This window comes from Thioalkalivibrio sp. ALMg13-2 (assembly GCF_000381185.1).
Lineage (GTDB): Bacteria > Pseudomonadota > Gammaproteobacteria > Ectothiorhodospirales > Ectothiorhodospiraceae > Thioalkalivibrio > Thioalkalivibrio versutus.
On sequence record NZ_KB906103.1, the window covers coordinates 115,344 to 173,014 of the forward strand.

The window sequence follows — 57,671 nt, forward strand, 5'->3', positions numbered from 1 at the left end:
CCTCGCCGTAGTCTTTCATCTGGGTACAGGGATGCCAGAGGGCGCGCAGGTCGCGTTGCTTGAGCGTGTTGTTGTCCATGAGATCCATTGTGCCAAAAAACCCGCCCGGCTGAAGCGGACTCAGTGAGCCGATTCGGCCTTCATCGCCATCAGCTCGTCCTCGAAGAAGAAGCGATCTTCGCCGAAGGCGGGTTTGAGCTGATCGAGCCAGGTCGCGTGTTCGTCGTAGCGCGCGAAGAACGGCCGCTGGACCCAGTCGGGGTTGCGTGCCTGGATCAAACCCGGGGCGGTTCACTTCTCGCGTTGGACCTTGTGTTGCCCTATCTTGGTCGGCACCTCGATCGGTGGAATGCTGACGATCTGATCGAGGAAACCATGTGGGACGCAGAAATTATGATCCGGAGTACAAGCTTCGGGTGGCCCGGCTGGTGGTGGACGAGGGCCAACGGGACATCAAAGGAGCGTCGTGCCCCGCTGTCACGCTCGACAAACATGCACAGCGGCCCCCAGAAAACGTTGCAATGCAATGCCGGTCGGCATTAGACCTCGCTGATCGCAGGGACTGTGATTTACGGGTACGAACCTTCCGCGGACTACTTGGTTTCCGGGCATTCACATGCCCAACCAAAACAAACCCACGCTTCCGGGGCTGGCGCTCAAACGCTAGTTCCGCGTCCGCTACCCCGCTGCCTGGGCACTCCAGAACGAGCTGACCCAGGCCTTAAAGGAAGCAGTAGATGCAACTTGACGATGCCTGCCTGGGCGGCGAACGCATCGCTGGCGAGATGGCACGCGGGGCAGCCGAGATGCCCGGTGATTCAACATGTGCATGCCATCGATAGTGGCGCTTCTTAAGTGGTGGTGGCGACCGATGATAAATGGTTTGCATTGGCCGATGATCAGGGCCCATGGAGATAAACCTTTGATCCCGCCGAGGAATGCTCGTCAGGTCGCGTAAAAATTCGCCTGACTACGTCAGGCATCGATGGCAACGTTGACAGTGTCCGTGCATGACACTTCTGATGCGCTTGCTCTCCATGCATTAAAAGGGATTCTGGATTGCAATGGCTACTACGCCCTGTTCTTTATTCGGAAACCGAATGGGACCTGTCTGTTTGCAACGACCTGAGACGGCTCCACCTTTCCGGAAGGTCGTCTTGTATCTACGTCATATTGGAATCCATGCCATATCCGGAAAGACTTATTCATCGCTAGGCGCAGTGCGCGCCAAGCCTAATGAAATAGTTAGCGTTCTCTCGAACAACCACTGATTCTTTGGTATGCTGCGTCCATTCATTCTTCCCGAAAGCCATCCCTGAACCGCCTTCCGCGTTCGACACGTCAGATGATCGGGAGGCAGTACGGGGGGTGTTAGGCAAACACTGATTTATTCCGCCTTGGATCCTGCCCTCCTGGCGGGTTAGGGATAAGGGCGCTAGGTTTTCCGCCCAAGGTTAGGGCGGATGTCCCAGTGCAGATTCTCCGATCTCGAGTATTCCGTCATGAGTAAGCACACGCGGCGCGACCGACTTTTTGGGAGAACGATGCAATCACGCCTTGGGCGGTGCTGGTGGAGTCGATGAGCCACACTACTTAAAGGGGATGATGCGGGGCCGTCCGCCGAATGGCCTGGAACGGATACTTAGGCTGTACGTGGCGCAGTAGTGCTTCAATTTGTCGGATGGAAGGGATCGAGTATGCGGTCTACGACAGACAAGCGATCCGGAGCTTCGTTGGGATCGAGCTGAGCCGAAACATCGCGCGCAAGCGCGGCACGGTGCGCGCGATGCCAGGAGGGCCAGAGCGCAACCAAGTGCAGGCCAATGAACGGCGGAACGCCCAGTGTTTCCTTAGAACCAGACCCATAGAGGTAAAGTATGGATATTCGTCCAGTCACGCCCGAGGATGTGCCGGTCATTCATAAGATTGCCAGCCATTGGTTGCTGAGCAATTTAAAAGATCCGGAAAACACGGGTTTTTTAATATCCAATTACACGGAAGAAGAGTACCTAAAATGGATTGGTCATGCAGACTATTTTTGGGTGGCCGAGAAGAATGGTGAAATTCAAGGCTTTTTGCTGGCCTATAATCAGGACAAGATTCAGCCGTCGGAAGTGGTTAATTCTTGTTTAAGATACACCATTATGGATAAGTTCACGCTGATCAAGCAGATCTGTTCAGCACCAAACACAAAAGGCGTTTCGAGCGCCCTCTACTGCAAACTATTTTCTAATATGAGTGCTGACTTTGCCTTGGCGGCGGTGGTCAATGAACCCCTGAATACCCGCTCGATTGGGTTTCATCGTCACATGGGTTTTAAACATCTGTGGGATATGGCTCCACCCGCGGATTTCGATGGCGTGGTAAGAGCCCGTTCCATTTGGTTTTACAGCCGAAGAAAGAATCCGGATAGTGGCTGCGCTGATGAGCCGCAGACGCGCATTCCGACAGCAGATAAAGACGAGTTGCTAACGCAGCTGATTGAAAAAGAACAGTCGGCCGCCCAGCTTTATATGCATGAAGACAATTTGAATTGGACTAAGCTTGGAATGCTGGTGACCTTCATGACCGCGTTTTTTACTGCTTTTGCAATCCTCATCGAGCGCAGTGAAGACATGGCCTCAGCGGTTATTATACCGATTCTTATTATTGCAGGTTTGGCCATAAATTTGATGTTTTTACAAAAGATAAAAAGCGGTGTGATATACATGACTCACCATAAAAAGAATCTGCAGCGTTTTGACGAGGCGGTATCCAACTTGTGCCCGAGCATGCCGCATTTTCTTAACCATGAAACCAAACAAACCTCCTTCACAGTGAAATGGCTTTATTGGTTACCCCTGATCAGTAACGGTATTTGGATATTTTGCTCCATTTGGTTGGTTCTGGTGTTTTTTGTCCTCTAGGGAAACACTTATAAATAGGCCGGCATCCGGCTCCGTGGACCGCCGAAACGTTTTTGGAAGGGCACTGGGCTCATTACGTCCGGCTTGGGGCTTCCGCGCTGTGAGGCGGGCCGACCGCCGACAGGACCCTACGGTCAAAAACCCGACAATGGCGAGGTTGTCAATGGATCAACACCGTGCTCGGCGACCTCAAAGGCAGCCTGAGCAAGAGTCATCATCCGTTTACGTTTGCTAAGTACGCGGTCCGTTACCGCTCTGCTTTCGCTTATCGCTTCAACCAGCGCCTTGATCTGGCGACATTGCCGGCTCTTGGATTACCCTTCGACCCCTGATCAGGAGGATCGCATGCACCCGGAGTTTCCACAGGAAGGGATCATCCACCTCAATCATGCCGCCGTGGGCCCCTGGCCCCGGCGCACCGAGGACGCGGTCTGCCGCTTCGCCCGGGAGAACGTGGCCCATGGCTCGCGTGACTACCTGCAGTGGCTGCAGCAAATCGACGCGACGCGGGAACTCGCACGGGCGTTGATCGGGGCGCCGTCTGCAGAGGACATTGCCTTCGTGAAGAACACGTCCGAGGCGCTGTCAATGGTGGCCTTCGGCCTGGACTGGCAGCCGGGCGACAATGTGGTGTTCCCGGCGCACGAGTTCCCGTCCAATCGTGTCGTCTGGCTGGCCGCCGCAGAGCGTTTCGGCATCGAGGCGCGCGAGGTCGCCATTGGCGAGGAACCGGAGCGCGACCTGCTGGCCGCATGTGATGCGCGGACCCGCCTGGTGGCCACCAGTGCTGTGCGCTACGACTCCGGGCTGCGGGTCGACATCCAGGCGCTGGGTGCGGAACTGCGCTCGCGGCGCATCCTGTTCTGTGTTGATGCGATCCAGCACCTGGGCGCCCTGCCCTTCGATGCCCCGGGTTGCCATGCCGACTTCGTGATGGCCGATGCCCACAAGTGGATGCTGGCGCCCGAGGGAATCGGGGTGTTCTACGTAAACCCGGAGATCCGCGAACGGCTGACGCTGCAGGAATATGGCTGGAACATGCTGGCGCATGCCGGCGATTTCTCGAACCCGGGGATCGAGCCCGCCACGAGTGCACGGCGTTTCGAACCGGGCAGTCCGAACATGCTCGGAATTCACGCCCTGCACGCCAGTCTCTCCCTTCTGCTGGAGATCGGGCTGGACAGCATCGACCACGAGATCCGCGAGCACTGGCTACATTTGGAAGAAGGCCTGCGTGCGCACGGCTGCCAAATCCTGACACCGCGCGGCTGGCGTGCCGGCATCCTGACGTTCCGACCGCCGGTGGATGACCCGGAAGCGCTATACGCGAGGCTTCAGGGGCGCGGCATCCTGTGTGCCATGCGAGGCGGCGGGATCCGCTTTGCGCCCCACTTCTACCTGACGCGAGCGCAGATCGACCAGGCGCTGGAATATCTGGGAGAGGCCATCCACGAAGCCGGCGCGGCTACGGTACGCTGAGAGGTACGGCGGAGAACGGCCGGTGGTAACGCGTGTGGGAGCGCGCCCCAAGGGCGTGAGGCCTCGTCTGCAAGGAGATCTCTTCTAGAAGGTATGGGTCTTGCGGTCGGAGTTCAGCATGCCGCCCAGATGTTCCTCGATGCGGCGGTGGGTCACACCCTTGTCCGACTTGTTGAACTGCACGCCGATGCCCCGCAGCCGGTTGCCCTGGGCGCGCGGCGGCGTAATCCAGACCACCGTGCAGGGGGTCGGAAGGCGATCCGAATCCTCCAGCAGGGACAGCAGCAGGAAGACCTGGTCTCCGAGCTTGTAGGCCTTGTCGGTCGGGATGAACAGACCGCCATTGGTCACGAACGGCATGTATGCCGCATACAGCGCGGGTTTTTCCTTGATTGCCAAGGTGAGCATGCCCTGCCCGGCCATAGACCCTCCGTGTGACCTGAAATCGTACTGGGTCTGGCAGTATCGCCCATCGCACCGATACCGCGCCACCCCGACTGTACTCGTGGCGAGTGACGCCTTACTGCTCGAGGAAGCTCAATGCGATGTCTTCCATGCGCAGCTGCGGGTTAAGCTGGCGCGAGGCCTGGCGTTGCCAGCCGAGCGCTTGACTCGACAGTTCAGCCAGCCGCCGCGGCCCCATGCGCCGGGCGAAGTCCTCGATTAGATCGCGCGGGAACTGCCGGCCAAACGCATCCGGCTCGCCGTTGACGAGCAGGCGCTGGGCCGCAACCAGCAGAGCCTGGATTCGCGGGATCAGGGATTCCGGCAGGCTGCGTTGCATGGCACTGGCCATCGGTGTCACCCCGGGGCGACGCAGTAGCAGGGTCAGGGCCTCGCGGTCCTGTTCCCAGCGCGCCATACGGTCGGGGTCGGTCAGGATCTCGCGGGCGGCCAGCGGACGCCCGAGACTGGCGGCATAGGCCTCGTCCACTGCCGCAGGGTCATCGGCGGCCCCGCGCAACCAGTCCGTTGCTTCGGCAGGCCCCGGCGTGGCGATTTCGACCATCTGGCAGCGGCTGCGGATGGTCGCTGGCAGGCGCGCCGGCTGCGCCGCCTCGAGAATCAGCATGGCCCTGGGCGGGGGTTCCTCCAGGGTCTTCAGCAGCGCATTCGCCGCATTCGTGTTCAGGGCATCGGCCGGGCGGATGATCACGCTGCGCAGGCCGCCCGAACCGGACAGCGAGAGAAACTCGATCGCCTCGCGGGCCGCCGCGATCAGGATTTCCTTGCCCGCCTCCTCCGGCTCCAGCGTCATCACCTCGGGGTGTACACCACCAAGGAAGCTGCGACAGCCGTTGCATTCGCCGCACGGCGGCTCGGTGCCCGTCGCGCGCTGGCACAGCAGGGCCTGGACCAGCGCCCGCGTCAGCAGTGCCTTGCCAACGCCCGGAGCGCCATGGACCAGTAGACCGCTGGGCAGGCGCCCTTCGCGCCCGCGCCGCGCCAGCGCCTCCCACGGCTTTTGCAGCCAGGGCGGCAGCATATCGTCGGTGACTGGCGCAGCCATGGCCCCCTTAACCCTCCAGCGCGTGCAACGGCAGGCGCTCGCGCACGCCCGCGAGGATGCGCTCGGCTACCGTGTCCGGGTCCGCGGATGCATCCACGACCAGATAGCGCCCCGGCGCTCGCTCGGCGCGTTCCCGATAAGCCTGGCGTGCGCGCTCGAAGAAGTCCAGCGCCTCGCGTTCGATGCGGTCTCGCCGGCCGCGCTGGACGGCGCGATCAAGCCCGGTCTCTGGGTCGATGTCCAGCAGGATTACCAGATCCGGGCGGAGATCGCCCTGCAGCCAGTCCTCCAGCTGCGCGACCCGCTGGGAGCCGAGTCCCCGCCCGGCCCCCTGGTAGGCAAACGAGGCATCGGTAAAGCGGTCGCTAAGCACCCAATCGCCGGCCTGCAGAGCCGGCCGAATCACCTCGTGCAGGTGCTGGGCCCGCGCGGCGAACATCAACAGCAGCTCGGACTCGGCACACATGCCCGGCAGATCGGGGTCCAGCAGCAGGCCGCGCAGACGTTCGCCGAGGGCGGTCCCGCCCGGCTCCCGGGTGTTGCGCACCGGGTGTCCGGCAGCGCGCAGCGCGGTGTCCAGACGCTCGATCTGGGTGGTCTTGCCCGAGCCCTCGATGCCTTCGAGGACCAGGAAATGGCCGGGATGGGGCGAGCGTTCCATGTGCAGGGCGTCTCCAGTTACCGGTTGCGTATGCCGTAGCGGCTGCCATCCCCGCCCAGCTGGTAGCGGATCACGGCCTCGCGATGTTCACGATAGGTCTCGGAGAAATGATGACTGCCGTCGCCGCGCGAGACGAAGAACAGGTCATTGGTTTCGGCCGGACGTGCCGCCGCCTGCAAGGCCGCGCGCCCCGGCAGGGCGATGGGCGTTGGCGGGAGCCCGGCACGTGTGTAGGTGTTGTAGGGATGATCGCGGTCCAGTTCGGCGCGCGTCAGGCGTTGTACGCCGGGCTCCTGCGCGTACAGCAGGGTGGGATCGGTCTGCAGGCGCATGCCGCGCCTGAGCCGATTCACGAACACCCCGGCCACCCTGTCACGCTCGTCCCCGCGTCCGGTCTCGCGTTCGATGATGGAGGCTAGGATCAGCAGCTCATAGGGGGATTTCACCGGGTGGTCCTCGATTCGGTCCTCCCACGCGCGGTCCAGGTGCAGGCGCATCGCCTGGTGGGCGCGTTGCAGCACCGCCAGGGCCTCGGTTCCGGAGCCGAAGAAATAGGTGTCCGGCAGGAACCATCCCTCCGGGTGTCCCAGGTCCTCGAGCCCCAGTGCCTCCAGCAGGTTGTCGACCCCGACCGATTCCGCGGGCCCGATGAGTTCCGGGTGCACGCGCAGCGCGGCCAGCGCCTGGCGGATGGTCCAGCCCTCCGGGAACGTGAGGCGATGCTGTACCACCTCGCCGCGAGCCATCGCATGGATCAGTTCGCGCGGGGTCATGCCCGGCGTCACGGCGTATTCTCCTGCCTGGAGACGCGGTGCAATGCCCTGACGCCGCCCATAGGCCTCGAGCACCCAGGCAGAATCCACCCAGCCGCGTTCGGCAAAGGTCCTGCTCACCGAACGCAACCCCTGCCCCGGTTCCAACTGAAAGCGTTCCGAGGCGTCCAGCGCCATCGGCGTATCCAGCTGCGCCTGGTAGTGTTCGCTCAGCCACCAGGCGGCGCCCAGGGCCAGAACGACCAGGAGGGCCAGGACAGCGAGGCTAATCCGCTTCATGCAATGCAATTCCCATTGGATACAGCGGATCATCCTGCCACGCAGGCCCCCGCTTGTCCCCTTCGGACAGCACGGCCGGGGTCATCCCGATACGCGCGTTGCTGACATAGAGCGCATCGGCTCTCTCGATACGCGCGGGGTCCGGGTACGCCTCGATCACCTCGAACCCGAACCGTTCGGCATGCTCGAGGACCCAGGCGCGTCGCGTACCGGCGATCCCGGACTGATCCACCGGCGGGGTGAGCAAGGTACGCCCTTCGCGCAGCCAGAGATTCCCTTGCGTGGCGCTGACCACGCGCCCCAGCGCATCGTGGAGGATTGCCTCGTCCCAGCCCGGTTGCCAGCTGCGCCGGGCCATCACGTGTTCCAGGCGACTAGTGTGTTTGAGACCCGCGAGCGCCGGGTTTACGCCGATCGGCACTGCGGCCCAACCCAGGCTCAGGGATTCGCGTTCAGTGGGGGCGGCGTCGTCCAGCGCCGGACCGGCACTGACGATCCGAGTCAGTGCCGGTGCCGCGGGCGGCGCGTAGCCCCTTGGCCCCTCACCCCGGGTCACTGTCAGGCGCACCATGCAGGCTGGCAGGGTCGCCACTCGCGCAATCTCGTCCAGCACCTCGGTCTCGCCGATTTCCGGAAACCCGAGGTGCCCCAGCCCGCGCGTCAGGCGGGCCCAGTGGTAGGCCCATAGCTGTGGTCGGCCCTGTCGCACCCGTAGCGTCTCGAACAGGCCGTCGCCCAGGAGTAGCCCGCGATCCAATGGCGATACCCGCCCCTCGGGCGCGCCGTTCACCAGGATCATGGGCTCTTCTCCCCCGCCCCCTGCAGCGCCTCCAGCAGGCCGTGTGCCTTGTGCCGGGTCTCCTCCAGCTCGCGCTCGGGATCGGAGTCCGCGACGATCCCGGCCCCCGCCCGAAAACGCAGTTCGTTCCCCCGAACGACGAGGGTCCGGATCAGGATATTGGTATCCATACGGCCGTGGCGGCTGACGTACCCGCAGCCGCCGGTGTAGGCCCCACGCGGGGCCTGTTGTTCCAGTTCCTGGATGATCTGCATGCTGCGGATCTTCGGGCAGCCGGTGATGGTGCCGCCCGGAAAGACCGCGCGCAGGATGTCGGCCGTGGTGGTGCCCGGGCGCAGGCGCCCGACAATGCTGGAGACGATGTGATGCACCCGGCGATAGCTCTCGATGGTCATCAGCTCCGCCACGCGCACGCTACCGATCTCGGCCACGCGCCCGACATCATTGCGTTCCAGATCCACAAGCATGACATGCTCGGCGCGTTCCTTGATGTTGAACGTCAACTCGCTGAAAAGACGCCGGTCTTCTTCCGCATCCGGATCGCGGCGACGGGTTCCCGCAATCGGCCGGGTCTCGACCATGGCATCTTCCACCGACACCAGCCGCTCTGGGGAGGAACTGATCACGTGAGCCCCTGGAAGTTGCAGCCACGCGGCAAACGGCGCGGCATTGGCCTCGCGCAGGCGGGTGTACAGCCCCGCCGGATCCAGCGGCTGCGCGGCGGTGGCACGCCATTCGCGGGATAGATTGACCTGAAAAGTGTCGCCGGCCCGGATGTACTCGAGGCCCTTCATCACTGCGTCGCGATAGCGCTGGGCGTCCTCCTCCTGAAGGGCCAGGGCGGGCAGCGGCTCGGATGCGGGACTCGGCTGGCCCCGGACTGTCGCGCAGTCCGACTCCACGCGCTCCAAACGCGCGCAATCGCCTGCCTCGTCGACGAACCAGGTCGTCCCCTCGTGGTGATCGTGGATCAGTGCCGCCGGGAAATAGGTCACCAGGGCATCCGGCAGCCAGGGGTCCGAGCGGCAATCACCCAGGGCCGGCTCCATGCGCCAGGCCAGTTCGTACCCGGCGTACAGGAACCATCCCCCGAGGAACGGGAGGTGGGCATATGCGGCGTCTTCGGGGTCGAGTGGTGGTGTGCTCGAGAGATCCTGATCCAGCACGCCCAGCACGTCCTCTCCGGCCGCACTGGACAACGTGCGGCCGGGGAAGGCGAACAGGATGGAAAAACGAGCCGGAGCCTGCCCGATCAGTGCCGACTCCAGCAGGTGGGGATAGCGCTCTGGGAATCGCCGCGCCAGGGCCGCAAAGTCGACCCCGGCGGCCAGTTCATGGACCGCCATGGCGGCGCCGCGGCGTCAGATGCTGCGGAACACCAGGGTGCCGTTGGTGCCCCCGAAACCGAAGGAGTTCGACAGGCCGACCTTGGTCTTCATTTCGCGGGCCTCGTTGGCCACGTAGTTCAGGTCGCACCCTTCGCTCGGGTTTTCCAGGTTGATGGTCGGCGGTGACACCTGATCGCGCAGCGCCAGGGCGGTAAACACGCCCTCGATCCCGCCGGCGGCACCCAGCAGGTGGCCGGTCATCGACTTGGTGGAGTTGACCATGAGCTTGTAGGCGTGATCGCCGAATGCCTTCTTCAGGCCCTGGGTTTCCGCCAGGTCACCTGCGGGGGTCGAGGTCCCGTGAGCGTTGATGTACCCAACCTCTTCCGGATTCACACCGGCATCTTTCAGGGCACGATGCATGCACTTGGCGGCACCGGAACCATCCTGGATCGGCTGCGTCATGTGGTGCGCATCCGCATTCCAGGCGAAGCCGGCCACTTCGCAGTAGATGTGGGCCCCGCGGGCCTTCGCGTGCTCGTATTCTTCGAGCATCATTACACCGGCGCCATCGCTCAGCACAAAGCCATCGCGGTCCTTGTCCCAGGGACGCGAGGCGCGTTCCGGGTCGTCATTGCGAGTGGACAGCGCGCGGGCGGCGGCAAAGCCGCCAATGCCCAGTGGCGTGGTGGCCATCTCGGCCCCGCCGGCGACCATGGCATCGGCGTCCCCATAGGCGATCATGCGAGCGGCGTCGCCGATGTTGTGGGTACCGGTGGCGCAGGCCGAGACGATGGAGATGTTCGGACCCTGCAGGTTGCGCATGATGGACAGGTTCCCGGCCACCATGTTGATGATCGCACTGGGCACGAAGAACGGGGAGATCTTGCGCGCCCCGCCCTTCAGGTACGCGCCGTAGGAGCGTTCGATATAAGGCAGCCCGCCGATCCCGGAGCCAATGGCCACCCCGATCCGCTCGGCGTTCTCCTCGGTGACTTCCAAACCGGAGTCATCCAGGGCCTGAAGCCCCGCCGCGATCCCGTAAAGGACGAAGGTGTCCATCTTCTTCTGGTCTTTCGGCGGGACGTAGTCATTGGCTTCGAAGTCCCGGACCGCGCCGGAGATCTTCACCGGCATGTCCGATGCATCGAAGACATCGATGGGGGAAATGCCGCTCTTGCCGGCCTTGATGTTGCTCCAGGCCTTGTCGATAGTGGATCCGACCGGGGAGACGATCCCCAGTCCGGTAATCACGACACGTCGCTTAGCCAATGTGTTCTCCTCGAAAGACTGAAATTACGCGCTCAGCGCAACGACGAAGGGCCGCCCTGCGCGCAGGAAGGCCCGTTCGCGTCGTCCTGATCGGCGCCCGGAGGCGTCGAATCAGTCCTTCATGTGCTCGTTGATGTAATCGATCGCCTGCTGCACGGTGGTGATCTTTTCCGCCTGCTCGTCCGGGATTTCGGTTTCGAATTCCTCTTCGAGCGCCATGACGAGTTCCACCGTGTCCAGCGAATCCGCACCCAGGTCGTCGACGAAGCCGGCCGCGTTGGTCACGTCCTCTTCCTTGACACCCAGCTGCTCGACAACGATTTTCTTGACGCGTTCTTCAATGCTACTCATGGTTCAGAAATCCCCTTCAGTGTGAGGCGGCTTCGTTGAAAGGTCCGCCATTCTAGAGAAAAGCCCCGCCGCGATCTAGCGATCCGCGCAGCGGGTCGTGCGGGCGGCCTGCGGCCGACCCGTCGTGATCAATGCATGAACATCCCGCCGTTCACATGCAGGGTCTCGCCGGTGATGTATCCGGCCTCCTCGGAGGCCAGGAAACCGACGGCCGCGGCGATCTCTTCCGGCGCCCCCAGGCGCCCCAGCGGAATCTGTCCGAGCAGGGCCTGTTTGGTGTCTTCGCCCAGTTCCCGGGTCATGTCAGTATCGATGAAACCCGGTGCGACTGTGTTCACGGTGATACTGCGGCTCCCGACCTCGCGCGCCAGGGAACGGGCAAATCCAGCAAGGCCGGCTTTCGCGGCGGCGTAGTTGGTCTGCCCGGCGTTGCCGGTGGAGCCCACGACCGAACCCACCAGGATGATGCGGCCGCGGCGCAGCTTCATCATGCCTTTCAGCAGGCGCTGTGTCAGGCGCACGGCAGCGGACAGGTTCGTGTCGAGGACTACGTCCCATTCCGCGTCCTTCATGCGCATGAACAGGTTGTCGCGAGTAATACCGGCATTGTTGACCAGCACCTCGATCGGCCCTTCCTGTTCCTGGATCGCCTGCAGGCCGGCTGCGACGGAGTCCGCGTCGGTCACGTCCATCGCAATGCCGCGCCCGCCCCATTGCTTCAGGGTTTCGGTGATCCGTTCGGCGCCGGACCCACTGGTCGCGGTACCCACCACCTGCAGGCCCTGCTCCGCCAGACGGCGGGCAATGGCCGCGCCAATTCCGCGGCTTGCACCGGTTACAAGGGCTACACGTTTGCTGTCGGACATGGTTAAGCCTTTACTTCAAGTGAGAGAAAGTCGCAGTCGGTCGATCAGCCCGCGGCCAGACGTTCGAGCGTGACCTTCAGGGTATCGCGGTCGGCAACATCGAGCAGTTCCAGTTCGCGGTCGATGCGTTTGGCAAGACCGGTCAGGACGCGTCCCGGCCCGCATTCAACCTGAACCGCCACCCCCTGTTCGCGCAAGCCGCGAATGGTCTCGACCCAGCGCACCGGGCGATACAACTGCGCGGCCAGATTTTCCTTGATGGCCGCGGCGGCATCGGTCGGCGCGGCAGTCACATTCTGCCAGACCGGGATGGCGGGGGACTGAAAGCTGGTGCCGTCCAGGGCCGCCTGCAGGCGTTCCGCGGCCGGGCGCATTAGTGCGCAATGCGACGGGACCGAGACCGGCAGCTTCAGAGCGCGCTTCGCACCAGCATCCTTGGCGGCGCTTACGGCCCGATCCACCGCAGTGGCATTGCCCGCAATCACGACCTGCCCCGGCGCGTTCAGATTGACGGCCTCCAGGATCTCGCCACCGGCATGCTCGAGGCAAAGCGCGTGTACCGCGGCATCGTCGAGCCCAAGGATGGCCGCCATCGCGCCTTCTCCTTCCGGCACCGCAGCCTGCATGGCCCGGGCGCGCTCGGCGACCAGGCGTACTGCATCCGGGAAGCGCAGGACGCCGGCGGCGACCAGGGCGCTGTATTCGCCCAGGCTATGGCCCGCGACGGCCTGCGGGCGGGCGTCCGTTTGTTCGGTCAGGAGGCGCCAAGTGGCGACCCCGGTAGCCAGCATCACCGGTTGTGTCCACTCGGTCTGGTTGAGTTGTTCCACCGGACCATGCTGGCAAAGGCTCCAGAGATCCGCGTCGAGGCAATCCGACGCTTCCTGAAAGGTGTCGCGGACAATGGCGTGGTCATCGCCCAGATCGGCCAGCATGCCAGTGGACTGGGACCCTTGCCCCGGAAATACGGCGGCCCAAGAAGTTGTCATTCGTTACAGATCTCGCGCGTGAAAGCGCGCGTAGTGTAGGCGGTCACGTACACCCCGGCAAACGCCGCCCATCCGCAGGGACCGCCTCTGGTCCGTCGCCGGGGCGTGGCTATGTCCCCCGAAAGCCGCCACGTGACTTGTGTTCCGCCGGTGCATCCGGATAATGTCGCACCTTGATTCAATACGAGAGGGACCGTATGGCGAAGGAAGACGAAATCGAGCTGGAGGGCACTGTAGTCGAAACGCTCCCCAACACCACCTTCCGGGTGGAGCTCGAAAACGGGCACACGATCACGGCGCACATCTCCGGAAAAATGCGCAAGCATTACATCCGGATCCTGCGCGGTGACAAGGTGATCGTGCAGATGACGCCCTATGACCTGACCAAGGGTCGTATCGTCTACCGCAACAAGTAAGTTCCCTCTCCAACGAAGAAGCCCCGGCCGGACCGGGGCTTCTTCGTTTGCGGGCCTTCCCGGGCCCGGTAACGCCGGATCGGCGAGCCGCGTCAGGACGGCACCGCCGTTTCCTGGATATCCAGCTCCAGACCAGCCTCGCCCAATCGGACCACCACTTCGCCACCGTGGGCCAGTCGTCCGAACAGCAGCTCGTCGGCCAGCGGCTTTTTGATGTACTCCTGCAACGTACGCGCCATCGGGCGCGCGCCCATCTTGACATCGTAGCCGTGCTCGGCCAGCCAGGCACGCGCCTCCGGCTCGACCGTCATATGCACCTTCTTCTCGTCGAGCTGGGCTTGCAGCTGGATCAGGAACTTGTCGACCACGCTGAGGATGGTGGCCTCGTCCAGCGGCCCGAACTGAATGGTGGCATCCAGGCGGTTGCGGAACTCCGGCGTGAACGTGCGCTTGATCGCTTCCATCGCATCGCTGGAATGATCCTGCTTGGTAAAGCCCACCGATGGACGGCTGGCCTGCTCGGCCCCCGCGTTGGTGGTCATCACCAGGATCACGTTGCGGAAGTCGACCTCGCGCCCATTGGCATCGGTCAGCGTGCCGTGATCCATCACCTGCAGCAGCACATTGAACACGTCCGGGTGGGCCTTCTCGATCTCGTCCAGCAGCAGCACCGAATGCGGATGCTTCAGGATGGCATCGGTCAGCAACCCTCCCTGTTCGTAGCCCACATAGCCCGGCGGCGCCCCGATCAGGCGCGATACGGTATGCCGCTCCATATACTCGGACATGTCGAAGCGGGCCAGATGGATGCCCATCTGCTGCGCCAGTTGGCGCGTGACCTCCGTCTTGCCGACACCGGTCGGCCCGGCAAACAGGAACGAGCCGATCGGCTTGTCCATGTCGCCCAGCCCGGAGCGGGCCATCTTGATCGCGGTGGATAACGTCCCGATGGCCTCGTCCTGGCCAAAGACGGTCATCTTCAGGTTGCGATCGAGGTGGCGCAGGGTCTCCTTGTCGGAACTGGAGACGGATTTCGGCGGGATGCGCGCGATCTTGGCCACGATCGTCTCGATGTCCTGTACGCCGATGGTCTTTTTGCGCTGGCTGACCGGCTGCAACTGCCGGCTGGCCCCGGCCTCGTCGATCAGGTCGATAGCCTTGTCCGGCAGGAAACGGTCGGTGATGTAGCGATCGGCTAGTTCCGCCGCCGCGCGCAGGGCCGGCTTGGTGAAGCGCACGTTGTGGTGCGTCTCGAAGCGGGACTTCAGCCCGCGCAGGATCTGCTCGGTCTCGTCCACCGTCGGCTCCGGCACCTCGATTTTCTGGAAGCGCCGCGCCAGGGCCCGGTCCTTCTCGAAGATGCCGCGATATTCCTGATAGGTGGTTGAACCGATGCACTTCAGTTCGCCCGAGGCGAGCATCGGCTTGATCAGGTTGGAGGCGTCCATCACCCCGCCGGAGGCCGCGCCGGCCCCGATGATGGTATGGATTTCGTCGATGAACAGCACCGCGCCCGGCTCTTTCTTGAGTTGGGCGAGCACGCCTTTCAGACGCTTCTCGAAGTCACCGCGGTACTTGGTGCCGGCGACCAGCGCGCCCAGATCCAGCGAATAGACGGTGGCAGACGCGATCGCGTCCGGTACCTGTTCATCGACGATGCGGCGCGCCAAACCCTCGGCGATCGCGGTCTTGCCCACGCCGGCCTCGCCCACCAGCAATGGGTTGTTCTTGCGGCGGCGGCAGAGGATCTGGATGGTGCGTTCGATCTCATGATCGCGCCCGATCAGCGGGTCGATCTCGTCCTTGCGCGCCTTGTCGTTCAGGTTGGCGGCGTAGAGCTGCAGCGCGTTGGTCTTTTCTTCGCGCTCACCCTCCACCGGCTCAGCCTGGGACTCGCCCGGGTTGGGCTGGGCCCCGAGTTCGTCTTCCCCGACCTTGGAGATGCCGTGGGAGATGAAATTCACGACGTCCAGACGCGAGATGTTCTGCTGACCCAGCACGTACAGGGCCTGGCTGTCCTGCTCTCCGAACAGGGCCACCAGCACGTTGGCGCCGGAGACCTCCTTGCGCCCGCTGGATTGCACATGGAATACCGCCCGCTGCAGCACTCGCTGGAAGCCCAGGGTTGGCTGGGTCTCGCGCGAATCGCTCGGCGGGATGCGCGGCGTGTTTTCGTCAATATAGGCCGCAAGCTCGTCGCGGATGCGATCGAGATCGCCCCCGCAGGCCCGCAGCACCGTGGCCGCGCTGGGGTTTTGCGCCAGCGCCATCAGCAGATGCTCAACCGTCACGAACTCGTGACGCTTTTCGCGGGCCTCTTTGAAGACCATGTTCAGGCTGAATTCGAGTTCCTTGTCGAGCATGGGAGTCAGACCTCCTCCATCGAGCAAAGCAGTGGGTGCTGATGACTGCGGGCATAGTCGTTCACCTGCGCCACCTTGGTCTCGGCCACATCCCGGGTAAAGATGCCGCATACGCCTTTGCCACGCGTATGCACATGCAACATGACCCGGGTGGCCTTCTCGCGATCCATGCTGAAGAAGGTCTCCAGTACTTCGATCACGAACTCCATCGGCGTGAAATCGTCGTTGAGCAACACCACCTTGTACTGTCGCGGTGGCTTGAGCTCCGGCCTCGATTCTTCGACCGTTACCGAGTCGTCTCGATCGGGGGATTGGGGCTTGTCATTACTCATCGGTCGAAATTACGCCTTCAGCGGTTACTCGTTTGTTAGTCGTCATCCTCGATTGGTTCCGGGCTCAGGCCAAGTGCCCTTACGGACACTCCGACCACCCGACCCTCACATGTGCTTGATCATCGCCTCGCCAAAGGCCGAGCAGTCGATCGGCTCGACGCCATCCATCTGCCGCGCAAAGTCGTAGGTGACCTCGCTGGCACTGATCGCTCCACCCATGCCCTTGACCACCAGGTCGGCCGCTTCCGACCAGCCCAGGTGCCGCAGCATCATCTCGGCAGACAGGATCAGCGACCCCGGGTTCACCTTGTCCTGACCGGCATACTTCGGCGCCGTGCCGTGCGTGGCCTCGAACATCGCCGTGCTGTCGGACAGGTTCGCCCCCGGCGCGATGCCGATACCACCCACCTGGGCCGCCAGGGCATCGGAGATGTAGTCGCCGTTCAGGTTCAGGGTCGCGATCACCGAGTAGTCCTCCGGGCGCAGCAGGATCTGCTGCAGGAAGGCGTCGGCGATCACATCCTTGATCACGATGTCACGCCCGGTCTTCGGGTTCTTGAAGGTCTGCCACGGACCGCCGTCCAGATCCTTCGCACCGAATTCCTCGCGTGCCAGCTCGTAGCCCCAGGCCTTGAAGGAGCCTTCGGTGAATTTCATGATGTTGCCCTTGTGCACCAGGGTCACCGACGGGCGATCGTTATCGATCGCATATTCGATGGCCTTGCGCACCAGGCGCTTGGTGCCTTCGCTGGAGACCGGCTTCACACCGATCCCGGCGGTCTCCGGGAAGCGGATCTGGGTGACACCCATCTCGTCCTGCAGGAAGTCGATGACCTTCTTGACCTCCGGGGTCCCCGACTCGAACTCGATCCCGGCGTAGATGTCCTCGGAGTTCTCGCGAAAGATCACCATGTCGGTCTTCTCCGGCTCCTTCAGCGGGCTCGGGGTGCCGTCGTAATAGCGCACCGGGCGCAGACAGACATACAGATCCAGCTTCTGACGCAGGGCCACATTCAGGGAGCGGAAGCCGCCACCCACCGGGGTGGTCAGCGGACCCTTGATCGACACGCGATAGTCCTTCACCGCCTCCAGGGTCTCGTCAGGCAGCCCGGAGTCGTCATCGTAGACCTGCGTCGCCTTCTCGCCGGCGTAAACCTCCATCCACTCGATGGCCTTCTTGCCGCCGTAGGCCTTTTCCACCGCCGCATCGGTCACCCGGCGCATCACCGGGGTGATGTCCACACCGATCCCGTCACCTTCGATGTAGGGGATCACCGGATGATCCGGCACCTGCAGCTTCCCCTGGTCGTCGACAGTGATGCGTTCGCCCTTCTCCGGGACCTGAATGTGCTGATAGGCCATGCCAACTCCTTGTGCGGATTTCGTAGATGAATCGTTAATCACGTATGACCTGATTATACATGCCGGACCGGGTTTTCCGGTGACCGAACCAGTGCGCGATTGCGCGTTCCCCTATGGCAGCCCGACCGGCAGCCTGCGTTATCATCCGTGCCATGACCGACCGCCTCCCCTGTCATATCACCGTGGCCGCCGTAATCGAGCGCGAGGGCCGGTTCCTGTTCGTCGAGGAAACCGACGCCGGCCGCCGGGTGCTGAACCAGCCCGCAGGCCACCTGGATGCCGGCGAGGACCTGATGGAGGCCGTGATCCGCGAGGTCCGCGAGGAAACCTGCCTGGAATTCGTGCCCGAGGCGGCCCTCGGCTGCGACTTGCTGCAAGTGGCCAGCGGCGCCGTGATTCTGCGCGTGACCTTCTGCGGCCCGGTGTCACCGGTTCAATCCCCTGCCCCCCGCGACCCGGCGATTCATGCCCTGCACTGGCTGGCGCCCGAACAGGCCGAGGGTGAATGGCCGTTGCGCAGTCTGCTGGTGATGCGCAGCATCCGCCGGTATCAGGACGGCTTGCGGCTGCCGCTCGCGGCGGTGGGCGATCTGGTTCGGGCGCCGGGCGCATGATTCGCGGCGAGCGCGTCATCGTCGGATTGTCCGGTGGGGTCGATTCCGCTGTCGCGGCCAGCCGCCTGCTGGAGGCCGGCTATCGCGTCGAAGGCCTGTTCATGAAGAACTGGGAAGATGACGACGACGCCGAGTACTGCGCCGCCGAGGCCGACTACGCAATGGCGCGCGAAGTGGCGGACTCTCTCGAGATCCCCCTGCACAAGGCCAACTTTACCGAGGACTACAGCCAGCGGGTGTTCACGCAGTTTCTGCATGAGTACGAGGCCGGGCGCACCCCGAACCCCGACATCCTCTGCAACCGCGAGATCAAGTTCCGCTCGTTCCTCGATCATGCCCGGGATCTCGGGGCGCGCTGGATTGCCACCGGTCACTACGCCCGGGTGCGCCATCACGCGCACTACAGTGAGCTGTGCCAGGCGGCCGATGCCAACAAGGACCAGACCTACTTCCTGCATACCCTGACCCAGGAGCAACTGCGCCCCGCCCTGTTCCCGCTCGGAGACATTCCCAAGCATCAGGTCCGCGAACGCGCCCGGGAACTGGGTCTGCCGAACCATGCGCGCAAGGATTCCACCGGGATCTGCTTCATTGGCGAGCGACGCTTCCGTGACTTCCTCGCCCAGTACCTGAAAGCGCCCGAGGGAGCGATGCGCACCCCGGAAGGCCAGGTGGTCGGTCGCCACCAGGGTCTGATGTTCTACACCCTCGGTCAGCGCCAGGGCCTGGGGATCGGCGGGGTCGACGGCTTTGCCGAAGCCCCGTGGTATGTCGTCGACAAGGACCTGGACAGCAACACCCTGGTGGTCGCCCAGGATCCGCAGCACCCGCTATTGATGAGCCCCTCACTGACCACCGAGGTGGTGCACTGGATCCACGATGTACCGGTCCCCGGTGAGCCGCTGCAGGCCCGGTTACGCCATCGCCAGCCCTTGCAGGAATGCCGGGTGCAGGCGCTGGACACGGCCGGCGCCACCGTGGTCTTCGACACACCCCAACGCGCGGCGACGCCGGGGCAGTCCATCGCCTTCTACCGCGGCGATGTCTGCCTGGGCGGGGCGGTGATCGCCACACGAACCACGAATGCGCCGTGAGTCTGCCAGGCCACTTCCGGTATAGTGGCCGCTGCCCGGCGACCCGACTCCGACCCACCCAAGGAACCGACTGGTTTGGACCGCTCCGATCACAACCGCACCCTGGCGCTGGCCGCCCTCTTCCAGTGCGCGAGCCTGGTCAAGGATCTGGCCTGGCGCGGGAGCTGCGACGACTACGAATTCGAGGTCCTGGTCGGGAGCCTGTTCGCCTTCGACGCGGACACCCCGGAAGCGGTCTATCGCGAGGCGGTCAGCCTGCGCAGTGGCCTGGAACGTATCGAGAGCCAGCTGCAAAACGGCAGCAAGCCGCCAGACATGGAGATCACCCGCTACGCCATCGGGCTGATCTTCCTCGAGCGCAAGCTGCAAAAGCGCGACGACATGCTGCAGAAGCTGACCGACGGCCTGCAGGGCGCCCAGCGCCAGATCGACTACTTCCACATCACCCACGAAAGCGTGATTGCCCGGCTGGCCGAGATCTACAAGGAGACCATCTCCGAGCTCGGCCCGCGCATCATCGTGCAGGGCGAACAGAACAACCTCTCCAATCCCGACACCGCCGCGCGCATCCGTGCGTTGCTGCTGGCCGGGATCCGCGCGGCGGTCCTCTGGCGCCAGGCCGGTGGATCGCGCTGGAAATTGCTTTTCGGCCGCAAGCGGCTGATTCGCGAAGCGCATGACATCCTCAATCGACTCAATACCTGAACGCGGAAGACGCACATGAGCCACGCTGACCCCAAGAACACCCGGACCCTCACCGCTGGCGGCCGCGAATGCCGCTACGTGCCGATCACCGACGACGCCCGGGCGACCGACCTGCCGTTTGCGCTGAAGGTGCTGCTGGAGAACCTGCTGCGCTTCGAGGACGAGCGCACGGTGCGCCGCGCCGACATCGAGGCCTTGCTGGACTGGGATCCGAAGGCCGAACCGACCCAGGAGATCGCGTTCCGTCCGGCGCGCGTGCTGCTGCAGGACTTCACCGGGGTGCCGGCGGTCGTCGACCTCGCCGCGATGCGCGATGCAATGGAGGCCCTGGGCGGCGATCCGAAGAAGATCACCCCGCTGCAGCCGGCCGAATTGGTCATCGACCACTCCGTGCAGGTGGATGCCCACGGCAACGCCAACGCGATGAACCTGAACGCCGAGCTCGAATACTCGCGTAACCGCGAGCGCTACAGCTTCCTCAAGTGGGGCCAGCAGGCGTTCGACACCTTCAAGGTGGTGCCGCCGGACACCGGCATCGTCCACCAGGTGAACCTCGAGTACCTGGCGCGCACGGTGTTCGTGGATGACCAGGCCGAGGGGGGCTGCATGGCCTACCCCGACACCCTGGTCGGGACCGATTCCCACACCACCATGATCAACGGCCTGGGCGTGCTCGGCTGGGGCGTGGGCGGCATCGAGGCCGAGGCCGCGATGCTCGGCCAGCCGATCTCCATGCTGATCCCGCAGGTCGTGGGCTTCCGCCTGACCGGCAAGCTGGCCGAGGGCGCGACCGCGACCGACCTGGTGCTGGTGATCGTCGAGACGTTGCGCAAGAAGGGCGTGGTCGGCAAGTTCGTCGAGTTCTTCGGCGACGGCCTGGCCGACCTGCCACTGGCCGATCGCGCCACCATCGCCAACATGGCCCCGGAATACGGCGCCACCTGCGGCATCTTCCCGATCGATGACGAGACCCTGACCTACCTGCGCCTGACCGGGCGCGACGCCCAGCACATCGAGTTCATCGAGGCCTACGCGAAGGCCCAGGGCCTGTGGCGCAACGACAATGCCCCGATCGCGCGGTACACGGACATGCTGGAGCTGGATCTGTCTACCGTGGAGCCAAGCCTGGCCGGCCCCAAGCGCCCACAGGACCGCATCCCGTTGAGCCAGGCCGGCGCCACCATTAGCCGCCACCTCGACACCATGCTGAAAGAGCGCGAGAGCGGCGCGGACGAACCGGACGACGCCGAGCGTTTCGCGGCCGAGGGCGGGCATACCGCCGTGGGCGTCGAGCATCAGGCGGAAGAGCCCCACCACACCGCCATCGAGATGGATGGCGAGACCTTCACCCTGGATCACGGCGACATCGTGATCGCGGCAATCACCTCCTGCACCAACACCTCCAACCCCTCGGTAATGCTGGGTGCCGGCCTGGTGGCGCGCAAGGCACGCGAGGCCGGACTGCAGGTGAAGCCCTGGGTGAAGACATCGCTGGCTCCAGGCTCCCGCGTGGTGACCGATTACCTCGAGAAATCCGGTCTGTTGCCGGACCTCGAGGGCCTCGGTTTCCACGTGGTCGGCTACGGCTGCACCACCTGCATCGGCAACTCCGGTCCGCTGCCGGAACCGATCTCCGAGGCCATCATCAAGGACGACCTGATCGTCAGCTCGGTACTCTCCGGCAACCGCAACTTCGAGGGGCGGATCCACTCGGAGGTGCAGATGAACTTCCTGGCCTCGCCGCCGCTGGTGGTTGCCTACGCCCTGGCCGGACGCAGCAACATCGACCTGTACAGCGACCCGATCGGGGAGAATCAACAGGGCGAGCCGGTCTACCTGAAGGATATCTGGCCGACCACGCAAGAAGTGCGCGAGGCGGTGGCCAGCCATGTCGGCGCGAGCAGCTTTACCAGCGCCTATGGTGACCTCTATTCCGGCGAGGAACGCTGGCGCAACCTGGAGGCTCCACAGGGTCAGCGCTTCGACTGGCAGGAGGACTCCACCTATGTGCGCAACCCGCCCTACTTCGAGGGCATGAGCATGACGCCTACGCCCTGGAACGATGTCCAGGGCGCGCGCGTCCTCGCGCTGCTGGGTGATTCGGTGACCACGGACCACATCTCCCCGGCCGGCTCCATCGCCAAGGACAGCCCGGCGGGTCGCTATCTGGAATCGAAGGGCGTGAAGCCGGCCGACTTCAACTCCTATGGCTCCCGCCGCGGCAACCATGAAGTGATGATGCGCGGGACCTTCGCCAACGTGCGCCTGCGCAATCTGCTGGCGCCCGGGACCCAGGGGGGCGTGACCCAGCACCTGCCGGATGGCGAGCAGATGTCGATCTACGACGCGGCGATGCAGTACCAGGCAGAGGACACCCCGCTGATCGTCATCGCCGGACAGGAATATGGCACCGGCTCTTCGCGCGACTGGGCCGCCAAGGGCACCCTGCTGCTGGGCGTCAAGGCGGTCATCGTCGAGACCTTCGAGCGTATCCACCGCTCCAACCTGGTGGGGATGGGCGTACTGCCGCTGCAGTTCCTGCCCGGCGAGAACGCGGCCAGCCACGGACTGACCGGGCGCGAGACCTACAGCATTACCGGCGTGGAGAACGGCGAGTCGCGCGAGGCCACGGTCACCGCCGTGGCCGATGATGGCCACCGCAAGACCTTTGCCGTACGTGTGCGGCTGGATACCCCGCAGGAGGTGGATTACTTCCGCCACGGCGGCATCCTGCCCTACGTGTTGCGCCAGCTCGCAGCTTCCGCATAAGGTTTGGCCATGGGACGGCGGGTATCCACGGAGGTGATTCAGTCCGGTCAGACGCTGGCAACAGCCGTGCATGACCGTTCCGGCCGTCTCCTGATCCCCGCCGGCATGGTGCTCCAGGACAAGCAGATCCGCGTGCTCCTGTCCTGGGGCATCAGCACTGTCGAGATCGTCGAGGACGAACATGCCGCGGCCAACGATTCGCGGGACGATGAGGTCCCGGACCTGTCGGCGGAGGCCCGGCCCACCCCGGAGATGGAGGAACAGGCCGACACCATCCTGGCCGAGCGCTTCCGTCACTGTGACTTGACCGGCCATCCCATGGACGGCATCTACTCCATCGCGCGTGCCCAGCTGATCGACGAGCTCGTGCGCCGCCGCCACAAGGCCCGGAGCGCATGATGACCGTTGCCGAGTTCCTCGAGAAGGATGACTCGTTGTGCAGCTTTTCCGGGAGTTACAACACGATCTTCTCGCGCCTTAGCGACCCGACCGCGAACGTGGCCGGGATTACCGAGGCGGTGGAACTGGACCCGGCCATTGCGGCGAAGACGCTGCGCATGGCCAACTCTTCGCTGTACGGTTTCCCCGAACCGATCGATACCCTGCACCGGGCAGTCTCCATTATCGGCCTGCAGCAGATGCGGCAGATCGTGCTGTCGACCATCGTGATCGAGCACTTCCGCGGCCTGCCGGTCATCGGCGTCGACATGGAATCGTTCTGGCGCCACAGCATTGCAGTCGGCGTGCTCAGCCGCTCGATCGCCCGCTTTCGGCGCGAAGCGAACATCGAACGTCTGTACCTCTACGGGATCATGCACGACCTCGGGCGGCTGCTGCTGTTTCTTCGGCTGGGCAGCCGCACCGAGGAGCTGATCAACATCCGCGAGCGCGAGCAGTGCCTGTTGTACGAGGCAGAACGCGAACTGCTGGGTTTTGACCACGCCGCCATCGGGTCCGCCCTGCTGGAGGAATGGGGGATGGCCCCGGCCCAGGTGGAAGCCACGCGCTACCACCATGCCCCGGAAGAGGCCCGCGCGTTTCCCGTGGAGACGGCCATCGTGCACGTCGCCGACAGCATCGCCAATTCCTTGCGGCTGGGATCCTCCGGGGAGCGTTTCGTGCCCCCGGTTGCCCCGGAGACCTTCGACCGCATTGGCTTGGAGATGGCGGTCTACGAGGACATCATCGGCCACGCGCGCAAGCATCTGGATCAGATGCAGACGATCCTCCTCGACTGAGCCTGTATGCAAGCAAAGGACGCTGTTGCATGAGCCCATCGTACCGCACGCCCGAGGAGGTCAATGCCCTCCATGAGCGCATCCGCTTCCTCGAGGAAGCACTGGAAGCCAACGCCTATGCGATGGATGTGCTCGCCTCGACGACGGCGATCTTCGGTGACACCGACCGCAACCGCAGTCCCGAACTGATTATCCAGAACACCATCGAGTCCATCCGGCGCCTGCTGCCGACACAGGACATGGCGGTATACGTCCTGGACAACGACTGCTCGTTCAACCTCGACTATCAGGAACGCCCCGGGGAGCTGGCGCCGGACCTGTCGGAGACCGTCGAACAACTGATCCAGGACGGCCAGTTCTCCTGGGCGCTGCACCAGAACCATCCGGTCTGTCTGCCCTCCCCGGTCGAGGGCGAGAGTGTGATGCTGCACGTGATCTCGACGCGCACCCGGATTCGCGGGATGTTCGTCGCCCGCTTCCGGCAGGCGGAGCTGCAACGCTACGAGATGATCCTGTCGACACTGACCATGGTGCTGTTCAACACGGCCTATGCCCTGGAGAGTGCCGACCTGTTTCAGATGATGGACCGGCGCCAGAAGGCACTGCAGCGCATCACCGAGCGCCAGTCACGCGAGCTGCTGCACCACATGTCCCACGACTCGCTGACCAACCTGCCCAACCGCATGCTGTTCAGCGACCGGCTGTCGCAGGCGATGGAGCGCCACGCGGGTGCCGCGGCGGGGCATGTGGCCTTGATCCTGCTGGATCTGGACAACTTCAAGCGCACCAACGATTCGCTGGGTCACCGTGCCGGCGACGAGCTGATCCGCAAGGTCGCCCAGGACCTGTCCGCTCTGCTGGACCATGCCCGGGAACGCTCGGGACGCCACCTGCGAACCACCCTGTCGCGTCTTGGCGGCGACGAGTTCGGCATCCTCGTCGAGGACACGCATGGCCTGGAGGGCGTCGTCCGGCTGGTCACCGATGTCGTGCGCAAAACGGCGACCGAGCGGCAGATCTTCGATCAGCCCGTGGTCAGCAGTGTCTCCTGCGGGATTGCCGTCTACCCCTATGACGGCGAGGATGCGGACACCCTGCTCGGCAACGCCGATGCGGCGATGTACGAGGCCAAGCAGCGCGGTCGCAACGGGTTCCGGTTCTACACAAAGGACCTCAACGCCCGCACCTTCCGCCACTTCGAGCTGGAAAACGAACTGGGGCAGGCAATTGCCAATGATCAGCTAAGACTGCATTACCAGCCCAAGATCGAGCTGGAAAGCGGCCGAATCATCGGCGCCGAGGCGTTGATTCGCTGGCAGCACCCGACGCTGGGTCTGCTGCCCCCCAGCCATTTCATCGAACTGGCGGAGGACATGACCCTGATCGAGGAGATCGGGGAATGGGTGTTGCGCCAGGTCTGTCGGGACCTGCAGTCCCTGCGAGTGGCCGAAGACGAACTGCCGCGTATCGCAATCAATGTCTCCGCGCGCCAACTGCGTCAGCCGGATCTTGCGGCGACCTTCCACCGCATTATCCGCGAGGCCGGCATTCCGCCCCGCTGTATCGAGCTGGAGCTCACCGAGACCGCGATCATGGACGACCCCCAGGGGGCGGCGCGGGTCTTCCAGCGACTGCGTCACGCCGGCATGTCCCTGGCGGTCGATGATTTCGGAACCGGTCATGCGTCCCTCGTGCAGCTCAAGCAGATACCGGCCGACACCCTGAAGATCGACCGCTCCTTCGTGAAGGATCTCGACCAGGGCGAGGAACATTCGCAGATCGTCCGCGCGATCATCCTGATGGCCCATACCCTGGGGCTGGACGTCATCGCGGAGGGCGTGGAGACCGAACGCCAGGCGGAGATCCTGCAACAGCTGGATTGCCACACGGCCCAGGGCTTCTATTTCTCGCACCCGGTGGCGTTCGACGCGCTGCGGGGCCTGCTCCGCGACCGGGTCCAGCTCCCAGCCGCGACCGCCTGACCCCGTTCGTCACCCCGAACCCATGGGCCCGAGCGGCCTTGGACTAGTCCGTCTGGGGCTCGGTCAGGCTCGCCGGGTTCAGCAAGGCTTGCAGGCGTTCACGCGGGATGTCCGTATGTTCTGCCGCGACATCAACGATCGGCCGGCCACTGGCGTACGCCTCCTTGGCAATCCGGGCGCCGGCCTCGTAGCCGATCTCTGCGTTCAGCGCCGTCACCAGGATCGGGTTGCGGTCCAGGGCCGCGCGCAAGACCTCCTCGTTGACCGTGAAGCCAGCGATGGCCCGATCGGCAAGGTGTTCGGCCGCGCGCGCCAGCAGCCCCATCTGGGTGAGCAGATTGTCGGCGATCAGCGGCAGGCCGACGTTCAGCTGGAAATTGCCCCCCTGTCCCGCGGCGGCGACCGCGGCGTCCAGGCCAACCACTTGCTGCGCGGCCATGATCACCGCCTCGGGGATCACCGGGTTGACCTTGCCCGGCATAATCGAACTGCCCGGTTGCAGGGCCGGCAGGGCGATCTCACCCAGTCCGGCCAGCGGGCCCGAATTCATCCAGCGCAGGTCGTTGGCGATCTTGATCAGGCTGGTGGCCGTGGTGCGCAGCTGGCCGGAGAGCTCCACTGCGGTGTCCTGGCTGGCCAGTGCCGCAAAGCCGTTGGGTTCGCGCTCGAAGGCGATCCCGGTGCGCTCCGCCAGGCGGTGGGTGACCCGGTCCCCGAACTGGGCCGGTGCATTGATGCCGGTGCCCACCGCCGTGCCGCCAATCGCCAGTCGGTTGACCCGTGCGCGCGTGTCGCGAAGGCGTTCGACGTCCAGTTCCAGTTGCCGGCGCCAGCCGGACAGCTCCTGACTCATCCGCACCGGCATCGCGTCCATCAGATGGGTGCGTCCGGTCTTCACGATTGCGGTCAGTTCGCCCTCGCGCCGGGCGATGGTCGCAATGAGATGACGCAAGGCCGGCATCAGCTGCTTTTCCATCTGAACGGACGCAGCCACATGCAGGGCGGTGGGGATCACATCATTGGAGCTTTGGGAACGGTTGACGTGATCGTTCGGGTGGACCGTCAAGGCATCACTCGAGGCCAGTCTTGCGATCACCTCGTTCATGTTCATGTTGCTGCTGGTCCCGGAACCGGTCTGATAGACATCCACCGGGAAGGCATCGGCATGCTCGCCGCTGACGATGCTCTCGGCGGCCGCGACGATCGCCCCGGCCACCTCGTCCGGGAGCTGGTCGAGCCCCTGGTTGGCCTCGGCGCAGGCGGCCTTCGTCTGGGCCAGGGCGCGAATGAAGGCCTGCGGCAGCGGCCGCCCGCTGATGTGGAAGTTGTCCACAGCGCGCTGGGTCTGGGCGCCCCACAGGGCTTGCTCCGGGACCTCCACCGTCCCGAGACTGTCCTGTTCCTGACGCATTGCGGGCTTCGACATGCCTTCCTCCTGGTTTGCGCGTGGCGCGATGCTGTATTGCAGTTGAGCACCTTAGTATACTGCGCCGCCTGTCCCGAACCCGACCCCGGAATCCCCATGTCCCTGAGCCCGTTGTCCGCGATCAGCCCCGTCGATGGCCGCTATGCCCGGCATACCCGCGACCTGGCCCCCTACTTCTCCGAACAAGGTCTGATGCAGGCCCGCGTGCGGGTGGAGATCGCCTGGCTCAAGGCCCTGGCCGCCGAGCCCGCGATCCCCGAGGTCCCGGCACTGACCGATACGGCCGGCGCCTTCCTCGACGAGATCGCGTTCAGTTTCGACGAAGTGGCCGGGGCGCGCGTGAAGGAGATCGAGGCCACGACGAATCACGACGTGAAGGCGATCGAGTACTACATCAAGGAACAGATGGCGGACCGCTCCGACCTGCAGAGCCAGATCGAGTTCGTGCACTTCGCCTGCACCTCCGAGGACATCAACAACCTGGCCTACGGCGTGATGGTCCGCGAGGCGCGCGACATGGTGATGCTCCCGGCCCTGGACGCCGTGCTCGCGCCGCTGCGCGAACTGTCCGGCCGCTTCGCCGAACAGCCCATGCTCGCGCGCACCCACGGCCAGCCCGCCTCCCCCACCACCATGGGCAAGGAACTGGCCAACGTGGTCGCGCGACTGGAGCGGCAGCGCGCCGAGATCGCCGGGGTGGCTTGCCTCGGCAAGATCAATGGCGCGGTGGGCAACTTCAACGCCCATTCCGTGGCCTACCCCGAGGTCGACTGGCCGTCCCTGTCGCGCCGGATGATCGAGAGTCTGGGCCTGGAACCGAACACCCATACGACCCAGATCGAGCCGCACGACTTCCTGGCGGAGCTGTTCCACGCCTTCATGCGCGCGAACACGATCCTTCTGGATGCGTCGCGCGACATCTGGGGCTACATCTCGCTGGGCTATTTCAAGCAGAAGGTGGTCGCCGGCGAAGTCGGCTCCTCGACCATGCCGCACAAGGTCAACCCGATCGATTTCGAGAACGCCGAGGGCAACCTGGGTCTGGCCAACGCCCTGTTCGACCACTTGGCGAGCAAGCTGCCGGTTTCGCGGTTCCAGCGCGACCTGACCGACTCCACCGTGCTGCGCAACATCGGCCTGGCATTCGCCTGGTCGCTGACCGCCTACAAGGCGTTCGGCCGCGGCCTGGGCAAGCTGGAGATCGAGCCGGGACGCCTGGCAGAGGACCTGGACCAGAACTGGGAGGTCCTCGGCGAGGCTGTGCAGACCGTGATGCGCCGCTACGGCATCGAGTCGCCCTACGAGAAGCTCAAGGAACTGACCCGGGGCCAGCGCATCACCCCCGAGGGCCTGGCGGCGTTCATCGACGGCCTCGACATCCCGGAAGAGGCCCGTGCCCGCCTGCGCGAGCTGACGCCAGGCAGCTACACCGGGATCGCCGACCGGCTCGCGCGCGAACTCTGATCCCGCGCGCGGCATGGCGGCCCCGGACCCGAACCAACCGCTCGCGCTACTCGGCGGCCTGACGCCCGCCGAATTCCTGCGCGACTACTGGCAACAACGCCCGCTACTGGTGCGCGACGCGATTGCCGGTTTCGAGAATCCGATCGAGCCCGATGACCTCGCCGGCCTGGCCACCGATCCGGACGCCGCGAGCCGTATCGTCAGCGGGCATGTCGACCGCCGGGACTGGGATGTTGAATACGGCCCCTTCGAAACCGAGCGGCTGGGCCAGCTTCCCCAACGCGACTGGACCCTGCTGGTCACCGACGTGGAGCGCTTCTGGCCCGGTGGCCCGGATTTCCTCGCCCATTTCGATTTCATCCCGCGCTGGCGCCGGGACGACCTGATGATCTCCTATGCCCCGCCCGGCGGTTCCGTCGGGCCGCATGTGGATCAGTACGATGTGTTTTTGTTCCAGGCCGCGGGCCGGCGCCGCTGGCAGATCCAGGACCCGCCGGGCTCGCTGGATTGCCACGACGATCTGCCACTGGCCATCCTGCGGGCATTCGATCCCACCGAGACCTGGGAGCTGGGTCCCGGCGACCTGCTCTACCTGCCCCCCAACCTGCCGCATTACGGACTGTCGCTGGACGACCAGTGCATGACCTGGTCGGTAGGATTTCGCGCCCCGACCATCCTCGATGTCCTGACCGGGTTTCTCGAGGAGCGCGCCAACGTGATCGGCGACCAGGCGCGCTTCGAGGATCCGGGTCGGCACCCGTCCGCGCACGCAGCGGAGCTTCCCGCCGCGGATCGCGAGGCGCTGCGCGAAGCCCTGCGCGCCCTGCTGGCGGCGGAGGATCACGACCTGGACGCCTATCTGGGACGTTTCCTGACCCGCCCCGCCGGCAACGTCGAGCTCGCCCCGGGGGACCCGGAGCTGGCGGCCACTGCCGGCCCGGCAGATCGCTTTGCGATCCACCCCGGCGTCCGGCGTGCGTGGTTCCAGGGCCCCGATGGCCCGATCCTGTGCATCGCCGGAAACGACTATCCCGCACAGGCGGTTGCTGCGGATATTCTCGAGGCCTTCTGTAGCGCGGAGACGCTCAGCATCGCGGAATGGGAGGAGGCAATCCCCATGATCCGGCAGATCCTCGAGGATGGGCTCGAGGCCGGCTGGCTGGCACCGGACGACCCGGGCGAATAGCAACGCTGGAACGACTCCGGGCGCTCAGGCCGCCCGGGGGAGACAGGCCTGCGCGGCCCGCTCGATCAGTGCCGGCCCGGCATCTGCGTGATGGGCCCCCTCGGTCAGTATCCGTCGCCACTGGCGTGCGCCCGCCTCGCCGTGGAACAGGCCCAGGATATGCCGGGTCAGCCGCGCCAGCGGCACGCCATCACGGTGCATCCCCTCCGCAATCGTCAGGATGCCGTCCAGGACCTCCTCGCGGGTGGGATCGTCCCCGCCCCCGAAATACAGGCGGTCCACCACCGACAGGCTCCAGGGCTGGTGGTAAGCCAGCCGACCGAACATGACCCCGTCCACATGCTCCAGGTGCGCGCGCGCGGCGCCGACGTCGTCCAGTCCGCCGTTCAGGACAATCGTCAGGTCGGGAAATTCGGCCTTCAGCCGATAGACGCGCTGATAGTCCAGCGGGGGAACGTCGCGATTGTCCTTTGGACTGAGCCCCTGGAGCCAGGCCTTGCGCGCGTGCACCACGAAGTGGCGGCACCCGGCGGTGGCCACGCGTTCGACAAAGGCGTGCAGGTCGGCCTCCGAGTCCTGGTCGTCAATGCCGATGCGGTGCTTGACGGTGACGGGGACGTCAACGGACTGCTGCATGGCTGCGACGCACTCGGCCACCAGTCCCGGTTGTGCCATCAGGCAGGCCCCGAACGCGCCCGACTGCACACGGTCGGAGGGGCAACCCACGTTCAGGTTGATCTCGTCGTAGCCGCGATCCACCGCGATGCGGGCGGCCTGCGCCAGCGTGGCCGGATCGGAGCCGCCCAGCTGCAGCGCGATCGAGTGTTCCACCGGGGAGAACCCCAGCAGCCGGTCGCGATCCCCATGGATGACCGCGTTGGCATGCACCATCTCGGTATACAACAATGCCCGTCGTGTCAGCAGCCGATGGAACCGGCGACACCAGGTGTCCGTCCAGTCCATCATCGGCGCAACCGAAAACCGCGGGTCGGGAGCGTGGCCCGCGTTACCCATTCACAGAATCTCCATGCCGCGCAGGCGGCGCCCAAAAATCAGAAAGGATTGCCATCATGTCGGAAAGCGAAGTGCCTGAAACCTTTCGCGATAGTGTCTCACACATGGTCGACCGGGCCATGGGCTACCTCGATCTTCCCGAGGGGGCCCGGGAGGCCGTCAAGACCTGCGACTCGGTCATTCAGGTGAGCTTTCCGATCCGTTTTCGCGACCGCATCGAGGTGTTCAAGGGCTGGCGCGCGGTGCATTCCGCCCATCGCCTGCCGGCCAAGGGTGGCCTGCGGTTCTCCCCGACCATGGATCAGGACCACGCCGAGGCCCTGGCGGCCCTGATGACCTACAAATGCGCCATCGTGGATATCCCCTTCGGAGGGTCCAAGGGCGGCCTGCGCATCGATCCGCAGAAGTACAACGAATGGGAGATGGAGCGCATTACCCGACGGTTCGCCCACGAACTGATTCAACGCGACTACATCAGCCCGGCCCAGAATGTCCCGGCACCGGATGTGGGGACGTCCCAGCGCGAGATGGCCTGGATCATGGAGACCTATCGCGATCGCCACCCGGAGGACCTCGACCATGCCGCATCGGTGACTGGCAAGCCGGTCGAGCTGGGCGGCATGGTCGGGCGCCTGGAGGCCACTGGTCGGGGGGTTCAGTATGCGTTGCAGGCCTTTTTCCGGGAAGGCTCGGCGGCCCGCGAGGCCGGGTTCGAGGGCGGCCTGGGTGACCAGCGCATCATCATCCAGGGCTTCGGCAACGTGGGCTATTACGCCGCGCGCTTCCTGCAGGAGGACGATCACGCGAAGATTGTCGGCGTCATCAAGAGCGATGGCGGGGTGTATTCCGAGGACGGGATCGATATCGAGGCCCTGCACGACTACGTTCGCCGCAGCGGCACCATGGAGGGTTTCGCGGGGGTCGAGTTCGTCCGCGATGGCAACCGCATCATGGAACGCGAGTGCGACATCCTGATTCCGGCCGCCCTGGAAGGCGCGATCCATCGGGACAACGTCGACCAGATCCAGGCGCGGCTGATCGCCGAGGCGGCCAACGGTCCCTGCACCTGGGAGGCGGACCAGGCCCTGCGTGATCGCGGGGTCACGATCCTTCCGGATGTGTACGTCAACGCCGGCGGCGTCATCGTCTCCTACTTCGAGTGGGTACGGAATCTGTCGCACATGCGCTTCGGGCGCCTGGAGCGCCGCTACGACCAGGCACAGGGCCAGCACATCGTCAGTGCCATCGAGATGATGACCAACGAGAGCGTCCCCGAATGGATTCGTGATGCCGTGGTGCGCGGGGCCGAGGAGATCGACCTGGTCCGCTCGGGCCTGGACGACGCCATGCGCGAGGCCTTCCGCGAGATGCACGAGGTCCGCGAGACGGAAAGCAATGGCGAGGTACTCGACTACCGCACCGCCGCCTATCTGATCGCCCTGCGCAAGATCATTCGCGCCCGCAGCGACCTGAGCCTGATCTGATTCCCGCGGGCCCCCGCCCTACCGCGCTTGCCCGTAGCGCGACTCCAGCGCCGCGAACAGCGCCCTCAGGCCCATCGCCTCGCCGCCCTTGGGCCGCCCCGGGCGCGCGCGGTCGTTGAAGGCCATGATGTCGAAATGCATCCAGGTCGTGCCCTCGGGGACGAACTCATTCAGGAACAGCGCGGCAGTAATCGCGCCGCCGTGGCCGCCGGTAGAGCTGTTCACGATATCGGCCACGTCACTGTCCAGCATGTAGCGATAGGGCGTGTGCAGCGGCAACTGGCAGACCGGGTCATCCCATTCGCGCGCCGGCTCGACCAGTGCTCGCGCCCAGCCCTCGTCCTGGGTGAAGCAGGCGCTGATCTCGGTCCCCACGGCGACGCGCGCCGCCCCGGTGAGCGTCGCAAAGTCCACCAGCAGGTCCGGATGGAACGACCCCGCCCGATCCAGAAGATCGGCCAGCACCAGGCGCCCCTCGGCGTCCGTGTTGTCGATCTCGATCCGCTTGCCGTTGCGGGCGGTCAGCACATCGCCCGGGCGGAAGGCCCCGGCGCCGATGGCATTCTCCACGGCCCCGATCAGCACCGTCAGCCGCACCGGGAGTGCCTGCGCCATAATCAGGCGCGCCAGCCCCAGCACGATCGCCGCCCCGCCCATGTCCTTCTTCATCTGGCGCATGGAATTGCCGGGCTTCAGGTTCAGGCCACCGGAATCGAAGCACACGCCCTTGCCCACCAGCACCAGCGACGGCGCGTCGGGCGCCCCCCAGGTCAGCTCGATTACCCGGGCCCCGTGGTCGCTGGCGGCCCCCACGGCGTGGATACAGGGGAAGTCCTGTTCCAGCTTGTCGCTGTCGCTGACCAGATGCAGGCTGCTGCCGAATTCCTCGGCCAGCTCCCGAGCCTTCAACGCCAGATTGGCCGGCATCATGTCGGCGGCCGGGGTGTTGATCAGGTCGCGGGTCAGCCCGATGGACTCCACAAACGCGAGGACCCGCGCCTGATCCGCGTCTTCCGGCCACACCAGCCGCGGCGAGCGATCCTGCGCCTCGCGGTAACGCTCGAAGCGATAACGTCCCAAGCCCCAGCCTATGGCCGCCAGGTTCTGGATCTCGGGGTTCAGGGAATCGGTTTCCAGACGGTAATCCCCCGTTCCCAGGGTCTCGGCCGCTGCGGCCACCATCCAGACCGGATTTTCCGCATCGAAGCCGGCCAGCACTGCCGCCAGCCCGCCCTCGGTATCCGGGATGCGCAGGGTTGCGCCCGGCTCCGCCTCGAACCCCGAGGCTTCCACCCATTTGCGCCAGCTCTCCGGCGCACTCTCCAGGCGGACCGGCAGCGACTCGCGGCTGACCGGGATCAGGGGAATGGCGGTGTCGGACGACGCAACAAAAACAGAATCCACGCGGCTTTCCTCGAAAACAATTCAAAGCCTTCATAATACCTGCCTTGTCGACCCTCCGGGGTCGTATCCCCCTAGCCTTACAGGATGTGACGATGACGCCAGCGCTGGAAATTCGCGGGCTCAAGAAGACCTACAAGAACGGATTCGAGGCCCTCAAGGGCATCGACCTCGAGGTGGCCCCGGGCAGCTTCTTCGCCCTGCTGGGGCCCAACGGGGCCGGCAAGTCGACGACCATCGGGATCATTACCTCGCTGATCAACAAGACCGCCGGCACGGTCAAGGTCTTCGGCCATGACGTGGATACCGACCTGCAGGCAGTGAAGCGCTCCATCGGGCTGGTCCCGCAGGAATTCAACTTCAACAATTTCGAGCCGATTGGCGAGATCGTGGTCAATCAGGCCGGGTACTACGGCATCCCCCGGCGCGAGGCCTGGAAGCGCTGCGAGCACTACCTGAAGGAGCTGGGGCTCTGGGAAAAGCGCAAGGACATGGCGCGCACGCTCTCCGGCGGCATGAAGCGCCGCCTGATGATCGCCCGCGCCCTGGTCCACGAGCCGCGCCTGCTGATTCTCGACGAACCCACCGCCGGGGTCGACATCGAGTTGCGGCGTTCGATGTGGGACTTTCTTACCCGTATCAACACCGACGGGCGCAGCATCATCCTGACCACGCACTACCTGGAAGAGGCGGAGACGCTGTGCCGCAACATCGCGATCATCGATGACGGTGCGATCATCGAGAACACCACGATGAAGCAGCTGCTGGCCAAGCTCGAGACCGAGACCATGGTGCTGGATCTAAGCGAGCCGCCACCCGGCATCCCGCTGGATTCCCCGATTGCCCTGCGTCAGGTCGACGAGATGACGCTGGAGGCGGATATCCGCAGCGGCCAGCACCTGAACGACCTGTTCCGGGTGCTGGATCAGGCCGGGATTCGCGTCCAGAGCATGCGCAACAAGGCCAATCGGCTGGAGGAACTCTTCATCCGCATGACCCGCCCCGGCCAGGACCCCAGCCATCTGACCCCCGGCGCCAGCGGGACCACCGAGCAGCCGGAGAATCAGGCATGAGCGACTCCCATCTGCGCGATTACTGGACCGCCTTCCGGACCATCGTCAGCAAGGAAGTGCTGCGCTTTGCCCGGATTTGGGTGCAGACAGTCCTGCCCCCGGTCATTACCACGGCGCTGTACTTCATTATCTTCGGGGGGCTGATCGGCGAGCGCATCGGGGAGATGGAAGGCTACCGTTACATGGACTTCATCGTCCCGGGCCTGATAATGCTGGCGGTGATCACCAACAGCTATGCCAATGTGGTGTCGTCGTTCTTCGGCTCCAAGTTCCAGCGCCACATCGAGGAGCTGCTGGTCTCGCCCATCCCCAACAGCGTGATCATTCTTGGGTTCGTCTTTGGCGGCGTGGCGCGGGGGCTGGCGGTCGGCGTGGCCGTACTGCTGGTCTCGCTGTTCTTCAGCCCACTCAGCATCCACAACCCCGGCGTAATGCTGATCATCGTGCTGATGACGTCCATCCTGTTTGCCCTCGCCGGGCTGATCAACGGCGTCTTCGCGCGCACCTTCGACGACATCGCCATCGTCCCGACCTTCATCCTGACGCCGCTGACCTATCTGGGCGGGGTGTTCTACTCGATCAGCCTGTTGCCGGAATTCTGGCAGGGCGTGTCCATGCTGAACCCGATCCTCTACATGGTCGACGCCTTCCGTTACGGCAGCCTGGGCCATAGTGACTTCCCGATCGCCATGTCCTTCGCCATCATTGCCGGGTTCATTGCAGTCATGTACGGGGTTGCGTTGGTCCTGCTCAATCGGGGCGTAGGGATTCGATCCTGAGACGCGCAGGCCGCGAAACTTCGGGAGACCGCCTTCCGACGCTGTTTATTGCCCGAAAAAACGTGGTATAAAGCGGAAACTCTGCAGGGCAACAGCCATATGGGTAACAACAGAAAGACTTTGCATTTCTTTCTGGCGGGGACCGCCGGACTCACCATTCTGGTGGGCACCAGCCTGCTTCTTGCCTCCCAGCCCTCCGAGACGTCCCAACCGCTGCAAATCGGCGCCGGCAATCCGCTCCCCGCATCCCAGCTCGCGCTCGCCCGTACGGACCATCCGGCTGGCGGCGCGTCGATACGGACGGCGCATGGTGCCGCATTCGAGGGCGGCGCCCAGACCGTGGCTTTTGCCTCCGACCTGCCGGGCGAGCCCGCCGCGGATTACGACGACGCCGCAATCGACCCGGACGCCGAGGCCCCGACGTCCTACGAGACCTTCGATCTCGACGGCGACTCCGATGTCGCCGCTGACGCCGAAGCGACCGACACCGACTGGTACACCCACACCCTGCAGAAAGGCGAGCGTCTGACGGGCCTCTGGGAACGCGAATGGGAACTCCCGCTGGCGACCCTCTACCGCCTGCTGGACGACGACGACAACGCCTCGATCCTGAACCGTGTGCGCCCCGGCCAGGAGATCGAATGGCAGGTCGACGACGAGGGCTACCTGACTCGCCTGCGCCTGTGGACCGACCGGGCCCGTGGGCATGAGTGGGTCCGCGAGGCCGATGGCTGGGAGTTCGAACTCGGCGAAGTCGAGAACGGCCGCGAGGTCAGCCACCTGATCATTACGGCCGAGATCGATGGCAACATCGCCAACGCCTTGACCGAACGGGCGGATATCTCCGCGCGTGCGGCCAACGCCCTGGCCGTGCTGCTGGACCGCTACCTGCCGGTGCGCACCCACGCCCGTACCGGCGATCAGTTCACCCTGCTGGTCGAGCAGGAAACCCTGGTGGGCGACGACACCCCGCTCAACCTGCGTCTGCTGGCATTCGACTACGAAGGCGAGCGCATCGAGATCCGTGCGGCGCGCAACGTCAACGGGCGCTTCTACACCCCGGATGGCGAAAGCCTTCTGCCCCCGTTCGATCGCCGCCCGTTTTCCGGCAACTATCGCATCAGCTCCAGCTTCAACCCGAACCGTCGTCACCCGGTGACCGGACGTGTGGCCCCGCACCATGGGACGGACTTCGCCATGCCAATCGGAACTCCGATCCAGGCACCCGCCGACGGTCGCGTAACCCGCGTCGAGAACCACCCGTATGCCGGTCGCTTCATCGTGATCGAGCACGGTCAAGGCTACTCCACCCGCTACCTGCATCTGGACCGCCAGCTGGTGCGCCCGGGTCAGACCGTCGAGCGGGGCGACCGCATCGCATTGTCCGGCAATACCGGTCGCAGTACCGGGCCGCATCTTCACTACGAGATCCACGTGAACAGCCGCCCCCAGAACCCGATGCGCGTGGAACTGCCGGAAAGCGACGCCCTGGAAGGCGACGAGCTCGACCGCTTCAAGTCCATCAGCCAGACCCTGCTGGCCCAGCTGGATAACGGACAGCGCAACCAGCAGGTGGCGTTCACCCCGTTCGAAGAACTGGCCCGCTAACCTCCCATTACGGCCCGTCTCGCGCAATCGCGCCTGGCGGGCTGTGACGGCCCGCTCCTTGGCGACACCCTTGCTCTCCCCCCCCTTGCTCGACTGGGCACGCCTCGAATGGCGTGACGGACAGCCTTTCGCCGCCGACTACGGGGACGGCTACTTCGGCTCCAGCGATCCGCATGCCGAGGTGCGCGAGGTCTTCATCGAGGCCAACGACCTCGCCCGGCGCTTCCGCCAGTGTCAGCGCTTCGTGCTTGCCGAGACCGGCTTCGGGAGCGGGCTCAACCTCTTGCTGGCGATGCAGGAGTGGCGACGCCACGCGCCCCCCGGCGCCTTCCTGTCCCTGTTGAGCCTCGAGGCCCACCCGCTCGCACCCGCCGACCTTGCGGCAATGCACCAACGCCTGGGCCTCGACAATGCCGACGCCCGCCAGCTACGGGCCCAGTATCCACCACCGGTTCCCGGACTCCACCGAATCCAGTTCCCCGAGGCCAGGGCCGCGTTGACCCTGGGCCTGGGTGACGCCGCTCCACTTCTTGCACAGATCCGCGGCACCGTGGACGCCTGGTTCTTTGACGGGTTCGCGCCGCGCAGCAATCCCGCCCTGTGGAACACCGGGGTGTTCCGGCAAGTGGCGCGGCTTTCCGCGCCGGGTACTACATTCGGCACCTACACCGCAGCCGGTCAGGTTCGCCGCGACCTGGAGAGCACGGGGTTCGAGGTACGCCGGGTGCGCGGTCATGGCCCAAAACGCGAGCGTCTCGTGGGGACCCTTCGGGACACCCAGTCGCCCGCGAAGTCACCGCCCCGCGAGGTACCGCAACGTGTCGCCATCGTGGGGGCCGGGATTGCCGGGCTCAGCGCCGCCCATGCCCTGCAGGCGCGAGGAGTGGAGGTCACGGTCTTCGACCCGAACGGTGTTGGCGGTGGCGCCTCCGGCAACCCGGCGGGCGTCCTGTTGCCGAACCTTCATCCTCGCGACGGGGAGCTGAATACCCTGGCACTCGCGGGGATACGCCGTACCGGTTTCCTTTCCGGACAGCTCGACGCGATCGGCGGATACGGCACCCGGTTGGCAACGGGCGTGGCCTTCCATGGCATCAGCGCCCACGGACGCAAGCGCGTGGAACGCCTGCAAAAAGTCGGTCCCGAACATGCGGCCCTGCTGTTCGACCCTGGCGGTCCCGGGTGCACCGCCGCGGCCCCACACCTCTATTACCCAGACGGTCTGGCGATCGACATGCGGGCCTTTTGCCAGGGCCTGGCCGACGACCTGCCGCCGCTGCGCAAGGAATCGGTACAGGCGCTGAAACCGTCGTCCAACGCCGGTCCCGTGCAGGTCGAGAGCGACACCGGATCTGAACCCTTCGACGCGGTCGTGGTGGCCACAGCCGCCGGCAGTGGCACCACCTTGTGCCCGGAACAGGCGGGTATCTCCACGGTGACCGGTCAGATGACGCGGGTCCGGGCGGCCTTCCCCGATTGGGGTGGCTTTGTGGCAACAGGTCAGGGCTACTGCATCCGGGGAGACAACGGCACCGCCTGGATTGGCGCGACCTATCGCCGCACGGAGGGCCCCGGGGCCGAAAATGAACAGGCACCGCAGGCCGAGGATGATCAGACCAATCTGCGGCATCTTGCCTGGGTTCCAGGGCTACAGGATGCCCAGGCAGTCGAGATCCTCGCGCAGTGGACCGGGGAGCGCGCCGTGGTCCGCGATCGCCTGCCGCTCGTCGGGCGCAGCCGGCTGGATCCCGGTGGCCGTGTACTGTTGAGCCTGGCGCATGGCTCGCGCGGCCTGCTCTATGCCCCGCTGGCCGGCGAATGGCTGGCCGATCACCTGCTGGGTCTGATCGAGCCGCTCGAGGCGCAAACTGCGGCTCGGTTCGCCCCGGCGCGTCACTCCGTGCCGGATTCCGGCGCCGCCTCCGACGCGTAGGCCACGTCGTTGCGCCCGGCGGCCTTGACGCGGTACATCGCATGGTCCGCAGCCATCATCAGGTCCGCCAGGCGCTGACCATCTCGCGGGTAGAAGGCGACCCCGATACTGCACGAGAGGGTCTCCTCCACCGGTTCCATATGGCCGGGGTGCAACTCGAATGGCTGCCGGAAATCCGCCTGCAACCGTTCAATCAGCCCCCCGGCCTCCTCGCATCGATTCAACGGCGCACTCAGCACGATGAACTCGTCCCCGCCCAGGCGCACCAGCAGGTCATCCGGACGCAGACTGGACGCAAGCCGTTGCGCCAGCTGGCGCAGGAGCTCGTCCCCTACGGCATGGCCGTACTGATCGTTCACCGGCTTGAAACGGTCCAGGTCAATGAACAGCAGCGCCAGTTGTCCCTCCTTGCGATCCGCGCGCGCCGCAAGCCGCGGAAATGCCCGATCCAGCGCCGCGCGATTCGCGGTTCCGGTTAACGGGTCCTCCCAGGCCAGGGCCTGCATGCGGTCTTCCAGCTGCTTGCGCTCGGTCACGTCCAGTGCGTGCCACACCACGGCCGACGAACCCTCGAACGGTGCGTCGATTGGGCGTACCCGCGCCTCATACCAGCGGGTTTCCTCCGTTGACGGACTCGTGTCGCCTCCGTGGAACACGCTCGCCTGCAGGCGGTACTGGATCTCCTGCAATTCGCCTTCGCGCAAGGCCCGGCGCACGACGCCGGAAAAGCGCTGCGCGACCTCATCCGGAAGCAGTTCCGCCAGTGTGTGCCCGGCCGCCGTGTGCTGGGGTGCCTGGCCGCGCCGCGCTTCGCCAAAGACCGCGCGAACGAGGCCAGTGTCGTCGATCACCAGGGCATCGCCGGGCATGGCCTCGAACAGCGCGTCCTGAAGATCACGGGCCTCGCTCAACGCGTTAAACAGCATTCGGTTGTCGTGTACATCCACAAAGCTCAACAGGAAGGCCCGCTGCCCTTCCCAGTCAATCGGCACCCAACGCAGTAGATGAAACCGCTGGTCTCCGTCCGCCGTGTGTACGCGAATCTCGCGCCCGCGCGGCTCCTCCAATGCCATTGAAAAATCGAGCGCAGGGGGAAGGCGCCGGCGATCGTCGGCCTGAATCACCCCCAGCGCCGAAAGAGTCTGGCCAGGATCCGGCGACAGGCCGGTCATGCGGGTAAAGGCCGGATTGGCCCAAAGGACCCGGCGCCCCGCGACCACCAGAGTGGCATCCGCCAGACGATTCACGAGCGCCTGATAGCGCGTGAGGGCCTCCCGCCGCTGCCGGATGCCCTCCCCCACACGGAAGGTGTATCCACTAACCGCCAGCAGCCCGACCACGCCCATCACCCACCAGGCGGCCGGGCGCTCCGTGGCGGATGGGTTGGGGACAGGGTGTGCAAGCATCTGCCACTGGCCCCCGGCAAAGGTCACGTCGAGCGCGAGCGGCGCGCTGGCCACGTCGATCTGTTCGGGGTTGTAGAAGACCTCACCGTCGGCGCCGGTCCCGTCGAGGCCGCGCAGGGCCAGTTGCAGGCTGGGCGGGCGCGGGGCCAGACCCGCCTTGCTAAGGATCGTTTCGAAATCCAGCGCAATACTCGACAGTGTCCACGGATTGGCCAACGCCGGCGGATCTTCCGGATCGGTCAGGACCGGGGCGCGCACCAGAAGCCCCCGACCGCCCTGTGCCAACGTCCAGGGCCCGGCGACGACCGTTTGCCGGCTCTCCAGCACTTGTTGATAGGAGGCGCCCTGCTCCGGATGTTCCGCCAGGTTGAGGCCGATCGCGTCCTCGTTGCCATCGCGCGGGTAGACCAGCGCAAGGATCTCGCCGCGCGCCAGGGTCAGAGAGCGAATCAGTTCCGGCTGGCTGCGATAAAGACGGTCCGCTGCCCGGTCGAAGTCATCCTCGGTCAGGTCCGGGTGGACATAGGCATAGGCGGCAAGCCCGATCGTCGCATGGACCGTGCCATTCAGCACGCTTTCCAGTTGGGTCCGAAGGCTGCTTGCCTCCGAGACCACGGCTTGCTGATAGCGGTCGGCCATCTGCTGTTTCCAGCCCTGGTCGATGGCCACGAACAGCAGGGCAAACAGCAACCCGGCAATCAGCGCCGCCACCACCGGGCCGCTGATATGCGGTTCGGTGGTGCGGGCGTCGGCCGGCTGGGCCGCTGGCCGCGCTTCGGATCCTTCCGTTGTGTCCGTGGACTGGGGCATGCCGGATCTTTTCACAGGGACGCTCAGAGCCCCACTATGCGCCTTTCCCGGGCCTGGCTGAACCGTTTGCATGGATGTAACACGAACCTTCGCCTCACGCCTCGTGATCGAGCGTGCCCTCGGACCCGTCGTTCTGTCTCTTCCAGGTCGCCGCGAGATGTCGCTTCTCGGCGGGTCGCAGGCGTTTGATACGTTGTTCCTCGCGCAATGCCTCGCCGTGGCCGGGAAACACCTTCGCCCCCAGGAGCTGCTCCGGCGGGTACATGCGGGTGAAACGCGCCCCGCGCCCCGCACGATGAGCGGCCAGACGCGCCGCAAGCCGCGGTGTAACCCCGGTATAGATCCGGGCACCGCGGCACTCCAGGAGATAGACGTACCAGGGTTGGGGGCTGGCCACGATCACACACCCGGGTAGAAATGATTGGTGGGGACGGCCGGAATCGAACCGGCACGGGCTTGCGCCCAGCGGATTTTAAGTCCGATGCGTCTACCAGTTCCGCCACGCCCCCGGAGCGGCCGCATCATACCGCGCGGCCCCGATCGTCGCACCCGCGGGAGCGGGCCGCACTATTCCGCGTCGGCGGCGGGCATCTCCGCGACGGGTAACGGCACGTGCAGCGAGGCGGCGATCGCCCGCAACAGCTCCACTTCCGCGACCACCGTCTGGCCGCCATGCGTGATCGTGGCAAGCATCGCCGTGACCAGGGTCTGCTTGTCCGCCGGGCGCAGGGCATCCAGGGCCTCCAGCGCCCTATCCAGCCCCTCGGCCCAGACGGCCTCATCGGCAGTCCGCTCCAGAGCCGCGGCAATCGCCTCGTCGGTGGGATCCTCGATCGCCAGGGCCAGAACGCCCGCGCGCAGGGCTGCCCGGGCCTTGTCGGGGTCGTCCGGGTGTCCGTGATGCGCGAGCACGGCCAGCGTGTCCTGCGCGTGGGCAGCATGGCGAGCCAGCCGGTCGCGTCCGCCCGCGCGGGCACGTTCGGGCTGCTCCAGGTCGCGCAACTGGCGCCGCAACAGACGGCCGGTCGCGTATTCGAACGCCGATACCCGGCCGTCGGCGCGGATCAATTCGTCAATGAGGCCTTCCAGCTGCCGGCGTTCCTCGCGCGGGCGATGGCGCAATACCGGAAAGCTCATCTCCAGCAGCGGAATGCGCAGGTCCGGGCGCAGCTCGGGTTCGGCATCCAGCAGGGTGCGGACGTGGGTCTCGCTCTCCGCCCCCCGCGTGCCGGCGATCCGCAGGAGCTGGTGATCGCGTACTTCCGGGTCGTTACTGATCAGCAGGTACAACAAGACATCGACACCCCAGGCATCGGAATGCGCCGCGCGCTCCAGCGGCCCCGGCATCGCCGCCACCAGCAGCCCCGCCCCGAGGATCTGCGAAAGCCCCGGATCGCCGATGTTTTCCATCAGCCGCTCCGGATTCAGGAGCAGACCACCCGGGCCTTCCGTCGAGCCGCGGTCGCGTTCCTCCGCCTCGGCCTGGGCCTCCTTTTCGACACGACGCGCCTGGGCATCCTTCTCCATCTGCTCGCGGATGGCCTCCAGTTCTTCCGGCTTGAATCCCGGCTCGATCGCCTGGATGCGCTGAACCAGCGGTGGATGGGTCGAAAACATCTGACTGACGGCTCCGGAGGCGAACAGCATGTGTCCGACCTCCTCGGTGTCCGCCCCGAGCTCGGTATGGGCGGCGCCGATCTTCTTGAGCGCTCCGGAAATACCCTCCGGCTGCCGGGTGAACTGCACCGCCGAGGCATCCGCCAGGTATTCCCGCTGACGCGAAACGGATGCGCGGATCCAGCGCCCGAAGAACAGCCCGATATAGCCCACCACGATCAGTGCCACGCCCGCGGCGACGATGCCCCCGGCGTTGCGGTTATTGCGCGACAGGCTCATGGCAAGCAGCACACGCTGGCCAATCAGGGCCATCACCAGGATCCCGAACAGCATCCCCATCAGGCGGATGTTCAGGCGCATGTCGCCGTTGAGTACGTGCCCGAACTCGTGCGCCACCACGCCCTGCAACTCATCGCGGTCCAGTTGCTCCAGGGCCCCGCGGGTCACGGCGATGGCCGCGTCGTCCGGCGAGTAACCCGCGGCAAAGGCGTTGATACCGGCCTCCTGTTCGAGCACGTAGACCTCGGGCACCGGCACGCCGGAGGCGATGGCGATCTCCTCCACCACGTTCATCAGGCGACGCCGCAGCGGGTCACGGGTATCGCCATCCACCCGCGTCCCGCCGAGTTCGCGGGCCACCGCCCCGCCGCCATCGCGCAGACCGAGCGTGCGGTAGAGACTGCCCAGGCCAATCAAGCCAACGGTCAGCACGGTCGTCCAGACCATCACGGCGACATTGCTGGCAAGGAACTCACGGGTCAGCCAGGGTTCGCCCGCAGCGACAGGCTCTGCCTGACCGAACACCACCAGCACGATGGCATTCATCACCAACACGATGGCGAGTACCGCCAGACCGAACAGAAACAATAACCAGCGCGTCCGGCGCTGCGCCCGGTCCTGCTGCTCGAAAAAATTCATGACGCCTCGGGGATCAGGAGAAGTTCACTTGCACGGGCTCGCGCTTCTGCGGGTCCTCGATCTCCAGCAGCTGCCCCGGGCGGAACCCCAGGTTGTTGGCAATCAGGCTGTTGGGGAACATCTCGCGCAGGATGTTGTACTGCATGACGGCATCGTTGAAGGCCTGGCGGGCATAAGCCACGCGGTTTTCGGTACTGGTCAGTTCTTCGGACAGCTGCATCATGTTCTCGTTGGCCTTCAGGTCGGGATAGCTCTCGGACAGCGCGAACAACCGCCCCAAGGCCCCCGACAGCCCCTGTTCCGAGCTCGAGAGCTTGCGCACGGCCTCGGTGTTGGTTGGATCACCGCCGACCTCCTGCAGGCTTTCCTTCGCATTGTTACGGGCCTGGATGACCGCCTCCAGGGTGTCGCGCTCATGACTCATGTAGCGTTCCGCAACCTTGACCAGATTGGGGATCAGGTCATAGCGGCGGGTCAACTGCACGTCGATCTGGGCAAAGGCGTTCTTGTACCGGTTGCGCGAGGTCACCAGGCGGTTGTACGTCCACACCCCCCAGATCACCAACAGAACCAGGATCCCCAGTACCACCCAAGTCATATCCATCCCGCCACACTCCTTGATCGTCGACGAGCCGAGTGTACGCCGGAATGCGGGTAGCACGACAAGGCAGACGCTCACGATGGCGGTGTTTTATGCTGACCCCGGTCTCCTTCCGGAAGTACGCATGAATCTCTCCACCCTCCTCGGCATCCTTGGCAGTCTGCTGGTGTTCGGCAGCGTCATCGCGTTTTCCTCGCAGAATATCGACGCCTTTCTGAACCTGCCGGGCCTCGGCATCGTGGTAGGCGGCACCATCGCGGCCACGCTGATGAGCTACCCCTTCCACGAGGTGATGCGCGTGTTTCGCGCCGGCGCCAATGCGATTCGCGAGGAACGCTACGACGTCACCCAGGATCTCGAGGAGATCGTCCAGGTCTCGCGCTACTGGTTCTCCCAGAATCTGCGGCGCATCCAGGATCGGCTGGACCAGATCCGCAACCCGTTCCTGCGCACCGGCATCCAGCTGGTCATCGACGACACGCCGATGGACGATGTCTCCGACCTGCTGAACTGGCGCATGGCGCGCCTGCGTGCCCGCGAACAGGCCGATGCGCAGATGTTCCGAACCATGGCCACCTATGCCCCGGCGTTCGGGATGCTCGGCACGCTTATTGGCCTGATCAACCTGCTGCTGACCACCGAAAACGACGATTTCACCGTCATCGCGGTGAACCTGGGCATCGCCCTGATCACCACGTTCTACGGCATCCTGCTCGCCAACCTGGTCTTCCGGCCCATCGCCATCAAGCTGGAGCGCCGGACCGAGGAGCGCGTGGTGCTGATGACCATGGTGCTGGAGGGCATCATGCTGATGCGCAAGGGACGCTCACCCGGCTACATCCGCGAGACCCTGCGCTCGTTCATGGAGAATCACAGCGACGAGATCCGCCAGGCGGCCCCAAATGGCGAGGAAGAACCCGAGGCGGACGAACGCGCCAGCGGCGAATCCACGGAGCGGCGCTGAGTCCATGTCCGGACCCAGCCCCTCCACCGCCGAACGCGCCGCGCTGCAGGCAGAGATGGATGCCCACGCCGCCACGCGTCCGGAGCAGGCCTTTCTCGGCTCCTACCCGGGCGAACGCCAGCGCGACGACGAGCACGCCTGGATCCTCACCTATCTGGACGTTCTGACCCTGGTTATCGTGGTGTTCGTCATCATGCTCACCTTCATGGACCCGCGTGACGATGATCCGAGGGCGGTCTCGGCCAGCCCGATCGCCCTGGCCCACCCGGACCGCAGCGCCCTCATCGAACCCCTGGTCCATTCCTCTCTGCTGGATCGGCCCGCCCTGGAGGAAGCGCCGGTCGGTGAGCGCTCCGGCCCGGAGGTGGTCGCCGAACAGCCCCCAAGCCGCGAGGCCGGCCGATTACGCGCGCGCGCCCCCGAGGGCGTGGACGTCGTCGAGCAACCTGGACGGATGGAGCTGCGCATCCGCGACGACATCCTGTTCGGGACCGCCGAGGCAGACCTGCGCCCGGATGGCCAGTCGCTGCTCCAGGACCTGCTCCCCATCCTGGAAGACCACCCGGGCACCATCACCGTGGAAGGCCATACCGACAACATCCCTATCGCGACCGAGCGCTTCCCGTCGAACTGGGAGCTATCCTCGATTCGCGCCAGCGGCGTCGTGCGCTACCTGGTGGCCCGCGAGCTGGACGCAGCCCAGCTCCGCGCGGTCGGGCTGGCCGACACTCGTCCGGTTGCCGACAACGCCAGCCCGGAAGGCCGCGCCGCCAACCGTCGTGTGTCACTCATGCTGGAGACCGATGCGGTGCCACACACGGATCCCGGCCAGTAGGCTCGGCTCAGGCAACGTTGCTCGACCGCGACGAAAATCGCCGGTGCGGTGATCGCGCGACAGCGCGGTACGATCCACGCGTGTTTATTAGCCAACGCATGCCGCCGCAGCAGGATGCTGGTACATTGCGATCAGGGATTTTCGCTAGCGGTTTGCGTGTCAGGACAGGGGGATACAAGGATGTCTAGATGGTTCTTGCGAAGTGCGGCTGCGGTTGCGACCGTGATCCTCCTGAGCCTGAACACGGTTGCAACCGCCAAGGAAACATCCGTGATCCTGGAGATGTCGTCCGGGGATTCGGCTGAAGCGGCGTACTGGGCGGGCGAACCGGACATGCCCGCGATCCTGATCCAGCACGGTTTCCTGCAGACCCGTCACTTCCCCACCGTGCGCCGCCTCGCCTTGGCGTTAGCGGACTCGGGGTTCACGGTCCTGACCCCCACACTGACACTGGGGATCGATCGGCGCACGGCGAGCCTGCCATGCGAGGCCGTACATACCCACACCATGGAACACACCCAGGAAGAGATCGCGATCTGGGTCGACTGGCTGCATGCAAAGACCGGCCAGGAACCCGTCGTCATCGGACACAGCGCCGGCAGCATCAACCTTCTCGACTATCTTACGCACTCCCCGGGCAGCCCCGTCGCCCACGCCATCTTCATTAGCGTGACCTATTTTGGGCACGGCGAGGCCGCGTTCGAATCCCCCGAACATGCCGCTCGTGCCCGCGCTGCCCTTGCCCGTGGTGAGGCCGGGCTGGCGGAGTATGCCCTGGGTTTCTGTCGCCAGTACGTCACCACGCCCGCGCCGTACCTGTCCTACTACGACTGGGACAAGCAACGTACCAACCGGGCCTTCCAGTCGTGCGGTGTGTCTTCCACCCTGATCGCGGGCAGCGCCGATGACCGGATCGACCTGGAATGGATCGAGACCCTGCAACAGCATGGCGCAGAGGTCCGCATCGTGGAGGGTGCCAACCACTTCTTCGATCAGTTTCACGAATTCGACCTGCTGGACGAGATCGAGCACGTCCTCCAGGGATACCGCGCGCAATGATTTCCGGCCGAACCCCGTCAATCACGCACTATGCCCTGCTGCTAGCTGCGATCGCCCTGGTCACCCTCGCCAGTTTTGGCCTCTACACCTGGTACAAGGTCGACCAGCTACGCGGCGAGATCCAGGAAAGTGGCCGCGAGGCCGCCCGCCAGGAGCTTGCCGGCACGCTCGAGCACGTCCTCACGCAGGCGGCAGAACAGGCATCAAGGTTCGCCCGCTGGGAGGAAGTGCGCCAGCAACTGGGCAGGCCGCACTACTATGCCTACTGGAAGAATCATCGCATGCACCAGGCGGGGATCCTGACCGACAGGATCCTGGACGCCGGGATCTATGATCACCAGGGAATGACCTTGCCCGGTTCGGACAGCGACCACTTGCCCGGGAAACTCGAGCTCCCGCCACCCGCTCCACGGGCGGTACGGGGCGACACCGAGCCCTTCCTGATGGTCATCGAGCCGATTCCCGCGCCGGACGCAGCCCAGTCCCCACCCGGCTTCGTCGGTCTGAAGAGCCGGTTCCTGGATGCCCTCCGCGAGGGCCGTGTCTACCGCCATGTCGATCCCGAATCGATCCGATTCGACCTCGGCGAGCGGAACGCCATCCCCGCGAGGGAGCTTCTGCAGCATGCTCAGTTCGATCTGCGCCCCAATCCCATGGCCGATCAGGTGGAGGACTTGCTGTCGGGCGCGGTGGTCAATCTCGGGGCCATCCTGGGTGTGATCACGCTTGTCCTGTTCTCCACGTTGGCCTATCTGATCGTCCGCCCCCTGCGCGACATCTCCGGCCACGTCGACCGGCTGCGCGAAAGCGCCGGGGGCCTTGTGCTGGAACGCGTCGGCGGGCTGCTGCCCGTCGCGGAGACGGAAAAGATCCGCGAATCGCTGAATTCCTACCAGGCCCGGCTCCAGGACGTCCATTCCAGCCTGGAGGAGAAGAACCGCGAATTCTGGCGCATCGCGCATCACGATGCCCTGACCGGCGTGCGCAACCGCCGGGCCTTCGATGAATACTGGGACACCCTTCCGCGACTGGCCGCCCGCCACAGCTATCCTGTGTGCTTTGCCCTATTCGACATCAATCACTTCAAGGCCATCAACGACAGCTACGGCCATCAGACGGGCGACGCAGTCCTGCAGAGTGTGGCGCGCAGCATCGACGAGGTCTTGCGGGAGGGGGAACACCTGTTTCGCATCGGCGGCGATGAATTCGCCGCGATTCTCCTCAACTGCGACGAATCGGGCGCCCAGCGCCTGGGCGAGCGTTGCCAGGAGCGGATCCGGGCCACCGATTTCACCCAGCACGGGGTGCGGGAACCCATCAAGATCAGTATCGGCCTGGCCGTTGCACCCGGCAACAACGGCCCGGCCATGCTTGCCCTACAGTGGCAGGCCGACGTTGCCATGTACAAGGCCAAGCGCCCGGGATCCTCGCCGGTTGTGCTGTTCACCCCGGAACTGGAGAAGGATACCCAGAGCCTTTATTCGAACTGGATCAACAATGCCGTTTACGAGGCCATCACCCGGGGAACCGGGATCCGAATGGCCTACCAGCCAGTGGTTGCGCTCAACGAGCACCATCCCTCGTATGTCGAGGCCCTGCTGCGTATCGAACACCAGGGCGAGGTTATCGGACCCGCGGATATCTTCCCCGTCGTCGAGGCGCGCCGCCTGGAGATCGACCTGGACCGGGCCGTACTAACCCGCATCCTCGGCGATCTGCGAGCCTCCCTCATCCCGCCTGAGGTCGGTATCTCGATCAACCTGTCGGGCCCCACCATCGTGAATGCCGGGGTTACCCAGTGGCTGGAGGCCTTCGTCCCCTTCCTGCAGGATCGGCACATCATCCTCGAGGTCACGGAGACCGCCCTGATCACCGAGATCGGACTGGCGACGGAAAATCTCCAGCGACTACGTCAGAAAGGGTTTCTCGTCGCCCTCGACGATTTCGGCAGTGGCTACTCTTCCATCCGCTATCTGGCCTCCATGCCCGTGGATACCGTCAAGTTCGATATCACCCTGATACGCAGTCTGGATGTCCCGGACCAGCACCACATCCTCGAGGGCCTGGTCCAGATGATCCGCGATGTGGGCTACACCACCGTGGCGGAAGGGATCGAGACCGCCGAACAACTCAGCCGGGTACACGCCCTGAAGTTCGATTTCGCACAGGGCTACCATCTCGGGCACCCTGCCCCGGTTTCGCAAGGCCTCCCACGGGTCCTGCAAGCTCATGCAGGCATTTCCCGGATGTGATTGCTCGCGAGCGGTCCTCGTAGCGGAAACTGGATCTCCAGAGAAACCTGCGACTAGCGTTTCCGGGGTGCGGCCGCGTTATAGACCCGCCCCGCTGACATCCTCGGTCAGTCCGTGTCAAAGCGATGCCATTTGACCCGGAGACGGCGTACGCAGAACATATACTCCGTTTTCCACTTATGAGGAGGCCGGTTTGCGCTCTGGACGCGGATCCCTGTTGGGCGACTGGCTCGATACCACCGACCACAAGGATAAGCTGATTGCCCTGATTGGCGGCGTGATCGGCCTCTACCTCTCACTGGAAGTCGCCGCATCGGTCACCGAGAACGGGATCAACGGTCTGATCCTCGCGTCTCTGGGTGCCACCGCCGTGCTGCTCTTCGCTGCGCCCCACGCGGCGATGTCGCAGCCCAGGAACGTGCTCGGTGGTCATGCCGTCGCCGCCATCGTGGGGGTGCTGGTGCGCGACGTTCTGCCCCACCCATTGCTGGCTGCAGCGGTCGCCGTCGGGCTCGCAATCTGGCTGATGCACTACCTGCGCTGCCTGCATCCCCCCGGCGGCGCCACCGCGCTCTATGCGGTGCTCGGGGGAGAGTCGGTGCATGCCCTGGGCCCCTGGTTCCTCCTGGATCCCGTGTTGACCAGCGTGGGGGTCATGCTGGTTGTCGCGGTAATCATCAACTACCCGTTTCCCTGGCGGCGCTACCCGGCCAGCCTGACGCCGACGCCCGAAGCCCCAAAGCAAGGTCCCCTGGCTGCCCTGGAGCGAGCAGGACTGGGCCAGGACGACCTCGAATACGCGATGCGCGAAATGAACCTGTATCTCGACCTCACGGAAGACGATCTCGCACGCCTGTACCTATTGGCCCGGCGCCATCACCAGCACCCCGACCCCATCACGCCGGACGCGATCCAGCCGGATCACTGTTTCAGCAATGGCGAGAGCGATGCCGACTGGGCCGTGCGGCGCGTATTACGCATCGACGACGGGCAAGTGACCTACCGCAACCTTGCGGGGCCGGACACCCCTGGCGAGGACCGCGCCACGCTGGAGGAATTCTCCGCCTGGGCCCATCACCAGCTCGACCCGAAATCCGCCCCGGTCGACTGAACCGTTTGGGGCTGCCCCTGCCCGGCGCTTATACTCTCGCGCTAGGGAAACCCTGATCAATGTACACGCTCGCGTTGGCACCCCAGGTTTTCCGAGACAAGGCGCGGTGCGCAGCCGGTAGTGGTTCTACCGGCAAGGGCCGCAACGCAGGATCGGGGAACCTGGGGTACCAACCCCACAAGCGATTGAATGCAGGGGCTCGGCCGCTTTTGCGTGGGAACGGCGTTGCGGTTCCCTTGTGCAGAATGACTGCACGGCAGTCACCGCGCCTTGTTCGCACGCAAAAGCGACTCGAGCGCGAGCGTGTACATTGATCAGTGTTTCCCTAGGTCTCCGTAGCTCAGCTGGATAGAGCAGCCCCCTCCTAAGGGGCAGGTCGCAGGTTCGAATCCTGCCGGGGACACCAAATTCACAAGGCGGGCGTCGATCTCCGGTCTGGCGCCGTGCCCGCATCGGTCGTAAGGTAGGCGGATGGCCATGCTGACGACCGAACAGTCCACCCGCATGATCGATCTCCTCGCCCCGCTGATCGGCATTCAGGGCGAGGTGGACGGCTGCATGGTGGAACTGGTCGAGGTCCTGGACGAGGGGCCTCGGGGTTTGCCCGGGGTCGCCTTGATGAGCATGGGCGCCGAGCGCAGCATCCAGGCCAACCAGTACGGCAACCCCCTCTGTCGCCATTCGGAAATTCGCACCCTCTCGTTGCTGTCAGAGGTTGAACGCGACCTGCACCCGGTCCTGCGACAGCTGCTCCCGGAATCCGTCGTGGCCGAACTGCGGGGTTTGCTGACGGAGTGAGGGTTTACCCGGCTCCGTTGCATGAGCGCGATCGGGCTTCGGCCTCCTCCACCATGGGTTCCAGCCGCGACCACACAGCGTCCAGCAGATGGGGTTGAGCGGCCTCGCTGGGGTGGATGCCGTCGTCCATCAACATGCCGTCTTCCAGCAGGATGTCCTCGAGGAAGAATGGCTCGAATGCCAGTCCCCGCTCCTCGGAAAGATCGGCGAATACGGCCTCGAAACGCTCGGTATAGCGGCGGCCGTAGTTCGGCGGGATGCGTATACCCAGCAACAGGGTGTTGGCGTCGACGGCCTCGATCGCATCGACCATGGCCTCCAGGTTTTCGCGCATGGCCTGCGGCGGCAGGCCGCGCAGGCCATCGTTGCCGCCCAGGGCCAGGATGACGACTTCGAACGCTGCGCGTTCCAGCACGTCGGGCAAGCGACTCCGTCCACCGGCAGTGGTATCACCGCTGATGGATACGTTGACCACTTTCCAGTCCTTCTCTCGCTCGGCCAGCCGTTCGCCCAGCAGGGCCGGCCAGCTGGCGGAATCCGGCATGCCGTACGCGGCACTCAGCGAGTCTCCGAATACCAGGACCCGGAGCGGCTCGGCCGAACGATTTTCGTCCGGTAGGGAATTCGCAGCCGCAACAGGACTCCATAGCAACGCGATCAAGCCCATCACGACCAACGGAATACGCAACATGGATGCATCCTCGTCATTTGTACTGGAGGCCCGGGACCTCGAGCAGCGGATCAACGGACCCAGCGGCCCGCTGGACATCCTGCGCGGCATCTCGCTGGCGGTCCAGGCGGGCGAGACGGTGGCCATTCTCGGCGCATCGGGTTCCGGCAAGTCCACCCTTCTCGGGTTGCTTGCAGGTCTGGACGCCCCGAGTGCGGGAGAAGTTCGGCTGCTCGGGCAAACCATCAGCGAACTGGACGAGGATGGCCGTGCCGCCCTGCGCGCCGGCCGGGTCGGGTTTGTGTTCCAGTCCTTCCAGCTCCTGCCGGCACTGACAGCGATGGAAAACACCCTGCTCCCGCTGGAGCTCAACCCGGCCCATGCGCAAGAGAGTCAGGAAACCCTGAACCACTGGGCCTCACAGGCCCTGGAGCGCGTGGGTCTGGGCGAACGTTCCGCACACTACCCCCATCAACTCTCCGGTGGCGAGCAACAACGCGTGGCGATTGCCCGCGCCATTGTGGATCACCCGGCGGTGCTGTTCGCCGACGAACCCACCGGGAACCTCGACGGGCGGACGGGGCACCGCATCATCGAGCTGCTGTTCAGCCTCGCGCGCCACCCCGACAGTGATGGGCCGGCAACGGCCCTGGTGCTGGTTACCCACGACCCCGAGCTGGCCGGACAATGTGATCGCATAATCTCGATCCAGGATGGTGTGCTCGAATGATCGCCACCCGGGGAACCGACCGCAGCCATCTACGCGCCCTGCTGCGTGGCACCTGGCGTGAATGGCGCTCGGCCGAGCTGCGCGTCCTCGCCGCCGCCCTGGTCGTCGCCGTCGCAGCCGTCGCAGCGGTGGGCTTCTTCACCGACCGGGTGGATCGGGGCATGGCCCAGCAGGCGACCGCGCTGCTGGGGGGTGACCTGGCCGTCGTCAGCGACAACCCGCTGCCGGAAGGCTGGCCTGCCGAAGCGGCGAGCCACGGACTGGAAACGGCGCGTACGGCCTCCCTCCCCAGCGTTGTCTTTACCGCCGACGACGAGTCGCGACTGGCCGCCCTGCGCGCGGTCGAGGCGGGCTGGCCTCTGAAAGGCGAGGCGCGTGTCCGTCCTGGCCGCGAGGCGGACGAGCGAGTCCGCGACCGCGGTCCGGAACCGGGTACGGCCTGGCTGGAGCCGGCGCTGCTCGAGGCCCTGCGACTGGAGGTCGGCGACCGGGTGGAGGTCGGGGACCTCGATCTGGAGGTCGCCGCGATCATCACTCATGAACCCGATCGCGGCAGCAACCTGCTGGATATCGCGCCGCGACTGATGCTGGCCTTCGATGACCTGGAGGCCAGCGGCCTGATTGGCCCCGGGAGCCGCGTACGCTACGAGTTCTTTGCCGCGGGACCCAGCGCCGGGGTCGCGGAGTTCCGTGACTGGCTGGAGGATGACCTGGAGTCCGGCCAGCGCCTGCTGGGTCTGGAGGACGCCAACCCGGAACTGCGCACCGCGATCGAACGTGCGGAGCGCTTCCTCGGCCTCGCCTCGTTGATGGCGGTGCTGCTGGCCGGGGCCGCGATCGCCGTCGCGGCCCATCACTTCGCCCAGCGCCGCGCCGACCCGGCGGCGGTGATGCGTGCGCTGGGAGCCAGCGGACGCCAGGTCCTGCTCACCTACTTCGGCCGCGTTGTGCTGGTCGCCCTGCTCGCCAGCGGGGTTGGGCTCGCGATCGGCTTCGCGGCCCAGTTTGTCCTCGCGGCGCTGCTGGGCGACTGGCTCGCCGGGGACCTGCCTCCGCCCGGTTCACGCCCGGTCATCGCCGGCCTTGGGGTGGGGCTGATCACGGCCGTGGGCTTTGCCCTGCCCGCTCTGTTGCGGATCGGCCAGGTCTCGCCGCTGCGGGTCCTCCGGCGCGATCTGGGTCTGCCGCCCACCTCGGTCTGGCTGTCCGGTGCACTGGCTCTGCTGGCGTTCGGCGGACTGCTGTACTGGCAGGCCGCCGATCCCCAACTGGCCGCCTGGGTGCTGGTAGGCACGGCCGTTGCGATCGCGGTGCTGGCCGCACTCGGGATGGCGCTGGTGCTGGCCCTGCGGCCCCTGCGCAACCGCGGCGGCATGGCATTGCGCTTCGGCCTGGCCAATCTATCCCGTCGGGGTGGCCTGAGTGCCGTGCAGCTCGTGGCCTTCAGCGTGGGCATCCTGGCACTGCTGCTGCTTGCGATTGTCCGGGTAGACCTTCTGGAGGCCTGGGATGCCAGCATCCCCGAGGATGCCCCGAATCAATTCTTCATCAACATCCAGCCGGGACAGGAGCAGGCCTTCGCCGACCGCGTCGAGGCGGCCGGTCTCGAGCGTCCGCAATTGGACCCGATGATCCGCGGCCGACTGATCGAGATCAACGACGAGCGCGTGCGTCCGGATGATTTCGACGATGATCGCGACCGCAGGCTGGTGGATCGCGAGTTCAACCTGTCCTACGCCGAGTCGCCCCCGGACCATAACCCCATCGTCGAGGGAGACTGGTTTGGCGAGGAGGGGCAGGCCCCCAATACCGGATGGTCGGTCGAGGCCGGGCTGATGGAACGCTTCAACCTGGCACTCGGGGACCACCTGACGTTCCGTGTCGGCGGTCAGGCTATTCGCAGCCCGATCACCAGTGTCCGCGAGGTCAACTGGGACAGCTTCCAGGTGAACTTCTTCGTCATTGGGCCGCCGGGGTTGCTGGACGAGCAGCCCCGGACCTTCATCACGGCCATGCACGTCCCCGAGGCACAGCGCTCCGCCCAGAACCAGTGGCTGCGCGAATTCCCCGCGGTATCGGCAATTGACGTCAGTGCGATCCTCGCGCAGGTGCGCGACGTCATGGATCAGGCCACCCGGGCGGTGGAGTACGTCTTCCTGTTCACGCTGATTGCGGGTCTGACCGTGCTCTATGCGGCGGTGCAGGCGACGCGCGATGTGCGCCGGCGCGAGGCCGCGCTGCTGCGCACCCTGGGTGCACGCCGCGACCAGATCCGCAACGGCTTGCTGGCCGAATTTGGGGCCCTGGGGCTACTGGCCGGGCTGCTGGCGTCCGTCATTGCCACGGCGGTTAGCGCCCTGCTCGCCTGGCAGGTCTTCGGGTTCGACTACAGCGTGAATCCGCTGACCTTCGTCTACGGCATCGGTGGCGGTACGCTGGGCATTGCCCTGGCGGGCTGGCTGGGCACCCGGCGGGTGCTGGATCAGGCGCCCCTGGCGGTCCTGCGCGGACCAGAGTAAGCCGAGGAATCCAGGGAGCGGCCGATTCATTCACCCGTCTGCGTGGGTACCCCACTTTTTCGAGACAAGGCGGTGTCCGCAGCGCCTTGAGCACTCTCCGGTCCCGCCGTCGATCATTGGGACGCAGCGCAGGATCGGAGCAAATGGGGGTTCCCCCTCGTGAGACTCCACACCCGGGGATCCCGTCATTTCCCGTACATGATGTCCACGTCGAGGAATCCGAACAGGACCAGCAGCGCCAGCGCCCAGAGGTAGAACGAGAAGACCTTGAGGTTGGCGCGGTACAGGAAGAACAGGACCATCTTCAACGAGACGATCCCGACCAGGGCGGACACCACGAACCCCACCGCGAGCGCCGTCCAGTTCAGATTCCCCAGCCCGTCGCCATTGAGCACGTCCAGTGACTGCACGGCGGTGGCAGCGAGGATGGTCGGTATCGCGAGGAAGAAGCTGTACTCCGCCGCCCAGCGCCGCTTGAGCCCGGTGAACAGGGCGAAGGTGATGGTCATGCCGCTGCGCGAGAGCCCCGGGATCAGTGCAAAGCCCTGGGCCACGCCGATGATGGTGGCGATCTTCGGACTCAGCTGGCGCAGCCCCAACGGGCGCCGTTGCAGCCGGTCCGTCCACCACAGCAATACCCCGGTCAGGCTCAGCGTGCCCGCGATCAGGGTCGGGTGGGCGAACACCTGCTCGAAGCCCGCCTTCAGGGTGAATCCGACCACCGCAGTCGCGAACACCGAAAGCACCACCAGCAGCCCCAGACGCAGAAACAGCATCTCGCGGCCGGCCGACCCGCGGGCCGATGCCCACTGCAGGCTTTCGCGGGCAATGCCACCGGTCAGCCGCGTAAGGCTCTTGCGGAAGACGACGACGATCGAGACCAGGGTGCCCACGTGCACCACCAGGTCGAACAGGATCATCTCGGGGCTCTCGGGCGCCGGTAGCGGTTCGCCCTGACGGATCAGCCAGTGCTGGGTCAGGACCAGGTGCGCGGTCGAACTGACCGGCAGAAACATAAAGATGCCCTGAACGACCCCGAGCAGGGCAGCGACCCAGACTGTCATTGCAGATACCGCTCCATGAACCCGAGGCGGGCCGCAGTATACGGAAAACGCCGGGGAGACGCCGGGACCCCGGTCGCACGCCGAGGCAGGCGTGGATCAGACCCGGAACTGGGTGGTCAGTCCCCGCAGCCGCTCGATCCGCCCCACCAGGGCGTCCGTCTCGCTGGCCGTGGCTTCGGCATTCCCCGCGGTGATCTGGGCCCCCTGGCTAACCTCCGTGAGCGTGCCATCCACCTCGCGCGCGACCTCCGCCTGTTGCGATACCGCCCCGGAGATCTCGTTGTTGAGATCACGGATGCGTTCCACCGCTGAACGGATCGCCTGCAGGGCGTCGCCCGCACCAGCGGCCTGGTCCACTCCGGCCTCGCCCCTCTCGCGGCTGCGCTCCATCGCGCTGGCCGCCGCCCGGGCGCCGGCCTGCAGGCGTTCGATCATCGCCTGGATCTCGGTGGTGGAGTCCTGTGTACGCGTGGCGAGGGTCCGCACTTCGTCCGCTACGACAGCGAATCCCCTTCCCTGCTCCCCCGCCCGCGCGGCCTCAATGGCCGCATTGAGCGCCAGCAGATTGGTCTGCTCGGCAATCCCACGGATCACGTCAAGCACCGAACCGATGCTGTCCGACTCGGACTGCAGGCGCGCCACCTGCTCGTTTGCGGTGCCAATCTCGCTCGCCAGTTCACGCATCGTGCGCACCGAGGCGTCCACCACATCGGACCCGGTACGCGTCTCGCTCTCGGCCTGATCGGCGGCTTCCGACGCGGTTTGGGCATTGCGCGCGATCTCTTCGGCCGAGGCCGTCATCTGGTTCATCGCGGTAGCAACCTGGCCGATCCGGGCTTGTTGCTGTTGCACCTCCTGGTT

49 protein-coding genes, 2 tRNA genes and 3 pseudogenes (2 of these 54 cut by a window edge) are annotated in these 57,671 nt (G+C 65.3%); 28 read left to right on the forward strand and 26 right to left on the reverse strand.

Annotation, left to right across the window (positions count from 1 at the left end):
• A protein-coding gene (locus tag F618_RS0104330) for an adenosylmethionine--8-amino-7-oxononanoate transaminase (protein ID WP_026331141.1) crosses the window boundary here: on the reverse strand, positions 1 to 79 show its start. The gene continues 1,280 nt to the left of window position 1, outside the view; the window shows 79 of its 1,359 coding nt (coding positions 1–79); its start codon is at positions 77 to 79; its stop codon lies beyond the left edge, outside the window.
• Positions 80 to 120: 41 nt separating this feature from the next.
• Positions 121 to 279: pseudogene (locus F618_RS15920) on the reverse strand (lysine 2,3-aminomutase); the annotation flags it as partial.
• Between the two features lie 1,184 nt (positions 280 to 1,463).
• On the opposite strand from F618_RS15920, the pseudogene F618_RS15365 reads away from it, so the two are divergent.
• The 4 genes and pseudogenes from F618_RS15365 to F618_RS0104345 all read left to right on the forward strand — a co-directional run.
• Positions 1,464 to 1,762: pseudogene (locus F618_RS15365) on the forward strand (transposase); the annotation flags it as partial.
• A 115-nt stretch (positions 1,763 to 1,877) separates the two neighbouring features.
• On the forward strand, positions 1,878 to 2,906 hold the full coding sequence (locus F618_RS0104340) for a hypothetical protein (protein ID WP_019567849.1): 1,029 nt from the start codon (positions 1,878 to 1,880) through the stop codon (positions 2,904 to 2,906).
• A 164-nt stretch (positions 2,907 to 3,070) separates the two neighbouring features.
• Positions 3,071 to 3,208 (forward strand): annotated as a pseudogene (locus tag F618_RS16320) (IS1595 family transposase); the annotation flags it as partial.
• 43 nt (positions 3,209 to 3,251) lie between these two features.
• On the forward strand, positions 3,252 to 4,385 hold the full coding sequence (locus tag F618_RS0104345; RefSeq protein ID WP_019567850.1) for an aminotransferase class V-fold PLP-dependent enzyme: 1,134 nt from the start codon (positions 3,252 to 3,254) through the stop codon (positions 4,383 to 4,385).
• Between the two features lie 84 nt (positions 4,386 to 4,469).
• Here the strand turns inward: F618_RS0104345 and F618_RS0104350 are convergent, their stop codons facing one another.
• The 10 genes from F618_RS0104350 to fabD all read right to left on the reverse strand — a co-directional run bounded on the left by F618_RS0104350 (position 4,470) and on the right by fabD (position 13,213).
• Positions 4,470 to 4,808: a PilZ domain-containing protein gene (locus tag F618_RS0104350; RefSeq protein ID WP_017941553.1), complete on the reverse strand. Its 339-nt coding sequence runs from the start codon at positions 4,806 to 4,808 to the stop codon at positions 4,470 to 4,472.
• Between the two features lie 97 nt (positions 4,809 to 4,905).
• On the reverse strand, positions 4,906 to 5,895 hold the full coding sequence (locus F618_RS0104355) for a DNA polymerase III subunit delta' (protein WP_019567851.1): 990 nt from the start codon (positions 5,893 to 5,895) through the stop codon (positions 4,906 to 4,908).
• Between the two features lie 7 nt (positions 5,896 to 5,902).
• Positions 5,903 to 6,556 (reverse strand): dTMP kinase, encoded by a 654-nt coding sequence (gene tmk, locus F618_RS0104360; protein WP_019567852.1) that lies wholly within the window; start codon positions 6,554 to 6,556, stop codon positions 5,903 to 5,905.
• A gap of 17 nt (positions 6,557 to 6,573) precedes the next feature.
• Positions 6,574 to 7,608 carry an endolytic transglycosylase MltG gene (gene mltG / locus F618_RS0104365; RefSeq protein WP_019567853.1) on the reverse strand — a complete coding sequence of 345 codons (1,035 nt, stop codon included), beginning with the start codon at positions 7,606 to 7,608 and terminating at the stop codon, positions 6,574 to 6,576.
• Positions 7,595 to 8,407, reverse strand: a complete 813-nt coding sequence (gene pabC, locus F618_RS0104370) for an aminodeoxychorismate lyase (protein WP_019567854.1) — start codon at positions 8,405 to 8,407, stop codon at positions 7,595 to 7,597. Before pabC ends, mltG begins: the two co-directional genes overlap by 14 nt.
• A complete protein-coding gene (locus F618_RS0104375; protein ID WP_019567855.1) occupies positions 8,404 to 9,753 on the reverse strand; it encodes an aminodeoxychorismate synthase component I in 1,350 nt (449 codons plus the stop codon). Before F618_RS0104375 ends, pabC begins: the two co-directional genes overlap by 4 nt.
• Before the next feature lie 15 nt (positions 9,754 to 9,768).
• On the reverse strand, positions 9,769 to 10,989 hold the full coding sequence (fabF, locus tag F618_RS0104380; RefSeq protein WP_018937578.1) for a beta-ketoacyl-ACP synthase II: 1,221 nt from the start codon (positions 10,987 to 10,989) through the stop codon (positions 9,769 to 9,771).
• A gap of 129 nt (positions 10,990 to 11,118) precedes the next feature.
• Entirely contained in the window at positions 11,119 to 11,358 is a 240-nt protein-coding gene (gene acpP, locus F618_RS0104385) for an acyl carrier protein (RefSeq protein ID WP_018145676.1), read from the reverse strand.
• A 128-nt stretch (positions 11,359 to 11,486) separates the two neighbouring features.
• Positions 11,487 to 12,224 carry a 3-oxoacyl-ACP reductase FabG gene (fabG, locus tag F618_RS0104390; RefSeq protein WP_019562502.1) on the reverse strand — a complete coding sequence of 246 codons (738 nt, stop codon included), beginning with the start codon at positions 12,222 to 12,224 and terminating at the stop codon, positions 11,487 to 11,489.
• A 44-nt stretch (positions 12,225 to 12,268) separates the two neighbouring features.
• Positions 12,269 to 13,213, reverse strand: coding sequence for an ACP S-malonyltransferase (gene fabD, locus F618_RS0104395; protein ID WP_081620856.1), 945 nt, complete (start codon positions 13,211 to 13,213; stop codon positions 12,269 to 12,271).
• Between the two features lie 197 nt (positions 13,214 to 13,410).
• Between fabD and infA the strand changes: the two genes are divergently transcribed.
• Positions 13,411 to 13,629 (forward strand): translation initiation factor IF-1, encoded by a 219-nt coding sequence (gene infA, locus F618_RS0104400; RefSeq protein ID WP_012982660.1) that lies wholly within the window; start codon positions 13,411 to 13,413, stop codon positions 13,627 to 13,629.
• Between the two features lie 92 nt (positions 13,630 to 13,721).
• Here infA and clpA read toward each other — a convergent pair whose 3' ends face one another.
• The 3 genes from clpA to icd all read right to left on the reverse strand — a co-directional run bounded on the left by clpA (position 13,722) and on the right by icd (position 17,686).
• Positions 13,722 to 15,992, reverse strand: coding sequence for an ATP-dependent Clp protease ATP-binding subunit ClpA (clpA, locus tag F618_RS0104405; protein ID WP_018169782.1), 2,271 nt, complete (start codon positions 15,990 to 15,992; stop codon positions 13,722 to 13,724).
• Positions 15,993 to 15,997: 5 nt separating this feature from the next.
• Complete coding sequence (gene clpS / locus F618_RS0104410; RefSeq protein WP_018650138.1) at positions 15,998 to 16,324, reverse strand: ATP-dependent Clp protease adapter ClpS; 327 nt, start codon at positions 16,322 to 16,324, stop codon at positions 15,998 to 16,000.
• A gap of 105 nt (positions 16,325 to 16,429) precedes the next feature.
• Positions 16,430 to 17,686 carry an NADP-dependent isocitrate dehydrogenase gene (gene icd, locus F618_RS0104415; RefSeq protein ID WP_018937575.1) on the reverse strand — a complete coding sequence of 419 codons (1,257 nt, stop codon included), beginning with the start codon at positions 17,684 to 17,686 and terminating at the stop codon, positions 16,430 to 16,432.
• Positions 17,687 to 17,838: 152 nt separating this feature from the next.
• Here icd and F618_RS0104420 point away from each other — a divergent pair, with 152 nt between their 5' ends.
• The 7 genes from F618_RS0104420 (at position 17,839) to F618_RS0104450 (ending at position 26,088) form a co-directional block, all read left to right on the forward strand.
• On the forward strand, positions 17,839 to 18,300 hold the full coding sequence (locus F618_RS0104420) for an NUDIX domain-containing protein (RefSeq protein WP_019567857.1): 462 nt from the start codon (positions 17,839 to 17,841) through the stop codon (positions 18,298 to 18,300).
• Positions 18,297 to 19,394: a tRNA 2-thiouridine(34) synthase MnmA gene (mnmA, locus tag F618_RS0104425; protein ID WP_019567858.1), complete on the forward strand. Its 1,098-nt coding sequence runs from the start codon at positions 18,297 to 18,299 to the stop codon at positions 19,392 to 19,394. The genes F618_RS0104420 and mnmA overlap by 4 nt, the downstream gene beginning before the upstream one ends.
• 75 nt (positions 19,395 to 19,469) lie before the next feature.
• A complete protein-coding gene (gene hflD / locus F618_RS0104430; protein WP_018937572.1) occupies positions 19,470 to 20,099 on the forward strand; it encodes a high frequency lysogenization protein HflD in 630 nt (209 codons plus the stop codon).
• 15 nt (positions 20,100 to 20,114) lie between these two features.
• On the forward strand, positions 20,115 to 22,868 hold the full coding sequence (gene acnA / locus F618_RS0104435) for an aconitate hydratase AcnA (RefSeq protein WP_019567859.1): 2,754 nt from the start codon (positions 20,115 to 20,117) through the stop codon (positions 22,866 to 22,868).
• Between the two features lie 66 nt (positions 22,869 to 22,934).
• On the forward strand, positions 22,935 to 23,267 hold the full coding sequence (locus tag F618_RS0104440; protein ID WP_019567860.1) for a hypothetical protein: 333 nt from the start codon (positions 22,935 to 22,937) through the stop codon (positions 23,265 to 23,267).
• Positions 23,267 to 24,106 carry an HDOD domain-containing protein gene (locus F618_RS0104445; RefSeq protein WP_019567861.1) on the forward strand — a complete coding sequence of 280 codons (840 nt, stop codon included), beginning with the start codon at positions 23,267 to 23,269 and terminating at the stop codon, positions 24,104 to 24,106. Before F618_RS0104440 ends, F618_RS0104445 begins: the two co-directional genes overlap by 1 nt.
• Positions 24,107 to 24,135: 29 nt before the next feature.
• Complete coding sequence (locus tag F618_RS0104450; RefSeq protein ID WP_019567862.1) at positions 24,136 to 26,088, forward strand: bifunctional diguanylate cyclase/phosphodiesterase; 1,953 nt, start codon at positions 24,136 to 24,138, stop codon at positions 26,086 to 26,088.
• A 43-nt stretch (positions 26,089 to 26,131) separates the two neighbouring features.
• Here F618_RS0104450 and F618_RS0104455 read toward each other — a convergent pair whose 3' ends face one another.
• A complete protein-coding gene (locus tag F618_RS0104455) occupies positions 26,132 to 27,514 on the reverse strand; it encodes a lyase family protein (RefSeq protein ID WP_019567863.1) in 1,383 nt (460 codons plus the stop codon).
• 96 nt (positions 27,515 to 27,610) lie between these two features.
• On the opposite strand from F618_RS0104455, the gene purB reads away from it, so the two are divergent.
• Complete coding sequence (purB, locus tag F618_RS0104460) at positions 27,611 to 28,978, forward strand: adenylosuccinate lyase (protein WP_019567864.1); 1,368 nt, start codon at positions 27,611 to 27,613, stop codon at positions 28,976 to 28,978.
• 13 nt (positions 28,979 to 28,991) lie between these two features.
• Positions 28,992 to 30,164, forward strand: a complete 1,173-nt coding sequence (locus F618_RS0104465) for a cupin domain-containing protein (RefSeq protein WP_019567865.1) — start codon at positions 28,992 to 28,994, stop codon at positions 30,162 to 30,164.
• A 24-nt stretch (positions 30,165 to 30,188) separates the two neighbouring features.
• On the opposite strand, the gene dusA is transcribed toward F618_RS0104465, so the two are convergent.
• Positions 30,189 to 31,178 carry a tRNA dihydrouridine(20/20a) synthase DusA gene (gene dusA / locus F618_RS0104470; RefSeq protein ID WP_019567866.1) on the reverse strand — a complete coding sequence of 330 codons (990 nt, stop codon included), beginning with the start codon at positions 31,176 to 31,178 and terminating at the stop codon, positions 30,189 to 30,191.
• Positions 31,179 to 31,234: 56 nt separating this feature from the next.
• Between dusA and F618_RS0104475 the strand changes: the two genes are divergently transcribed.
• Positions 31,235 to 32,662 carry a Glu/Leu/Phe/Val dehydrogenase gene (locus F618_RS0104475; RefSeq protein WP_019567867.1) on the forward strand — a complete coding sequence of 476 codons (1,428 nt, stop codon included), beginning with the start codon at positions 31,235 to 31,237 and terminating at the stop codon, positions 32,660 to 32,662.
• Between the two features lie 18 nt (positions 32,663 to 32,680).
• Here the strand turns inward: F618_RS0104475 and F618_RS0104480 are convergent, their stop codons facing one another.
• The gene (locus tag F618_RS0104480; RefSeq protein WP_019567868.1) at positions 32,681 to 34,066 is read right to left on the reverse strand and encodes a M17 family metallopeptidase; all 1,386 of its coding nucleotides are present in this window, start codon (positions 34,064 to 34,066) and stop codon (positions 32,681 to 32,683) included.
• 92 nt (positions 34,067 to 34,158) lie between these two features.
• Between F618_RS0104480 and F618_RS0104485 the strand changes: the two genes are divergently transcribed.
• The 4 genes from F618_RS0104485 to mnmD all read left to right on the forward strand — a co-directional run bounded on the left by F618_RS0104485 (position 34,159) and on the right by mnmD (position 39,456).
• Complete coding sequence (locus tag F618_RS0104485; protein WP_018937562.1) at positions 34,159 to 35,136, forward strand: ABC transporter ATP-binding protein; 978 nt, start codon at positions 34,159 to 34,161, stop codon at positions 35,134 to 35,136.
• Complete coding sequence (locus F618_RS0104490; RefSeq protein WP_018169799.1) at positions 35,133 to 35,915, forward strand: ABC transporter permease; 783 nt, start codon at positions 35,133 to 35,135, stop codon at positions 35,913 to 35,915. Before F618_RS0104485 ends, F618_RS0104490 begins: the two co-directional genes overlap by 4 nt.
• A gap of 99 nt (positions 35,916 to 36,014) precedes the next feature.
• Positions 36,015 to 37,523, forward strand: a complete 1,509-nt coding sequence (locus tag F618_RS0104495) for a peptidoglycan DD-metalloendopeptidase family protein (RefSeq protein WP_038050252.1) — start codon at positions 36,015 to 36,017, stop codon at positions 37,521 to 37,523.
• 85 nt (positions 37,524 to 37,608) lie between these two features.
• Positions 37,609 to 39,456 (forward strand): tRNA (5-methylaminomethyl-2-thiouridine)(34)-methyltransferase MnmD, encoded by a 1,848-nt coding sequence (gene mnmD, locus F618_RS0104500; protein WP_019567869.1) that lies wholly within the window; start codon positions 37,609 to 37,611, stop codon positions 39,454 to 39,456.
• Here the strand turns inward: mnmD and F618_RS0104505 are convergent.
• The 5 genes from F618_RS0104505 to F618_RS0104525 form a co-directional block, all read right to left on the reverse strand.
• Entirely contained in the window at positions 39,417 to 41,672 is a 2,256-nt protein-coding gene (locus F618_RS0104505; RefSeq protein WP_019567870.1) for a diguanylate cyclase domain-containing protein, read from the reverse strand. The two genes, mnmD and F618_RS0104505, sit on opposite strands and share 40 nt — an antisense overlap.
• Positions 41,673 to 41,766: 94 nt before the next feature.
• On the reverse strand, positions 41,767 to 42,075 hold the full coding sequence (locus F618_RS0104510; protein WP_018176778.1) for a GIY-YIG nuclease family protein: 309 nt from the start codon (positions 42,073 to 42,075) through the stop codon (positions 41,767 to 41,769).
• Positions 42,076 to 42,094: 19 nt separating this feature from the next.
• Positions 42,095 to 42,181, reverse strand: a tRNA-Leu gene (locus F618_RS0104515).
• A gap of 58 nt (positions 42,182 to 42,239) precedes the next feature.
• Positions 42,240 to 44,207, reverse strand: a complete 1,968-nt coding sequence (locus tag F618_RS0104520; protein ID WP_019567871.1) for a M48 family metallopeptidase — start codon at positions 44,205 to 44,207, stop codon at positions 42,240 to 42,242.
• A 13-nt stretch (positions 44,208 to 44,220) separates the two neighbouring features.
• Positions 44,221 to 44,811, reverse strand: coding sequence for a LemA family protein (locus F618_RS0104525; RefSeq protein ID WP_018145650.1), 591 nt, complete (start codon positions 44,809 to 44,811; stop codon positions 44,221 to 44,223).
• Between the two features lie 121 nt (positions 44,812 to 44,932).
• Between F618_RS0104525 and F618_RS0104530 the strand changes: the two genes are divergently transcribed.
• From F618_RS0104530 to F618_RS0104560, 7 genes are all read left to right on the forward strand, one after another.
• Positions 44,933 to 45,772, forward strand: a complete 840-nt coding sequence (locus F618_RS0104530; protein ID WP_018145649.1) for a motility protein A — start codon at positions 44,933 to 44,935, stop codon at positions 45,770 to 45,772.
• A gap of 4 nt (positions 45,773 to 45,776) precedes the next feature.
• Positions 45,777 to 46,607, forward strand: a complete 831-nt coding sequence (locus F618_RS0104535; RefSeq protein WP_018169805.1) for an OmpA family protein — start codon at positions 45,777 to 45,779, stop codon at positions 46,605 to 46,607.
• 195 nt (positions 46,608 to 46,802) lie between these two features.
• On the forward strand, positions 46,803 to 47,666 hold the full coding sequence (locus F618_RS0104540) for an alpha/beta hydrolase (protein ID WP_019567872.1): 864 nt from the start codon (positions 46,803 to 46,805) through the stop codon (positions 47,664 to 47,666).
• Positions 47,663 to 49,918 carry a bifunctional diguanylate cyclase/phosphodiesterase gene (locus tag F618_RS0104545; protein WP_019567873.1) on the forward strand — a complete coding sequence of 752 codons (2,256 nt, stop codon included), beginning with the start codon at positions 47,663 to 47,665 and terminating at the stop codon, positions 49,916 to 49,918. Before F618_RS0104540 ends, F618_RS0104545 begins: the two co-directional genes overlap by 4 nt.
• A 193-nt stretch (positions 49,919 to 50,111) precedes the next feature.
• A complete protein-coding gene (locus tag F618_RS0104550; protein WP_026331142.1) occupies positions 50,112 to 51,029 on the forward strand; it encodes an HPP family protein in 918 nt (305 codons plus the stop codon).
• 329 nt (positions 51,030 to 51,358) lie between these two features.
• A tRNA-Arg gene (locus F618_RS0104555) sits at positions 51,359 to 51,435 on the forward strand.
• A gap of 65 nt (positions 51,436 to 51,500) precedes the next feature.
• Entirely contained in the window at positions 51,501 to 51,827 is a 327-nt protein-coding gene (locus tag F618_RS0104560; protein ID WP_018145644.1) for a hypothetical protein, read from the forward strand.
• Positions 51,828 to 51,831: 4 nt separating this feature from the next.
• Here F618_RS0104560 and F618_RS0104565 read toward each other — a convergent pair whose 3' ends face one another.
• Positions 51,832 to 52,518 (reverse strand): arylesterase, encoded by a 687-nt coding sequence (locus F618_RS0104565; protein WP_019567875.1) that lies wholly within the window; start codon positions 52,516 to 52,518, stop codon positions 51,832 to 51,834.
• Here F618_RS0104565 and F618_RS0104570 point away from each other — a divergent pair.
• Positions 52,517 to 53,227: an ABC transporter ATP-binding protein gene (locus F618_RS0104570; RefSeq protein WP_018169811.1), complete on the forward strand. Its 711-nt coding sequence runs from the start codon at positions 52,517 to 52,519 to the stop codon at positions 53,225 to 53,227. The two genes, F618_RS0104565 and F618_RS0104570, sit on opposite strands and share 2 nt — an antisense overlap.
• Positions 53,224 to 55,746 (forward strand): ABC transporter permease, encoded by a 2,523-nt coding sequence (locus F618_RS0104575; RefSeq protein ID WP_019567876.1) that lies wholly within the window; start codon positions 53,224 to 53,226, stop codon positions 55,744 to 55,746. Before F618_RS0104570 ends, F618_RS0104575 begins: the two co-directional genes overlap by 4 nt.
• A 185-nt stretch (positions 55,747 to 55,931) precedes the next feature.
• On the opposite strand, the gene F618_RS0104580 is transcribed toward F618_RS0104575, so the two are convergent.
• On the reverse strand, positions 55,932 to 56,810 hold the full coding sequence (locus F618_RS0104580) for an undecaprenyl-diphosphate phosphatase (RefSeq protein WP_018951475.1): 879 nt from the start codon (positions 56,808 to 56,810) through the stop codon (positions 55,932 to 55,934).
• A 96-nt stretch (positions 56,811 to 56,906) separates the two neighbouring features.
• Positions 56,907 to 57,671, reverse strand: partial view of a methyl-accepting chemotaxis protein gene (locus F618_RS0104585; RefSeq protein ID WP_019567877.1) — the 3' portion only. 540 nt of this gene lie beyond the right edge of the window; the window shows 765 of its 1,305 coding nt (coding positions 541–1,305); the start codon falls outside the window, past its right edge; it ends in the stop codon at positions 56,907 to 56,909.

Bases quoted from the DNA above. Each gene is read 5' to 3' on its own strand.
- F618_RS0104580 (WP_018951475.1), bottom strand. From the start codon at position 56,810: ATGACAGTCTGGGTCGCTGCCCTGCTCGGGGTCGTTCAGGGCATCTTT.
- F618_RS0104575 (WP_019567876.1), top strand. From the start codon at position 53,224: ATGATCGCCACCCGGGGAACCGACCGCAGCCATCTACGCGCCCTGCTG.
- F618_RS0104520 (WP_019567871.1), bottom strand. From the start codon at position 44,207: ATGAATTTTTTCGAGCAGCAGGACCGGGCGCAGCGCCGGACGCGCTGG.
- F618_RS0104355 (WP_019567851.1), bottom strand. From the start codon at position 5,895: ATGGCTGCGCCAGTCACCGACGATATGCTGCCGCCCTGGCTGCAAAAG.
- F618_RS0104445 (WP_019567861.1), top strand. From the start codon at position 23,267: ATGACCGTTGCCGAGTTCCTCGAGAAGGATGACTCGTTGTGCAGCTTT.
- F618_RS0104420 (WP_019567857.1), top strand. From the start codon at position 17,839: ATGACCGACCGCCTCCCCTGTCATATCACCGTGGCCGCCGTAATCGAG.
- clpS (WP_018650138.1), bottom strand. From the start codon at position 16,324: ATGAGTAATGACAAGCCCCAATCCCCCGATCGAGACGACTCGGTAACG.
- mltG (WP_019567853.1), bottom strand. From the start codon at position 7,608: ATGAAGCGGATTAGCCTCGCTGTCCTGGCCCTCCTGGTCGTTCTGGCC.
- F618_RS0104525 (WP_018145650.1), bottom strand. From the start codon at position 44,811: ATGGATATGACTTGGGTGGTACTGGGGATCCTGGTTCTGTTGGTGATC.
- F618_RS0104570 (WP_018169811.1), top strand. From the start codon at position 52,517: ATGGATGCATCCTCGTCATTTGTACTGGAGGCCCGGGACCTCGAGCAG.
- acnA (WP_019567859.1), top strand. From the start codon at position 20,115: ATGAGCCACGCTGACCCCAAGAACACCCGGACCCTCACCGCTGGCGGC.
- F618_RS0104350 (WP_017941553.1), bottom strand. From the start codon at position 4,808: ATGGCCGGGCAGGGCATGCTCACCTTGGCAATCAAGGAAAAACCCGCG.
- acpP (WP_018145676.1), bottom strand. From the start codon at position 11,358: ATGAGTAGCATTGAAGAACGCGTCAAGAAAATCGTTGTCGAGCAGCTG.
- F618_RS0104485 (WP_018937562.1), top strand. From the start codon at position 34,159: ATGACGCCAGCGCTGGAAATTCGCGGGCTCAAGAAGACCTACAAGAAC.
- mnmA (WP_019567858.1), top strand. From the start codon at position 18,297: ATGATTCGCGGCGAGCGCGTCATCGTCGGATTGTCCGGTGGGGTCGAT.
- dusA (WP_019567866.1), bottom strand. From the start codon at position 31,178: ATGGGTAACGCGGGCCACGCTCCCGACCCGCGGTTTTCGGTTGCGCCG.
- tmk (WP_019567852.1), bottom strand. From the start codon at position 6,556: ATGGAACGCTCGCCCCATCCCGGCCATTTCCTGGTCCTCGAAGGCATC.
- F618_RS0104535 (WP_018169805.1), top strand. From the start codon at position 45,777: ATGTCCGGACCCAGCCCCTCCACCGCCGAACGCGCCGCGCTGCAGGCA.
- F618_RS0104345 (WP_019567850.1), top strand. From the start codon at position 3,252: ATGCACCCGGAGTTTCCACAGGAAGGGATCATCCACCTCAATCATGCC.
- F618_RS0104565 (WP_019567875.1), bottom strand. From the start codon at position 52,518: ATGTTGCGTATTCCGTTGGTCGTGATGGGCTTGATCGCGTTGCTATGG.
- F618_RS0104560 (WP_018145644.1), top strand. From the start codon at position 51,501: ATGGCCATGCTGACGACCGAACAGTCCACCCGCATGATCGATCTCCTC.
- purB (WP_019567864.1), top strand. From the start codon at position 27,611: ATGTCCCTGAGCCCGTTGTCCGCGATCAGCCCCGTCGATGGCCGCTAT.
- F618_RS0104545 (WP_019567873.1), top strand. From the start codon at position 47,663: ATGATTTCCGGCCGAACCCCGTCAATCACGCACTATGCCCTGCTGCTA.
- clpA (WP_018169782.1), bottom strand. From the start codon at position 15,992: ATGCTCGACAAGGAACTCGAATTCAGCCTGAACATGGTCTTCAAAGAG.
- F618_RS0104495 (WP_038050252.1), top strand. From the start codon at position 36,015: ATGGGTAACAACAGAAAGACTTTGCATTTCTTTCTGGCGGGGACCGCC.
- F618_RS0104465 (WP_019567865.1), top strand. From the start codon at position 28,992: ATGGCGGCCCCGGACCCGAACCAACCGCTCGCGCTACTCGGCGGCCTG.
- F618_RS0104490 (WP_018169799.1), top strand. From the start codon at position 35,133: ATGAGCGACTCCCATCTGCGCGATTACTGGACCGCCTTCCGGACCATC.
- F618_RS0104450 (WP_019567862.1), top strand. From the start codon at position 24,136: ATGAGCCCATCGTACCGCACGCCCGAGGAGGTCAATGCCCTCCATGAG.
- F618_RS0104340 (WP_019567849.1), top strand. From the start codon at position 1,878: ATGGATATTCGTCCAGTCACGCCCGAGGATGTGCCGGTCATTCATAAG.
- F618_RS0104375 (WP_019567855.1), bottom strand. From the start codon at position 9,753: ATGGCGGTCCATGAACTGGCCGCCGGGGTCGACTTTGCGGCCCTGGCG.
- fabG (WP_019562502.1), bottom strand. From the start codon at position 12,224: ATGTCCGACAGCAAACGTGTAGCCCTTGTAACCGGTGCAAGCCGCGGA.
- infA (WP_012982660.1), top strand. From the start codon at position 13,411: ATGGCGAAGGAAGACGAAATCGAGCTGGAGGGCACTGTAGTCGAAACG.
- F618_RS0104530 (WP_018145649.1), top strand. From the start codon at position 44,933: ATGAATCTCTCCACCCTCCTCGGCATCCTTGGCAGTCTGCTGGTGTTC.
- pabC (WP_019567854.1), bottom strand. From the start codon at position 8,407: ATGATCCTGGTGAACGGCGCGCCCGAGGGGCGGGTATCGCCATTGGAT.
- fabD (WP_081620856.1), bottom strand. From the start codon at position 13,213: ATGACAACTTCTTGGGCCGCCGTATTTCCGGGGCAAGGGTCCCAGTCC.
- F618_RS0104475 (WP_019567867.1), top strand. From the start codon at position 31,235: ATGTCGGAAAGCGAAGTGCCTGAAACCTTTCGCGATAGTGTCTCACAC.
- F618_RS0104505 (WP_019567870.1), bottom strand. From the start codon at position 41,672: ATGCCCCAGTCCACGGACACAACGGAAGGATCCGAAGCGCGGCCAGCG.
- F618_RS0104455 (WP_019567863.1), bottom strand. From the start codon at position 27,514: ATGTCGAAGCCCGCAATGCGTCAGGAACAGGACAGTCTCGGGACGGTG.
- icd (WP_018937575.1), bottom strand. From the start codon at position 17,686: ATGGCCTATCAGCACATTCAGGTCCCGGAGAAGGGCGAACGCATCACT.